The sequence below is a fragment of the Deltaproteobacteria bacterium genome, assembly GCA_013151915.1.
In the GTDB taxonomy this organism is placed as follows: Bacteria; BMS3Abin14; BMS3Abin14; order BMS3Abin14; family BMS3Abin14; genus BMS3ABIN14.
Window position 1 is genome coordinate 1 of the sequence record JAADHJ010000023.1, and the last position, 55,360, is coordinate 55,360.

61 protein-coding genes and 2 tRNA genes (1 of these 63 cut by a window edge) are annotated in these 55,360 nt (G+C 55.1%); 46 read left to right on the forward strand and 17 right to left on the reverse strand.

What is annotated here, in order from left to right:
* A partial coding sequence (locus tag GXP52_04845) for an IS256 family transposase (GenBank protein NOY86609.1) occupies positions 1 to 725 on the forward strand: 725 nt, incomplete at its 5' end.
* A 376-nt stretch (positions 726 to 1,101) separates the two neighbouring features.
* Here the strand turns inward: GXP52_04845 and GXP52_04850 are convergent.
* The gene (locus GXP52_04850; protein NOY86610.1) at positions 1,102 to 1,272 is read right to left on the reverse strand and encodes a hypothetical protein; all 171 of its coding nucleotides are present in this window, start codon (positions 1,270 to 1,272) and stop codon (positions 1,102 to 1,104) included.
* The gene (locus GXP52_04855) at positions 1,263 to 1,571 is read right to left on the reverse strand and encodes a hypothetical protein (GenBank protein NOY86611.1); all 309 of its coding nucleotides are present in this window, start codon (positions 1,569 to 1,571) and stop codon (positions 1,263 to 1,265) included. Before GXP52_04855 ends, GXP52_04850 begins: the two co-directional genes overlap by 10 nt.
* A 126-nt stretch (positions 1,572 to 1,697) precedes the next feature.
* On the opposite strand from GXP52_04855, the gene GXP52_04860 reads away from it, so the two are divergent.
* The 6 genes from GXP52_04860 to GXP52_04885 all read left to right on the forward strand — a co-directional run bounded on the left by GXP52_04860 (position 1,698) and on the right by GXP52_04885 (position 6,588).
* Positions 1,698 to 2,009: a nucleotidyltransferase family protein gene (locus tag GXP52_04860; protein ID NOY86612.1), complete on the forward strand. Its 312-nt coding sequence runs from the start codon at positions 1,698 to 1,700 to the stop codon at positions 2,007 to 2,009.
* Complete coding sequence (locus GXP52_04865) at positions 1,996 to 2,337, forward strand: DUF86 domain-containing protein (GenBank protein NOY86613.1); 342 nt, start codon at positions 1,996 to 1,998, stop codon at positions 2,335 to 2,337. The genes GXP52_04860 and GXP52_04865 overlap by 14 nt, the downstream gene beginning before the upstream one ends.
* A gap of 395 nt (positions 2,338 to 2,732) precedes the next feature.
* Positions 2,733 to 2,808: transfer RNA gene (locus GXP52_04870), tRNA-Asn, on the forward strand.
* Between the two features lie 125 nt (positions 2,809 to 2,933).
* Positions 2,934 to 3,197 (forward strand): GIY-YIG nuclease family protein, encoded by a 264-nt coding sequence (locus GXP52_04875; protein ID NOY86614.1) that lies wholly within the window; start codon positions 2,934 to 2,936, stop codon positions 3,195 to 3,197.
* 79 nt (positions 3,198 to 3,276) lie between these two features.
* Positions 3,277 to 5,190, forward strand: coding sequence for a potassium transporter Kup (locus GXP52_04880; GenBank protein NOY86615.1), 1,914 nt, complete (start codon positions 3,277 to 3,279; stop codon positions 5,188 to 5,190).
* Positions 5,191 to 5,382: 192 nt separating this feature from the next.
* On the forward strand, positions 5,383 to 6,588 hold the full coding sequence (locus GXP52_04885) for an MFS transporter (GenBank protein ID NOY86616.1): 1,206 nt from the start codon (positions 5,383 to 5,385) through the stop codon (positions 6,586 to 6,588).
* A 205-nt stretch (positions 6,589 to 6,793) separates the two neighbouring features.
* Here GXP52_04885 and GXP52_04890 read toward each other — a convergent pair whose 3' ends face one another.
* Together GXP52_04890 and GXP52_04895 are read right to left on the reverse strand one after the other, a co-directional pair.
* Complete coding sequence (locus GXP52_04890; GenBank protein NOY86617.1) at positions 6,794 to 7,402, reverse strand: trimeric intracellular cation channel family protein; 609 nt, start codon at positions 7,400 to 7,402, stop codon at positions 6,794 to 6,796.
* Positions 7,403 to 7,406: 4 nt separating this feature from the next.
* Complete coding sequence (locus GXP52_04895) at positions 7,407 to 8,684, reverse strand: FHA domain-containing protein (protein NOY86618.1); 1,278 nt, start codon at positions 8,682 to 8,684, stop codon at positions 7,407 to 7,409.
* Between the two features lie 161 nt (positions 8,685 to 8,845).
* Here GXP52_04895 and GXP52_04900 point away from each other — a divergent pair, with 161 nt between their 5' ends.
* The 7 genes from GXP52_04900 (at position 8,846) to GXP52_04930 (ending at position 13,290) form a co-directional block, all read left to right on the forward strand.
* Positions 8,846 to 9,103 (forward strand): hypothetical protein, encoded by a 258-nt coding sequence (locus GXP52_04900; GenBank protein ID NOY86619.1) that lies wholly within the window; start codon positions 8,846 to 8,848, stop codon positions 9,101 to 9,103.
* Between the two features lie 77 nt (positions 9,104 to 9,180).
* Complete coding sequence (locus GXP52_04905) at positions 9,181 to 9,720, forward strand: cysteine hydrolase (GenBank protein ID NOY86620.1); 540 nt, start codon at positions 9,181 to 9,183, stop codon at positions 9,718 to 9,720.
* Positions 9,710 to 10,900: a nicotinate phosphoribosyltransferase gene (locus GXP52_04910; GenBank protein ID NOY86621.1), complete on the forward strand. Its 1,191-nt coding sequence runs from the start codon at positions 9,710 to 9,712 to the stop codon at positions 10,898 to 10,900. Before GXP52_04905 ends, GXP52_04910 begins: the two co-directional genes overlap by 11 nt.
* Positions 10,884 to 11,876 carry a hypothetical protein gene (locus GXP52_04915; protein NOY86622.1) on the forward strand — a complete coding sequence of 331 codons (993 nt, stop codon included), beginning with the start codon at positions 10,884 to 10,886 and terminating at the stop codon, positions 11,874 to 11,876. The genes GXP52_04910 and GXP52_04915 overlap by 17 nt, the downstream gene beginning before the upstream one ends.
* 141 nt (positions 11,877 to 12,017) lie before the next feature.
* Positions 12,018 to 12,176, forward strand: a complete 159-nt coding sequence (locus GXP52_04920; protein ID NOY86623.1) for a rubredoxin — start codon at positions 12,018 to 12,020, stop codon at positions 12,174 to 12,176.
* Positions 12,177 to 12,303: 127 nt separating this feature from the next.
* Positions 12,304 to 12,999 (forward strand): type 1 glutamine amidotransferase, encoded by a 696-nt coding sequence (locus tag GXP52_04925; protein NOY86624.1) that lies wholly within the window; start codon positions 12,304 to 12,306, stop codon positions 12,997 to 12,999.
* 60 nt (positions 13,000 to 13,059) lie between these two features.
* Positions 13,060 to 13,290, forward strand: coding sequence for a NifU family protein (locus GXP52_04930; GenBank protein ID NOY86625.1), 231 nt, complete (start codon positions 13,060 to 13,062; stop codon positions 13,288 to 13,290).
* Positions 13,291 to 13,381: 91 nt separating this feature from the next.
* Here GXP52_04930 and GXP52_04935 read toward each other — a convergent pair whose 3' ends face one another.
* Positions 13,382 to 13,891 carry a ferritin family protein gene (locus tag GXP52_04935; protein NOY86626.1) on the reverse strand — a complete coding sequence of 170 codons (510 nt, stop codon included), beginning with the start codon at positions 13,889 to 13,891 and terminating at the stop codon, positions 13,382 to 13,384.
* Between the two features lie 90 nt (positions 13,892 to 13,981).
* On the opposite strand from GXP52_04935, the gene GXP52_04940 reads away from it, so the two are divergent.
* From GXP52_04940 to GXP52_04950, 3 genes are all read left to right on the forward strand, one after another.
* On the forward strand, positions 13,982 to 14,878 hold the full coding sequence (locus GXP52_04940) for a M23 family metallopeptidase (GenBank protein NOY86627.1): 897 nt from the start codon (positions 13,982 to 13,984) through the stop codon (positions 14,876 to 14,878).
* Positions 14,879 to 15,000: 122 nt separating this feature from the next.
* Positions 15,001 to 16,854 carry a translational GTPase TypA gene (gene typA, locus GXP52_04945; GenBank protein ID NOY86628.1) on the forward strand — a complete coding sequence of 618 codons (1,854 nt, stop codon included), beginning with the start codon at positions 15,001 to 15,003 and terminating at the stop codon, positions 16,852 to 16,854.
* A 72-nt stretch (positions 16,855 to 16,926) separates the two neighbouring features.
* Positions 16,927 to 17,508, forward strand: coding sequence for a hypothetical protein (locus tag GXP52_04950; GenBank protein NOY86629.1), 582 nt, complete (start codon positions 16,927 to 16,929; stop codon positions 17,506 to 17,508).
* 509 nt (positions 17,509 to 18,017) lie between these two features.
* Here GXP52_04950 and ptsP read toward each other — a convergent pair.
* Both ptsP and radC read right to left on the reverse strand, forming a co-directional pair.
* A complete protein-coding gene (gene ptsP, locus GXP52_04955) occupies positions 18,018 to 20,342 on the reverse strand; it encodes a phosphoenolpyruvate--protein phosphotransferase (GenBank protein NOY86630.1) in 2,325 nt (774 codons plus the stop codon).
* Between the two features lie 160 nt (positions 20,343 to 20,502).
* Positions 20,503 to 21,132 carry a DNA repair protein RadC gene (gene radC / locus GXP52_04960; GenBank protein ID NOY86631.1) on the reverse strand — a complete coding sequence of 210 codons (630 nt, stop codon included), beginning with the start codon at positions 21,130 to 21,132 and terminating at the stop codon, positions 20,503 to 20,505.
* 17 nt (positions 21,133 to 21,149) lie between these two features.
* Between radC and GXP52_04965 the strand changes: the two genes are divergently transcribed.
* The 19 genes from GXP52_04965 to GXP52_05055 all read left to right on the forward strand — a co-directional run bounded on the left by GXP52_04965 (position 21,150) and on the right by GXP52_05055 (position 35,513).
* Entirely contained in the window at positions 21,150 to 21,614 is a 465-nt protein-coding gene (locus tag GXP52_04965; GenBank protein NOY86632.1) for a YjbQ family protein, read from the forward strand.
* Positions 21,611 to 22,066 (forward strand): hypothetical protein, encoded by a 456-nt coding sequence (locus GXP52_04970; GenBank protein NOY86633.1) that lies wholly within the window; start codon positions 21,611 to 21,613, stop codon positions 22,064 to 22,066. The genes GXP52_04965 and GXP52_04970 overlap by 4 nt, the downstream gene beginning before the upstream one ends.
* 258 nt (positions 22,067 to 22,324) lie before the next feature.
* A complete protein-coding gene (locus GXP52_04975; GenBank protein NOY86634.1) occupies positions 22,325 to 23,764 on the forward strand; it encodes an anthranilate synthase component I family protein in 1,440 nt (479 codons plus the stop codon).
* Positions 23,761 to 24,348: an aminodeoxychorismate/anthranilate synthase component II gene (locus tag GXP52_04980; protein ID NOY86635.1), complete on the forward strand. Its 588-nt coding sequence runs from the start codon at positions 23,761 to 23,763 to the stop codon at positions 24,346 to 24,348. Before GXP52_04975 ends, GXP52_04980 begins: the two co-directional genes overlap by 4 nt.
* A complete protein-coding gene (gene trpD, locus GXP52_04985) occupies positions 24,338 to 25,372 on the forward strand; it encodes an anthranilate phosphoribosyltransferase (protein ID NOY86636.1) in 1,035 nt (344 codons plus the stop codon). Before GXP52_04980 ends, trpD begins: the two co-directional genes overlap by 11 nt.
* A 48-nt stretch (positions 25,373 to 25,420) precedes the next feature.
* The gene (locus GXP52_04990; protein NOY86637.1) at positions 25,421 to 26,200 is read left to right on the forward strand and encodes an indole-3-glycerol-phosphate synthase; all 780 of its coding nucleotides are present in this window, start codon (positions 25,421 to 25,423) and stop codon (positions 26,198 to 26,200) included.
* On the forward strand, positions 26,197 to 26,859 hold the full coding sequence (locus GXP52_04995; protein ID NOY86638.1) for a phosphoribosylanthranilate isomerase: 663 nt from the start codon (positions 26,197 to 26,199) through the stop codon (positions 26,857 to 26,859). Before GXP52_04990 ends, GXP52_04995 begins: the two co-directional genes overlap by 4 nt.
* Positions 26,846 to 28,030: a tryptophan synthase subunit beta gene (gene trpB / locus GXP52_05000; protein NOY86639.1), complete on the forward strand. Its 1,185-nt coding sequence runs from the start codon at positions 26,846 to 26,848 to the stop codon at positions 28,028 to 28,030. Before GXP52_04995 ends, trpB begins: the two co-directional genes overlap by 14 nt.
* A 3-nt stretch (positions 28,031 to 28,033) precedes the next feature.
* On the forward strand, positions 28,034 to 28,828 hold the full coding sequence (locus GXP52_05005; protein ID NOY86640.1) for a tryptophan synthase subunit alpha: 795 nt from the start codon (positions 28,034 to 28,036) through the stop codon (positions 28,826 to 28,828).
* Between the two features lie 213 nt (positions 28,829 to 29,041).
* Entirely contained in the window at positions 29,042 to 29,974 is a 933-nt protein-coding gene (locus tag GXP52_05010) for a putative sulfate exporter family transporter (GenBank protein ID NOY86641.1), read from the forward strand.
* A gap of 153 nt (positions 29,975 to 30,127) precedes the next feature.
* Complete coding sequence (locus tag GXP52_05015; protein ID NOY86642.1) at positions 30,128 to 30,361, forward strand: cytochrome B5; 234 nt, start codon at positions 30,128 to 30,130, stop codon at positions 30,359 to 30,361.
* A 167-nt stretch (positions 30,362 to 30,528) separates the two neighbouring features.
* Entirely contained in the window at positions 30,529 to 30,909 is a 381-nt protein-coding gene (locus tag GXP52_05020; GenBank protein ID NOY86643.1) for a hypothetical protein, read from the forward strand.
* Positions 30,910 to 30,942: 33 nt separating this feature from the next.
* Positions 30,943 to 31,515 carry a hypothetical protein gene (locus GXP52_05025; GenBank protein ID NOY86644.1) on the forward strand — a complete coding sequence of 191 codons (573 nt, stop codon included), beginning with the start codon at positions 30,943 to 30,945 and terminating at the stop codon, positions 31,513 to 31,515.
* A 520-nt stretch (positions 31,516 to 32,035) separates the two neighbouring features.
* Positions 32,036 to 32,782, forward strand: coding sequence for an RNA methyltransferase (locus tag GXP52_05030; protein ID NOY86645.1), 747 nt, complete (start codon positions 32,036 to 32,038; stop codon positions 32,780 to 32,782).
* 2 nt (positions 32,783 to 32,784) lie between these two features.
* Positions 32,785 to 33,315, forward strand: coding sequence for a TlpA family protein disulfide reductase (locus GXP52_05035; protein NOY86646.1), 531 nt, complete (start codon positions 32,785 to 32,787; stop codon positions 33,313 to 33,315).
* 4 nt (positions 33,316 to 33,319) lie between these two features.
* On the forward strand, positions 33,320 to 33,676 hold the full coding sequence (locus GXP52_05040; protein NOY86647.1) for a DUF3147 family protein: 357 nt from the start codon (positions 33,320 to 33,322) through the stop codon (positions 33,674 to 33,676).
* 9 nt (positions 33,677 to 33,685) lie between these two features.
* Positions 33,686 to 34,093: an NUDIX hydrolase gene (locus tag GXP52_05045; protein ID NOY86648.1), complete on the forward strand. Its 408-nt coding sequence runs from the start codon at positions 33,686 to 33,688 to the stop codon at positions 34,091 to 34,093.
* Positions 34,094 to 34,352: 259 nt separating this feature from the next.
* A complete protein-coding gene (locus GXP52_05050) occupies positions 34,353 to 34,835 on the forward strand; it encodes a hypothetical protein (GenBank protein NOY86649.1) in 483 nt (160 codons plus the stop codon).
* A 288-nt stretch (positions 34,836 to 35,123) separates the two neighbouring features.
* Positions 35,124 to 35,513, forward strand: coding sequence for a hypothetical protein (locus tag GXP52_05055; GenBank protein ID NOY86650.1), 390 nt, complete (start codon positions 35,124 to 35,126; stop codon positions 35,511 to 35,513).
* A 95-nt stretch (positions 35,514 to 35,608) separates the two neighbouring features.
* Here the strand turns inward: GXP52_05055 and GXP52_05060 are convergent, their stop codons facing one another.
* Both GXP52_05060 and GXP52_05065 read right to left on the reverse strand, forming a co-directional pair.
* Complete coding sequence (locus GXP52_05060) at positions 35,609 to 36,028, reverse strand: YjbQ family protein (GenBank protein NOY86651.1); 420 nt, start codon at positions 36,026 to 36,028, stop codon at positions 35,609 to 35,611.
* 11 nt (positions 36,029 to 36,039) lie between these two features.
* Positions 36,040 to 36,240, reverse strand: coding sequence for a hypothetical protein (locus GXP52_05065; GenBank protein NOY86652.1), 201 nt, complete (start codon positions 36,238 to 36,240; stop codon positions 36,040 to 36,042).
* A gap of 373 nt (positions 36,241 to 36,613) precedes the next feature.
* On the opposite strand from GXP52_05065, the gene GXP52_05070 reads away from it, so the two are divergent.
* On the forward strand, positions 36,614 to 37,342 hold the full coding sequence (locus GXP52_05070; GenBank protein NOY86653.1) for a class I SAM-dependent methyltransferase: 729 nt from the start codon (positions 36,614 to 36,616) through the stop codon (positions 37,340 to 37,342).
* Positions 37,343 to 37,452: 110 nt separating this feature from the next.
* Here GXP52_05070 and GXP52_05075 read toward each other — a convergent pair whose 3' ends face one another.
* Positions 37,453 to 38,196 carry a hypothetical protein gene (locus tag GXP52_05075; GenBank protein ID NOY86654.1) on the reverse strand — a complete coding sequence of 248 codons (744 nt, stop codon included), beginning with the start codon at positions 38,194 to 38,196 and terminating at the stop codon, positions 37,453 to 37,455.
* The gene (gene pcnB, locus GXP52_05080) at positions 38,159 to 39,433 is read right to left on the reverse strand and encodes a polynucleotide adenylyltransferase PcnB (protein ID NOY86655.1); all 1,275 of its coding nucleotides are present in this window, start codon (positions 39,431 to 39,433) and stop codon (positions 38,159 to 38,161) included. Before pcnB ends, GXP52_05075 begins: the two co-directional genes overlap by 38 nt.
* Before the next feature lie 155 nt (positions 39,434 to 39,588).
* Between pcnB and dnaK the strand changes: the two genes are divergently transcribed.
* The 6 genes from dnaK (at position 39,589) to GXP52_05110 (ending at position 44,547) form a co-directional block, all read left to right on the forward strand.
* A complete protein-coding gene (dnaK, locus tag GXP52_05085) occupies positions 39,589 to 41,493 on the forward strand; it encodes a molecular chaperone DnaK (protein ID NOY86656.1) in 1,905 nt (634 codons plus the stop codon).
* A gap of 233 nt (positions 41,494 to 41,726) precedes the next feature.
* A complete protein-coding gene (locus GXP52_05090) occupies positions 41,727 to 42,689 on the forward strand; it encodes a redoxin domain-containing protein (GenBank protein ID NOY86657.1) in 963 nt (320 codons plus the stop codon).
* Positions 42,690 to 42,799: 110 nt separating this feature from the next.
* A complete protein-coding gene (locus tag GXP52_05095) occupies positions 42,800 to 43,105 on the forward strand; it encodes an MTH1187 family thiamine-binding protein (GenBank protein NOY86658.1) in 306 nt (101 codons plus the stop codon).
* A 222-nt stretch (positions 43,106 to 43,327) separates the two neighbouring features.
* Positions 43,328 to 43,404: transfer RNA gene (locus GXP52_05100), tRNA-Arg, on the forward strand.
* 365 nt (positions 43,405 to 43,769) lie between these two features.
* Positions 43,770 to 43,973 (forward strand): 4-oxalocrotonate tautomerase family protein, encoded by a 204-nt coding sequence (locus GXP52_05105; protein ID NOY86659.1) that lies wholly within the window; start codon positions 43,770 to 43,772, stop codon positions 43,971 to 43,973.
* A 55-nt stretch (positions 43,974 to 44,028) separates the two neighbouring features.
* Entirely contained in the window at positions 44,029 to 44,547 is a 519-nt protein-coding gene (locus tag GXP52_05110) for an NAD(P)H-dependent dehydrogenase/reductase (protein NOY86660.1), read from the forward strand.
* A gap of 117 nt (positions 44,548 to 44,664) precedes the next feature.
* Here GXP52_05110 and dinB read toward each other — a convergent pair whose 3' ends face one another.
* The 3 genes from dinB to GXP52_05125 form a co-directional block, all read right to left on the reverse strand.
* On the reverse strand, positions 44,665 to 45,837 hold the full coding sequence (gene dinB, locus GXP52_05115) for a DNA polymerase IV (protein NOY86661.1): 1,173 nt from the start codon (positions 45,835 to 45,837) through the stop codon (positions 44,665 to 44,667).
* Positions 45,838 to 45,927: 90 nt separating this feature from the next.
* On the reverse strand, positions 45,928 to 47,688 hold the full coding sequence (locus GXP52_05120; protein ID NOY86662.1) for a chloride channel protein: 1,761 nt from the start codon (positions 47,686 to 47,688) through the stop codon (positions 45,928 to 45,930).
* 209 nt (positions 47,689 to 47,897) lie between these two features.
* Positions 47,898 to 48,158: a hypothetical protein gene (locus tag GXP52_05125; GenBank protein ID NOY86663.1), complete on the reverse strand. Its 261-nt coding sequence runs from the start codon at positions 48,156 to 48,158 to the stop codon at positions 47,898 to 47,900.
* Between the two features lie 378 nt (positions 48,159 to 48,536).
* Between GXP52_05125 and GXP52_05130 the strand changes: the two genes are divergently transcribed.
* Positions 48,537 to 50,258, forward strand: a complete 1,722-nt coding sequence (locus GXP52_05130; protein NOY86664.1) for an NAD-dependent malic enzyme — start codon at positions 48,537 to 48,539, stop codon at positions 50,256 to 50,258.
* 141 nt (positions 50,259 to 50,399) lie between these two features.
* Here GXP52_05130 and GXP52_05135 read toward each other — a convergent pair whose 3' ends face one another.
* From GXP52_05135 to GXP52_05145, 3 genes are all read right to left on the reverse strand, one after another.
* Positions 50,400 to 50,726, reverse strand: a complete 327-nt coding sequence (locus GXP52_05135; GenBank protein ID NOY86665.1) for a hypothetical protein — start codon at positions 50,724 to 50,726, stop codon at positions 50,400 to 50,402.
* A gap of 57 nt (positions 50,727 to 50,783) precedes the next feature.
* Positions 50,784 to 50,969, reverse strand: a complete 186-nt coding sequence (locus GXP52_05140; GenBank protein ID NOY86666.1) for a hypothetical protein — start codon at positions 50,967 to 50,969, stop codon at positions 50,784 to 50,786.
* Between the two features lie 120 nt (positions 50,970 to 51,089).
* Complete coding sequence (locus tag GXP52_05145) at positions 51,090 to 52,661, reverse strand: Na+/H+ antiporter (GenBank protein ID NOY86667.1); 1,572 nt, start codon at positions 52,659 to 52,661, stop codon at positions 51,090 to 51,092.
* A 517-nt stretch (positions 52,662 to 53,178) separates the two neighbouring features.
* On the opposite strand from GXP52_05145, the gene GXP52_05150 reads away from it, so the two are divergent.
* Positions 53,179 to 54,459, forward strand: coding sequence for a citrate (Si)-synthase (locus GXP52_05150; protein ID NOY86668.1), 1,281 nt, complete (start codon positions 53,179 to 53,181; stop codon positions 54,457 to 54,459).
* A gap of 210 nt (positions 54,460 to 54,669) precedes the next feature.
* Positions 54,670 to 55,360, forward strand: the 5' portion of a protein-coding gene (locus GXP52_05155; protein NOY86669.1) for a tRNA 4-thiouridine(8) synthase ThiI. The gene runs 320 nt beyond the window's last position; only the first 691 of its 1,011 coding nucleotides appear in the window; its start codon is at positions 54,670 to 54,672; the stop codon falls past the right edge of the window.

The following is a 55,360-nucleotide window of genomic DNA, read 5'->3' on the forward strand; positions in this document are numbered from 1 at the left end:
GAGAACATCCCTACGTGTACATGGACGGTATTTTGCTCAAGCGCAGCTGGGGCGGGGAGATTCGCAACGTATCGGTTCTTGTGGCCTTCGGTGTAAACCAGGACGGGTATCGGGAAGCTTTGGGCGTTGCCGAGGGAGCCAAGGAGGACAAGAAGAGCTGGAGCAACTTCACCCGGCACCTTAAGGAGCGTGGATTAAAAGGGGTACGGATGTTCACCAGTGACAAGTGCATTGGTCTGGTCGAGTCGTTGGGTGAGTTCTACCCGGACACTTTGTGGCAGCGGTGTGTGGTTCATTATTACCGCAACGTGTTTACGGTCGTTCCCAAGGGCAAGGTGAAGGAGGTCGCGGCGATGCTCAAAGCGATACATGCCCAGGAGAATCGCGCCGAGGCGCTTGCCAAGGCCAAGAATGTTGTGGCAAAGCTGGAAGAGATGAAATTGCCAAAAGCTGCCAGAATGGTTCGTGAAGACATTGATGAGACCCTGACCTACTATAACTTTCCTTCGGAGCATTGGCGCAGGATTCGGACCAACAATCCACTGGAAAGGATCATGCGCGAGATCAGACGACGTACCAGAGTCGTTGGTGCCTTCCCGGACGGCAACTCGGCCCTGATGCTGGTGGCGGCACGGCTCAGGCACATTGCCGGGACTCGATGGGGATTGAAACGATATCTCAGGATGGAGAGGCTATTTGAGGCCGAGATGACGCCAGCCGCCTGAGCTTAAGGAGCAACCAGATCGAAACGTCCGAAATAAAATGTGCGAAAAATTCTGGACACTACCTCCCGAAATTGAGGGCGGTTTTTTTGGCGGAGGTCCGGGGTCAACAAAAAGGACCAAAAACCTGAGTATATGAGGTTCGACCCCTGGAAACCCAATGTGGCCTATGCCACAGCGCGATGGGATCTGCTCAGTCTCTCGAAGCAGGGACTCCTGGAGCAGGGGAAGGCGGGAAAGAAGTTGGTGTTCACCGTCCCCGCGGACCTGAAAATGAGGTTGCGGGTGTAGTTGGATTTGCACTTGAGGTTTAATATCATCGCCGGACCGGATAAAGGGGGTATGAAATGTCAGATGAATTTGCAGCCCAGGACCTGATCTACGATGCATGGGAAACACCAGACAGGGCAAAGACGGGGGTCAGACCGGGAATATGGCAGTTCTTGATATGATCAGTTTGTATTCTCCTTGAAAATACAGGTTCTCTTTCCCCGGTATATACTTTCTGAAACAGGCTGATGACCTGATCGTCATTTTTCTTTAAGTCCATGTCAACGAGTTCCTGGAAAAAAAGCTGGGCGTTCCGGCGATCGGTACTGAGACAGGAAAGGATGTCGTCGCCATGCCCCTAGATAGGATGCCCTCGGGGATCTCGATGAGAAGATGGTAATGGTTGTCCATGAGGCAGTAGGCGTGACAGATCCAGTTCATCCTTAGGATCGTGGTTTTGAGTAACTTCAGGAAAAGCTTTCGGTCGTCATTGTCCCGGTAGATATACTCCTGGTGGTTTCCTCTGTGGTTGATGTGATAGATAGCGCCGGGGAATTCGAGGCGGTGTTTTCTTGGCATATGGAAGGTATTATCAACTTGCTTTGGGTATGGCTATTGCCAAATGGCTATTGCCAAATTCCCGGCATGACCCCAGCAACGCAAGTCGACTTGCCAATTGTTGATGACTTGAGTATTCTTCAAAATATGGATGCAAGGACCCCGAGCCTCACCAGAAAAGAGCAGATCGCCACGTTCTGCAGGCAGCATAAGATCCGGAAACTGTCACTGTTCGGTTCCGTTCTGCGAGATGATTTCGGTCCGGAGAGCGATATTGATGTGCTGGTGGAGTTCTCCCAGGATGCCAAAGTTGGGTTATTTGAACTTTACGACCTGGAAATGGAACTTTCGTCGATCTTTGGGGGAAGGAAGGTCGAGATCAATACTCCGAGAAGCCTGAGCAAATATTTTCGGGAAAACGTCATGAATGAGGCCAAGGTGCAGTATGTCCAGGCGTGACCCATTAGTCAGGCTCAGACACATGCGGGATTTCGCCCGCAAGGCAGTCGCACTCACAGAGGGTAAAAGCAAAGGGGATCTCGAAAAGAACGAGGTTCTTCGTCTTGCTGTCACTCACCTGGTCGAACTGATAGGGGAAGCTGCCAGTCATATCCCTGTTGAAGTCCAAACCGAGTATGCGCACATCCCGTGGCCGAAAATCGTTGGAATGCGAAACCGCCTCATCCACGGTTACGATTTCGTGGATATGGATATCCTCTGGGAAGCGTTGCAAAGCAACGTTCCTCAGCTCCTGACAGAACTCGATTCCATTCTTGATACCGTGTAGAAGAGCTCCCCCTCAGATTTGCGAAAAGTGTGAAAGAAGAGCCTGCCAGCCGTAACCTCCTGTCACCCGAAGCCTTGGCGAAGGGTGGAATTGACCCCACAGTTTACCCCCTCAAAAAGAGATCGGAACATTTCTCGGGTTGAGCCAATCAGCCATCAGCACCTCCGTCATGGGAAAAGTTTACTACTTCGGAAGTGGGCTGTCACCTGACCAAAATCCAATGGTAGATCCCAGCAATGCCTCGCCTCGATGCTCCTCGCAATGACAGTAAAATAATAACAAAGGTACACATTAGCTGGATGAATCAAACCCAAAAAGTTTAGGTGTTAAGCACCTGGAGCCATGGAAAAATTGACAGGGAACAGGCATTCTGCTATTAGTTTTGACCTCAATATTCCCCGGTAGCTCAGTCGGTAGAGCGGGTGGCTGTTAACCACCTTGTCGCTGGTTCGAGTCCGGCCCGGGGAGCCACTTACAAAAGCCCAGTTACGCTATGATCGTAACTGGGCTTTCTTTTTGCATATACCCGGGCATGGGAACCAACGACAAAGTGGTTTCTATCTTTGATCACCGACTGAGCTACCGGGGGACTAATTATGACCTACTATGTCTACATCCTTCAAAGTTTATCCAGCGACCGCTATTACTGCGGGCAGACCAAGAACCTGGAACAGCGGCTTCGCCAACACAACGATCCTGAGTATCGTCCCGATGCGACTACTCGCCGATTTGCCGGTCCCTGGATATTGATATGGAGCGAAGAACACTCCACCCGCAATGCGGCGATGAAACGGGAACACCGCATAAAGGGTCGGGGAGTGAAACGGTTTCATGATATGATCAGGGCCTGCCAATGTTAGTCCGTGTTATTTATTGACCTGCCTTGCCGGCGCATAGTAATGACATGTGGCTCAGTAACAACGACAAGGATGATCCAGTATGAAACAGGCGGGAAATCCGGTTCCCGATCAAGGCCACGCTTCCCAGGGCGAAAACAGCACCCTAGCGGCCCTCTCCTTGACAGCCCTTGGCGTAGTTTTCGGCGATATCGGAACCAGCCCTCTTTACGCCCTGAAAGAGTGTTTTAATGTTACTCACGGTCTTTTACCGACTCAGGATAATATCCTGGGTATCCTCTCTCTGATTTTCTGGGCGCTCATCCTGGTCATCTCAATCAAATATCTCAGCTTCATCCTGCGTGCCGACAACCAGGGAGAGGGCGGTATCATGGCGCTGACGGCCTTGCTTCTGCATCAAAAAACACAGAACCAGGGGAACCGCAAATACTTGATCATCCTTGGATTATTTGGCGCGGCGCTGCTTTACGGTGACGGCATGATCACCCCTGCAATCTCAGTCCTGTCGGCAATTGAAGGCTTGAAGATCGCGACTCCGGCGGTTTCTCCCTTTATCATCCCACTGACGGTAATAGTTCTTGTCATCCTGTTTTTATTTCAGCATCGTGGTACGGGAAAGGTCGGAGCGATCTTTGGACCGGTGACCCTGATCTGGTTCCTGGTCCTGGCTGTTCTCGGTATTCAACAGATCATCAGATATCCGGCGATCCTGACCGCTGTAAGCCCACATTACGCTTTTCGTTTTATGGTACATAATGGCTGGCCGGCATTTTTGGTTCTAAGCGCAGTTTTTCTTGTGGTCACAGGTGGTGAGGCCCTATATGCCGACATAGGCCATTTCGGTGTGAAACCGATCCGCCTGGTCTGGTTCACGCTGGTCCTGCCCTCACTGGTTATCAACTATTTCGGCCAGGGAGCTTTGCTGCTGGCGAGGCCCGAGGTCCTGGAAAACCCCTTCTATCACCTCGCCCCGGACTGGGCCCTGATTCCGCTGGTAGTGCTTGCCACGTTCGCCACGATCATTGCTTCTCAAGCCGTTATTTCCGGTGCTTTTTCAATTACGTCGCAAGCGGTACAGCTCGGCTTCAGCCCGAGGTTGACGGTGATTCACACTTCGTCCAGGGAATCGGGCCAGATCTATGTGCCGGCAATCAACTGGATATTGATGTTCAGCTGTATCGGATTGGTTATCGGTTTTGGTTCTGCAAGCAACTTGGCTGCCGCCTATGGTTTTTCAGTATCAACCGACATGGTGATCACCACGCTGCTGTTTTTCTTTGTGGTCCGGGAACATTTTCACTGGTCGATTAAGGGGGCATTAATGCTCTGCGGCGGATTCCTGGTATTTGATATCGCATTTTTTGGAGCCAACTCCGCCAAGATCCTGCATGGCGGCTGGTTCCCCTTGCTGGTAGCGATCGTGGTTTTCACCTTGATGTCAACATGGAAAACCGGACGGAGTATCCTTGCCAAGCGGCTGCGTGAAGAAGCAATGTCGATCGACAGGTTTCTGGCCTGGATCCAGTCCTCTTCATGCCAAAGGGTTAGCGGAACAGCCGTGTTCATGACCGGCAACCTGCACATTGCCCCCCCGGCGTTACTGCACAACCTTAAGCACAACCAGGTGCTGCATCGCCGCATAGTCATCCTGTCTGTCGTCACAGAGGATGTACCCCATGTACCGAAAGCGCAGCGCTGCGAGACGGAAAATGTCGGTGAGGGGCTCTACCTGCTGGTGGTACACTATGGTTTCATGGATGAGCCGAATTTGCCGAAAGTTCTCAATGAGATCGAGGTCGGGGATGAATCTTTCCTGATGATGGAAACGACTTTCTTCCTCGGGAGCGAGACCATTATCCCTTCAGACAAACCGGGCATGCTTGCCTGGCGGGAGCATCTTTTCAAACTGATGTCACGTAACGCCCCAAGTGCCACCAGCTATTTCGATCTTCCTCCGAACAGAGTGGTCGAACTGGGGATGCAGATTGAATTATGATCTGAAGGATATTCTACTAACCATATCAACTACGATACAATTCCCGCTGCGACCCCAAGCCTTTCAATAGTTTTCTCACAGAAAACCCAGTCGCATCAGTGCGCACTTTTTGTTATTACAAGAGAGTCCAAAATCCTCTTTGCCTTCAGTTATGAATATCAGTATGAAAGGCCGGCAAATTTGAATGAAAACATGGTAAGCAATAAAGAAGAGAACAGAAAAGACAATGGTTTTCAGCTGGGCAATGTCGTCCTGATCAGCACGACGCACCTGGTGCACGATATCTATTCGTCCTTCCTCGCGCCAATCCTTCCCCTTCTTATCGCCAGGTTCGGGCTTTCGTACACCATGGCCGGCCTGCTCACCGTCGCACAGCGCGCTCCGTCTCTGTTCAATCCGCTGTTGGGCCTGCTGGCCGACCGCATCCATATTCGCTACCTTTTGATTCTGGCGCCCGCCATCACTTCCGTTTCCATGTCCCTGCTGGGGCTGGCCCCCAATTACGGCGTACTGGTGGTTCTTCTGCTGGCGATGGGCGTCGGGGCCATGTGTTTTCATGTGCCCGGGCCCGTGATGATAAAGACTGTTTCGGGGAAACGGGTGGGCCAGGGAATGGGCTACTTCATGCTGGGCGGCGAGGCGGCACGGAGCATCGGGCCATTGGTTATCCTGGGCGCCGTGTCGCTATGGGGACTGGATGGGACCTGGAAGCTCATCCCCTTCGGGCTGACGGCGTCCGCGATTCTCTTTTTCCGGTTCAGGAAGATGGTGATTCGAGAGTCGGTCTCGCCCATATCCGGGCTATCCGGCATACGTCACACTCTGAGGGATTTTCTCCCGTTTTTTGGAATACTGGCGGGCTACACTCTGTTCATGTCACTGATGCGCTTCACCCTGATGATCTTCCTGCCCACCTACCTTACCGGCAGGGGGGAGGATCTGTGGTTTGCCGGAATTTCGCTTTCCGTTCTCGAGGTGACCGGCGCTATCGGAACTTTTTACGGCGGCGGGCTTTCGGATAGAGTGGGCCGAAAAAAACTGCTTCTCGCTGTGTCCATCGTATCCCCGGTCCTGGGATGGGTATTCCTCCTGACCCATGGGTGGGTTTCCATCGCGGTTCTGTTGGTCCTGGGGTTTTCCCTCTTTTCCGCTGCTCCAGTGGTTTTGGCCCTGGTACAGGATGCCCGGTCGGACCGACCGGCCTTTATCAACAGTATCTATATGACCATCAGTTTCCTTTCAAGTTCCCTGACGGCGGTCGCTGTGGGGTGGGGAGGCGACCATTTCGGCCTGGATAACACCTTCCGTGTGATGTTTTCCCTCTCATTCCTTGCTGTACCCTTTGTCTGGTTTCTCGCCGATCGCCATCTCGGTGTTGCGGGCCCTGATAAGGAATAAGGCACCGTTATATTTCCGTTGCAATCCCCAACCAGGTTATAATAATAGTTCATCCTGGAAATGCGTACCTGATGTGGAATCTGTTTTCTCACGCTCGTTTGTCACCCCGGAAACGTGACTCGCTCCGCCCTTCGCATAAAGCTTCGGGTGGCAAGCAAGGCGCCCTTCGACAAGCTGGATTGCGCCGCATCCGCGCGGCCTGCCGTTAGTCGATTCTGGCCACCGGCAGGGACCAGTGCCTGTGGATGGCTATTACGCGGATGACGACAACGACGAGGGCCGAGATCACGGCGGTGAGGGATTCGTTCACCCCAAAACGGTACAGGATGTAGTAAAGGATGCCTCCGAATACGCAGGCGGTGGCGTAGATCTCCTTTTGCAGGATAAACGGCACCTGATCGGACAGGACGTCCCTGACAACTCCGCCGGCCGTCGCGGTCATGACCCCCATCATAACGGCAACCAGGAATCCGGCGTCGTATTTCAGAGCCTTCCCGGTGCCGATAACGAGGAATGTTCCCAGGCCGAGGGCGTCAAAATAGAGCAGGGGCCTGTGAACGAAGTCAAGGCTGTGGTGAAAATAGAATATGAGAAGGGCCACAACGATGGAGAGGTAAAGGTAGTTTTCGTCCTTGAAGCAAAATGGAGGGACGGCGCCGAGGAGGAGATCCCGTATTGTTCCACCTCCCACGGCAGTAACGAGCGCGAGGACGACGACGCCCAGAAGGTCCATCTTTCGTTGAACACCGGCGAGTGCCCCCGATGCGGCAAAGGCGGCTGTACCCAGGAGATCGAGGAAGTATAGAACGCTCATGGCCCTAAATCTTATACTTCCTCATCTTCGCATACAGCGTTGACGGGGCTATGCCAAGGAGGCGGGCCGCCTTCCTTTTGTTGCCGCCGGCCATCTCCACGGCCTCCCTTAACGCTCTGACCTCGGCGTCGCGCATGCTCCCTGCGCCGTCCCGGGGAACCGCACGGGAAAGGGGCGGCAGATCCCCAGGGCCGATTATTTCCCCGCCGCACAGCGCCCCGGCCGTCTCCAGAACATTTTTCAGTTCCCTGACGTTTCCAGGCCAGGCATGATTGCATAGAATATTCAGGGCCGGTTCGGCAAGCCTGAGCCGTTTGCCCGTGCGCCGGCTGATCTCATCTTGGAAATGTTCCAGCAGTGCGGGAACATCTTCCGGGCGTTCCCTGAGAGGCGGGAGTTTCACCCGGGCGGCCGAGGTCCTGAAAAAGAGGTCCTGACGGAAAGTTCCTTCCATGACCTGAGCCTCGAGGTCCCGGTTGGTGGCCGCCACGAAACGGACGTTTGAGTGCCTCTCACCGGCTTCTCCCAAGCGCTTGAACTCCCTTCGGTCCAGAAGGCGGAGGAGCTTCGGTTGAAGTGACAGGGAGAGTTCGCCGATCTCGTCCAGAAACAGGGTTCCCCCTTCCGCCTCCTCCACAGCGCCTTTCCTGGAGGCATCCGCCCCGGTGAAGGCCCCTTTCTCGAATCCGAACAGTTCGCTCTCCATAAGTTCCGATGGCACCGCCGCGCAGTTGAAGACGACAAAGGGCATGGACGATCTCGAACCGTATGAGTGAAGGCCCCTGGCGGCCAGCTCCTTCCCGGTTCCCGTCTCACCCTGGAGCAGGACCGTCACGTCGCTTCCGGACAGCCGCTCCAGGAGAGAAAATACCTCCCGCATGGATTTGCCCCGCCCGATCATCTCCCCGAAACATGTGGTCCGTGATGAGCTCGGCACGAAAGTTTCCTCGTTGAGCCGGAAACCGATTTCGCTTTTTCCCAGGGTAATGGTCGTGCCGTCGCGCAGGTAGGCGCGATCAATCCTGACGCCGTTTATGAACGTCCCGTTGGTGCTGCCCACGTCCTGCAGCAAAAAACCCTCGCTGGTGCGTGAAATCTCGGCATGTCGGCGGGATACAGTAGGATCAGTAAGGCAGAACCCGGAACCCGAATCGGTTCCTATGGTCAGGACGCCCTCCTCGAGTTGAGTTTCCCGGCCCGTGTCAGGACCATCCGCCACCGTCAGAATGGCCCGGTCGAGCCGCACCCTTGTTTTTCCCGTTATCCTGCGAGTTACGGTCATGGCGACAAACCTTCTCCCTGAAACCGGCACCCTGCCCCCGCCCGGCGCATGGCAATTCCGCCCGGCCTGATGGTCACTGAAAAGAAATCATAGAAGATAGACGTCACAATGTCGAGCACTCCCCTTGACCACCAAATGCCCGTCTGCTACAAGAATCCGTCATGGATCTGTCATACGGTTCCACCGGGCTTCTGTTGACTTTGATCGTCCTGACTTTCGTCGCAACGCTTCCCTTTGGGTACTGGCGCGTAAGATGCAGAAAGTTTTCGGTGAACTGGTTCCTCGCGATCCACCTGATCATTCCCTTCATCATCGCCATGCGCATCCTGGGCGGCTTTTCCTACCTTTACATCCCCCTGTTTATTATCAGTGCCCTGCTCGGCCAGTTTGCGGGCGGCGTAATTCGGGCGCCGAAGTAAAAGACAGCCCATGGACAGAGCCTGCTGGAATGGTTAAGTAAGTGAAGACCAAGTCCATCAATCATGGGGGATGCGACATGTCCAAACGGGCGCTTCTTGTCATCGATATGCTCAACGATTTTCTCCTTCCCGGCGCTCCCCTGGAGGTACCCGCGGGGAGAAATATCATCCCGTGCATTCTGGAGGAGATTAAAGCCGCCAGGGAGGGGGGTGTTCCCGTAATCTACCTATGCGACAACCACGCGCCCGATGACCCTGAATTCGTCAAATGGCCCGCCCACTGCGTGTCCGGTACAAAAGGAGCGGAAGTAGTCGATGAACTTTCACCGGAGGAAGGGGATATTGTCGTTCCCAAGACCCGGTACTCCGGATTTTTCAAAACGGACCTGGACGGGATACTCAAGAACCTGGATGTGTCGGAATTGACGTTGACCGGCATCCTCACCAATATCTGTGTCCTGTTCACCTCCTGCGACGCCTTCATGAGAGGGTTCAACCTGAGAATCCCGGAACAGTGCGTAGCGGCCCTCACCGTGGAAGAGCACACATTCGCGCTGGACCAGGTCGGAAAGCTCATGGATGCCGAGATCATCCGGAAGGCCGGACATGTCGGGTAAAAAACACCCGAAACTGCTCATCGCCTCCCCCGAGGAGATCGCCGAAGGCAAGGTCACGGATGTCTACTTCATCCGCACCCGCCAGATTCTGAACGCCAGGGGCATCCACGAGAATGTGCGGGTGGAGATCATGGTCAAGTCCTTTCCCGAGAACTGGCAATGGGCGCTCTTCGCCGGCCTCGACGAGGTTCTGGAAATCATGGAAGGGCACCCGGTGACCATTCGCGCTCTTGCCGAGGGAACGCCCTTTAAACCTTATCTCCCCGTCATGGAGATCGAGGGAGACTACCTGGATTTCGGCATCTACGAGACCGCGATCCTCGGGTGCCTGTGCCAGTCGTCCGGAATTGTCACGGCTGCGGCCCGCTGCGTAAAACTCGCCGCCGGCCGGCCCGTGGTCAGCTTCGGCGCACGGAGGATGCACCCTGTCTTAGCGCCCCTCGTGGAGAGGAATGCCTACATCGGCGGGTGCAGCGGCGTGGCTACCGTCAAGAGCGCGGAGGTCCTCGGGATCACCCCAACGGGGACGATCCCCCACGCACTGGTCATCATCATGGGGGATTCGGTTGCCGCCGCCACGGCCTTTGACGAGATTATCGATCCTGCCCTGCCGCGGGTCGCGCTTGTGGACACCTTCGGGGACGAGAAATTTGAATCCCTGGCCGTGGCCGACGCGCTCGGCGGGAAACTCAGCGCCCTGCGGCTCGACACGACATCGTCCCGGCGGGGAGATTTTTCGAGGATTTTCCAGGAGGTACGCTGGGAGCTTGATCAGAAGGGATACTCCCACGTGAAGCTCTTTGCCAGCGGAGGACTGAATGAAAAAAGCATCGTCCGGCTCAACCATGTTGTTGACGCCTATGGGGTCGGAACATCCATCTCCGCTGCGCCCACTGTCGACTATTCCCTTGATATCGTGGAGGTGGGAGGGGAACCTCGCGCCAAGCGGGGAAAGATGTCCGGGAGCAAGGAACTGTTCCGCTGTCCGACGTGCATGGAGGACACAATACTTGCCAGGGGCGCCGAGGCCCCGATATGTGAGAGATGCCGGATCAAGGCCGAGCCCATTCTCAAAACCATCATGAAAGATGGGAAAAGAACCAGCCAGTCTCCCACACCCGGCCGGATACGTAAGGACATCCTGGCCATCCTGGAAAGGCTCGATGTTGAGCCGACCTGATTTTCCCTCCGACATGGAGACAGGAAAAACCCCGGGCAGGCTTTTTCTCAGCGGGAAGCGGGGGGTTGTTTCCGGGCTCTCCACGGCCTGGCTTCTGCTCAGGATCATGGTCCCCACAATGGCCATCGTCCAGGTGCTCAAGGTCCTCGGGGCCCTGGCATTTCTGGCGCATCTGGCCTCCCCCGTAATGAAGGTTTTCGGCCTTCCGGGAGAGGCTGCCCTCGCCCTGCTTACCGGTGGCGTTGTCAACATCTACGCTGCCATAGCCGTCGCGGTGAACATCCCCATGACGGCAAAATCCATGACCGTCCTGGCTATCATGGTTCTCATAGCCCACAATCTCATCGTGGAAACAGCGGTGCAGAGCCGGGCGGGCACACCGGCGGCGGTGATGGTCACCGTCCGGATCTCGGCCGCTCTGCTTGCCGGATTCATCTTCGCGAGGATCATCCCGGATGGCGGGGTAGTCATGGGACAAACGACGGTCTCCGAGGTCTCCGGCCTGCGGCAGGTCCTGGCCTCAAACGCGCTGTCCCTTTTACGGATCGCCATTATCGTCATCACCCTGATGGTCCTTGTGGAGATCAGCCGGGAATTCGGGCTCATGGACCGGTTTATGAGCATTCTCCAATGGCCCATGAGGGCACTTGGACTGCATCGCAAGACGGCGTTCGTGGCTGCTGTAGGGTTGGTCCTTGGACTTGCCTACGGTGCTGGTCTTATTATTGACGAGACCAAAAAAAGTTCCATTTCCACCAGGGAGATCCTGGCCACCAACGTCTTCCTGGGTACCAGCCACGCCCTGATCGAGGATTCACTGGTCTTTGCCGCGGTGGGAGCCAACCTGCTCTGGATAGTGGTCGGTCGCCTTGTTTTCGGTTCCATCTTCCTACGGCTGGTAATGCCGTTGGCGGAAAGGTGGATCGGAAGGAGAAATGTTGCCGGAGAACGTGAATCTGGAACGATTGTATCTTGACAGGCCGGCCGGCGTCAGGAAGAATGTCGTCCTGTTAAATAATGATGATTTCGCAAAAAGTCGTCAACGCGCCCATTTAGGGGCGCCCAAATCAATTATGGAAGTCCGACCTGAAACCCAACGGCTCCAAGGAGGTATGGCATGAAAAAATATCGCTGCACTGTCTGTGGATATATTTATGATCCGGCCGTCGGGGACCCCGATGAGGGCGTAGCTGCGGGGACCACGTTTGACGATGTGCCTGAGGACTGGGTCTGTCCCGATTGCGGAGCGGATAAGAGCTTTTTCGAGGAAGCCTGACATGTCCACCGTCAACATAACCCCGGCGGAGGGATACCGCGCCCAGCTTTTCCCAACCGAGGCCGACCTTCAGAACTGCAGGGAGCTCGGCGCGAAGTTGGTTGAGGGATAAAATCGGTGATCTGACATGATAGTCATTTTTCAACATGTGCCCTTCGAAGGGCCCGGTCTTATCGCGGAGATGCTCGATGGAAGGGGCATGCCGTATATGATTCTGGAGCCGTACAAAGGCGATCCGACACCCCTTTCACCCGCCGGGTTTACGGGAGTAATCTCCATGGGGGGGCCGATGTCCGTCAATGACGATCTGGATTTTCTGGCAAAGGAAAAGTCATTCCTGGCCGAGGCCGTTGCGCGGCGTCTCCCGGCGCTCGGTGTGTGCCTCGGCGCGCAGCTCCTGGCCGCCGCCCTGGGCGCAGGAGTATATCCAGGGCGGGAAAAAGAGGTGGGTTGGGGGGAGGTTACATTGACCGATGAAGGAAAGATGGATCCTCTTTTTTCCGGGGTGGGGGACATCCTGCCGGTCCTTCACTGGCATGGGGAGACCTTTGATATTCCCGCCGGGGCCGTTCTTCTGGCGTCCTCCCGCGCTTGCGTCAACCAGGCTTTCCGGTGGGGCGAGAGCGTTTACGGGTTCCAGTTTCACCTTGAGGCGAACGGTGAGGTGGTCAAAGAATGGATCGAGGAGGATCTGGCCGGATGCTGCCCCATGGTTGAAGATCCGGCCGGTATTATCAAAGCTACGGAGGAATTCATGGACAAGGCCCATTTAACCAGTTCCCTGGTTTTGGGACGTTTTCTGGACATGGTGGCGCGGGTCTGAATGATTCGGGCCCGAAAATGAGGTATAATATCCGCTTAGGCGGGATGTCAGGAGGAGAAAATGGTTGACAGGGAAAAGATCAAGGAAGTCCTGGACAAGGTGCGCGTTTCACTCCAGGCGGACGGTGGAGATGCCGAGCTGGTGGAGATAACCGATGAGGGTCTCGTTAAACTCAGGCTGACCGGTCATTGCGCCGGATGCCCCATGTCTCAGATGACGTTGAAGGCCGGTATCGAGCGGGCACTCAGGGAGAACGTGAGCGAAAGCATCATCGTAGAAGGCGTCGCTTAAGTATCAAAGTAAGGGTGTATCGAAATAAGGGTGTAAAAGAGCAGGGTGCCTGGTGCTTAGTGCCTGGTGCTTGACACCTAGGAACCAGGAACTAGGAACCAGGAACTGTATTTTGCAGTTTTCCTTTCATTTCATAGAGCATCGCTACGTGGGCCCTTTCCTGGCGTTCCAGCTCTTCAACTGATGCCCGGTCGTCGGAATCCTCGATGATCCGGGCCATCTCCTGGAAGAAGGTCACCGACCGGAACTCGAAGTCCAGGGCCATGTCGATCCCTTCAACGGCAGTTGAGGTGGAGGCAGCCTTGGCCGCCGCGTCATCGGGGTTCTGAAAGATCCTTCTGGAGGCAAATGCCCTCAGGTAGAGAAGCTCCTGACTCGAGGTCGGGTACTCCAGATTCCCGTGCTTTTGCAGCGCGGACTTCAGGACCTTTTCGAAGTCCCTGATATGTTGGTGCTCGGCCGCCTCCAGGGTCTTAAACAGGCTTTTGGCCTCGCGGTCCCCCGACTGTTCCTTCAGGCGCTGGTAAAAAGCCACCCCCGACCTCTCGATATGGATGGCCATTTCGATGATCTCCTTAAGGTTGAAGGTCTGCTGGGACATAACCGCCCTCCTGTTCTGATGGACTTTGTGCGAGGTTGTCCGGTCTGATGTGGGAACCTGCATCCTCTTTTAAAAAGGTTAGCATGCTTCATGACTGCCCGTAAAGTTCACCTTTCAGCAGCGGCAATCTTCGTCGTCCTGGTCGGTTTGACCTTCCCGTCCGCCGTGGCCAGGGCCCTGACCTTTCGCCTGACCTGGGATCCGTCCATTGTTCGCCCCGGGGCGGTCGTTCCCATGATAGTTAAATCCCCGGTACCTCTCACCAGGGTCGAGGCGGTTGTGTCGGGAGAGCGTTTCCCGCTGATCCGGACCTCCACCGGAAACTACGTGGCCCTTGTAGGGATCGATCTTGGTATGGACGCCCCTGTCAACAGGGTTGAATTTTTCCTTTACATGAAGGGACGTGCGGCACCGTACCGGATGGTGGGCGACCTCAAGGTTCAAAGCAGGAAATTCGGCAGCCAGTCTCTCTCCCTTCCGGCCGGGATGGTTGATCTTGCCGGCAATACGTTGGAAAGGGTCAGGAAAGATTCGGGCCGGCTTCGGTCCGTCCTGGCGGAGCGAGTGGAGAAACGTTACTGGGAAAAACCGTTCGTCCTGCCTGTCAGCGGAAGAATCTCCACGCGTTTCGGCACCAGGCGCATCCTTAACGGAAAACCCCGCTCACCCCACAGCGGGATCGATATCGCGGCGCCCAGAGGCACCCCGATAGCAGCCGCCAACAGGGGAGAGGTGATCCTTGCGGCCGATCTGTTCCTTTCCGGCAATACCGTAGTTATCGATCACGGCTGGGGCCTGCTGACCATTTACGCCCACATGGATTCCATCTCTGTGAGGGAGCACCGGCTGGTCGACCGCGGCGACATCCTGGGCCGTGTGGGCTCCTCCGGCCGGGCCACGGGTCCTCACCTGCACTTCGGGGTTTTCATCAGGGGAGCGAAGGTGGATCCGGAACAGCTGCTTGACTTAACTTTCCCTTTACTGTAGCGTTCGTCCGCTTGCCGGAAAGGCCGTGTAATTTCACCCGATCTCATGACCGGCAGCGAAGGGGAAGCCATCCCCCGTTGAGGAAAATAGCTCGAAGAGACTTTTTTGCGAGGTTATCAAAAATGCAGGCCAATATCAGAAATGTCGCGATTATAGCGCATGTAGACCATGGGAAGACCACCCTTGTAGACGCCATGCTCAGACAGTCCGGGGTATTTCGGGACAATCAGGTTGTCGCCGAGCGGGTTATGGATAGCTATGACCTCGAGAGGGAGAGGGGAATCACCATCCTGTCGAAGAACCTCTCCGTACGGTTCGGGAACCTGAAAATCAACATCGTCGATACCCCGGGCCATGCGGATTTCGGGGGCGAGGTGGAGAGAATTCTCAAGATGGTGGATTCAGTGCTCCTCCTTGTGGATGCTTTTGAAGGTCCCATGCCGCAGACCCGTTTTGTCCTCAGGAAATCACTGGAGCTCGGGCTTAAGCCGGTGGTGGTCATCAACAAGATCGACCGTAAGGGCGCCCGTCCGCAGAAGGTCCTGGATATGGTGTTTGACCTCTTCTGCGACCTTTCGGCCAGCGACGAGCAACTGGATTTCCCGGTGGTCTACACCAGCGCCAGGGAAGGGTATGCCAGGCTGGAGCCTGACGACGAATCGGACACCCTGAAACCGCTCTTCGAGATGATCCGGGACCATGTTTCCCCTCCGGAGGGGGAGTCCAAAGCTCCATTCCAGATGCTGGTGGCCAACATCGCCTACGACGACTACATCGGCCGCATTGCCACCGGGAAGATATACAACGGCATCGTAAAGAGCGGCCAGGCTGTGACCCTGATCGCGAGAGACGGAACCTGTCGGACGGGACGTATATCCAGGCTTTTCGGATATGAGGGGCTCAAGCAGGTGGAGGTCCGGGATGCGGCCGTAGGTGATATCGTGACCGTTGCGGGTTTCGATGAGATCGGTATCGGGGAAACCATCGCCGACTCCGCGGAACCCGTGGCCATCGAATATGTGGCCATCGACGAACCCACCATCTCCATGAATTTCATGGTCAACACATCTCCCTTCGCTGGAGGTGAAGGTAAATACCTGACATCCCGCCAGATCCGGGACCGGCTCATGAAGGAACTGCGGTCCAACGTTTCACTTCGCGTAGAGGAGATGGAAGGCGCCGACGGCTTCAAGGTCTCCGGCAGGGGCGAACTTCACCTTTCCATCCTTATCGAAAACATGAGACGCGAGGGATTCGCTTTGGCCGTATCAAAGCCCGAGGTAATCCTCCGTGAGGTGGACGGCTGCCCCTGCGAGCCGATGGAACATCTTGTAATCGACGTGGACGAAAAATACCAGGGAACGGTCATCGAAAAACTGGGTCTGCGCCGAGGCGAAATGATTTCCATGGTGCCCCTGGACGGTGTCAACAGGCTGGAGTTCGTGATTCCCGCTCGCGGACTCATCGGCTTTAGAACGGAATTCCTGACCGACACCAAGGGAACCGGAATCATTTCCCACACGTTCCACAGCTACGCCCCCTTTCGGGGAGAAATTCCGGGGCGTAAAAACGGATCACTCATTGCTCTTGAAGATGGGAAAATGACCGCTTATGGGATTTTCGGCCTTCAGGATCGCGGGGTTTTCTTCATCGGTCCCGGTATGGAGGTCTACGGGGGAATGGTCATAGGGCGGCATAACAAGGATAACGACCTGGTGATTAACCCGTGCAGGGGCAAAAAACTTACCAATATGCGGGCTTCCGGAAGCGACGATACCGTCCACCTGACACCGGCCAGGGCGCTTTCTTTGGAACAGGCCCTGGAATTTATTAATGACGACGAACTGGTTGATGTCACTCCCAGATCGATCCGGCTGCGGAAGAAGTTCCTGAACGCCAACGATCGAAAAAAACAGTCCAGATCTCCCGAAGCGGCGTCGGTCCCGCGTGCCGCCGGAGGCGGGTCAGGTTCCTGAAAATTTTGTGCAGATCCCTTCTGTTTCATGCTATTTGATAGGCTGACGGAGCTGAGGTGACAGCGAATGCCCATGAGTCATCCAGGTAATGATACGGGCGCCGGGGCGGGTCAGGAGTTCCATTATCCGGGCAGTATAGGCCAGTATCTGCGGCAGGCATTCGTGAGCGTCAGCCTGGCATTCGCCCTCTCCTTTCTTCTAATCCTTCTTGTAATGATTGTGGACCGATTTTTTTTAAACGGCGAATACGTTAAGCCTGCTCATCTCGCCATGGTGACGGGGTTAGCCGCCCTTTGGGGAATGTTTGCGGTGCAGATGGCCTTGTCTCTGGCCCGTTTCAGCCTGGTGATAGAAAACGGGACACTGCTGGTTTACAGGGGGACCCGGACGGTATCAATCCCCTTTTCCGGCATTGTTTCGGTGGAGATCATGAGTAACCCGGCGTGGTGGGCCTTGAGAGCGGATTTAAAGCCGTTGAAGGATACCGCCCGTCACATGGTGAGGATAAATCGCGACGCCGGTCCGCCGGTTACTTTCGCGGGCGGTCTTGTGGGGGAGGAGAAACTGATCCAGCTGATCCAGATGAAAATTGATGACTTAGGCAAGAAGTCATCAATGCGCCCACTTGAGGGCGCACAAATCGAAGATTTGTGAGGAAAGTGAAAATGACATTTTTCGCTTCCCGTGGAGTAAAAAGCCATTGATGGATTTTTTACGACCCTGCCAAACTGGACGCCGGCCAGGTGTCCCGGCAGTGGTTTCCCTTGACAGGGCCGGGATGCATGTGTAAACTTTCACACTAGAGGTTGTAAGCCTCTCCAACGGGGGGGACCCGGGATGGTTCAGGCTGTCCCGGGTTTCTTTAATTCAGTCCAGAGTCGCGGTGTCCAGAGTCGAAAGTCCAGAGTCCAGAGTAGAATAACGGGTCAAAAGTGGAAAAGCCGACGTTGAGACACAGGTAACAAAGAGATGTCATTGCGCTTGTCCCGTCGAAGCTTTAGCGAAAACGAAAGCGACTGAAAAGAGCGCGGTAGTCTCATGAATGTTGGCGGGATCGCGTCGTATGAGATCTGCTCGCGATGACAAAGCCATCCGTTACCCGTGTCCTGACTGCGCCCTTGGAATTTCACACTCTGGACTTTCGACTCTGGACTCATAGGACCCTATTGTTCCGTGGAAACGGCCTCTCTGGGCGAGAAGTAAACCTGCGTTCTGATCATCGTCTCGAACCGGGAAAGAATCCGGCGGACCTCAGAAGATGTACTCGCCTTGATAGCCCTTCGCGCTGCTCTCTGGCAATCCTGATGTTTGATAAGGCGGATAGATCTTTTGACGAGCGGGATTGCGGCCGCGTTCATGGACAGGTCCGTAACTCCCAGGCCGAGGAGGAGGGGGGTCCAGAGGGGAAGGGAGGCTATCTCGCCACACACACCAACCGGGATGCCGTTGTCCCTGGCTGCCTTGGTCGTCATCTGAATGAGGCTGAGAACGGCCGGATTCATGGGATCATACAGGTGCGCCACCTTCCTGTTGTTCCTGTCGACGGCCAGCGCATACTGAGTGAGATCATTGGTACCGATGGAGAAGAAATCCACCTCCTTGGCCAACCTGTCGGCAAGGTGGGCCGCGGCCGGGATTTCGATCATTATGCCAATGGGAACTCCAGACCTGTGGGGAACCCGTGACGCATCCAGTTCCCGTATCGATTCCCCGATAAGGGTTTTTACCCGGTGGACCTCCTCCATGGATGAAATCATTGGTATCATGAGGTTCACGGAACCGTGGACTGCCGCCCTCAAAATGGCCCTGATCTGAATCTTGAAAATATCCACCTTCTCCAGGCACATGCGAATTGACCGCCAGCCCAGGAACGGGTTTTCCTCCTTGGGTATCTTAAGATATGGGACGTTCTTGTCACCCCCTACATCCAGGGTCCTGATGGTCACCGGTTTGCCCATGGCCCCCTCCACCATGCGGCGGTAGATCCTGTACTGTTCATCCTCCTCCGGGATCATATTTCTGGCCAGGAAAGGAATTTCGGTACGATACAGCCCGATCCCCTCCGCCCCGTAAAAGGAGGTAAGCTTCAGGTCGGAAATCAAACCAACATTCGCGAGGAGCTCAACCCGGTAACCGTCCAGAGTTACCGCCGGAAGATCCTTTTCGCGCACCAATTCCACCATGTGGCGGTTGTAGTCTTCCGTAAGACGCCGGTATTCCTGAACAACGTTTTCATCCGGATTGACGTAGACAGTTCCCGTGTTCCCGTCAACGATTATGAAATCACCGGGATGTACGATGTCGAGGATTTCGTCGATTCCCACAACGCAGGGAATACCCATGGATCTCGAGAGGATGATGGCGTGTGAGGTGTGCCCCCCACTCGCCGTAGCGATCCCCTTAACCTTCTGTCCTGCCAGATTGGCGGCATCTGATGGAGTTATCAGGCGTGACAAAAGGATCCCTTCTTCCTCAATGAACAGAGTGTCGTCCGAAGCCGAACCGGATAACAGCCTCATCAGCCGGCGCCCCACATCCTCGATGTCCACTCCCCTTTCTTTCAGGTAAGGGTCGTTGATGTTGTCGAAGCTGTTGAGGTATTCCGCGACGACGGTTTTTACTGAGTAAAGCGCCGTGTACCCTGAGGAGATAAGGTCATCTACTTTCTGTGTAAATCCCTGATCCTCGATCATCATCAGGTGGATGTTGAAGATTGCCGCGTCTTCCTCTCCGAGTTGCTCATGGATACGGCTCTGAAGCTTTTCGATCTCGGCCCTGGCTTCTCCTACGGATTTATCGAAGAGTTTCCGTTCCTGATCAGGGTTCTCGGAGAGTTCCTCCATAATGTAGTGAATGTCATCAGAACCCTCCAGGATTATGGCCGTTCCCATGGCGATGCCTGGAGTGGCGGGGGTGCCGTGCAGCAGCTTGGATTGATGAACAGGTTCCGCAACCGGCTCCAGGGCCACAGTGCCCATTGAAAGGCCATTCAGGAGGCGGGCGTTGACGACGACACCCGCCACCTGTCCCGCAATGGTATTGAACAGTTGAAGTTCCTGCTTGGTGTAGGACCGCTCGCCTTTGTCCTGAACCACGAGAACCCCTATGGGGTTACGCCGGCTGATGAGGGGAACTCCCAGGAATGTGTGGTAGTGTTCCTCCCTGGTTATGGGAAAGTATCGGAAACGCGGGTGCGTCTCGGCGTTTTGCACCACGAGTGGCGTCCTGGTCTCAAAGACGAGCCCTGTCAGTCCCTCACTGGGCTTCATCTTGACCTTTCCGATGGCATCGCCTGAAAGCCCTTCACTGGCGACCAGGGCAAGATGGTTCCGCTCCTCATTGTAAAGGTACAGCGAACAGACATCGGTGTGCATCTCCCGTTTAACCAGGGAGACGATATTGTCGACAGTCCCCTTGAAATCGTGAGATTCCCCGATTAACCTGCTGATATGTTCCAAAAGACTGATCTGATCCCTGGTGGGGCACACGTCAGGTTTGCCTCCGATTAAGCGCAGTGCGAAAATGTTCCCGCGGTTGGACCGGCTGGACCGGCTGGATTGATCTACAACCTATAGATTTTATCATATTTGCAGGTGAGAATTCCACACCCCGGTTTTCCCCTTGCTTCTTCCCCTGAAAGGGAGGGAACTAAAGTTCGCCGGAATCGGAAAAGGAGTAGTAGGAGGATACCGTGATGACCAGATGGTCGAGAAAACGGATACCCATAAGGGATGAAGCCCTGGCAATCCGATCGGTGAGGGACCTGTCGTCGGTGGAAGGGGTTGGGTCGCCGGAAGGATGGTTGTGCAGGCAGATGATACTCGCGGCAGCGTGCCTGATGGCGGGTTTGAGGATATCCGCAGGACTGACGTGAACCGTGTTGACGGATCCGACAGCCGTTGTTTCTTCCGAGATGATCCTGTTCCGGCTGTTGAGCGCCAGAACGACAAAATGCTCCTGTTCCCTGATGCCGGCCTTGAACCTGAATAGTTCAAAGATGTCCCGGCTGCAGCTGATGATTCTGTCCCCCGTTCGAGGAGTGCTTACAATCTCGAGGAGTCGGGGCAGGGCAAGAATGGTATTTGCCCTTGACGGGCCCATGTACCGCACATCCATTAAACTTTTGCGGTCGGTGCGCAGAAGCTCGATCAGGGAATATCGGCTCAATACCGTTTCGGCTGCCCGATGGCCGATAAGGGATTTCAGGACGCATAATTCCTGCCTTCCCGGGTGTCTTTCGTCATTTGACTTGGGAATGGATTTTTTCTTCTTCATCATATATAAATCTATTCAAGATGGGTGCCACTGAGCGGTGTTACATATGTTTTCCGGCTTTTATTGAAGTCATCACCTCAAAGGAAATGGACGTGGTTGATCTGACAGCCGATCTGAAAGAGAAGATCAAGGCGTCAGGTGTCTTTGATGGTGTCGCTACCCTTTTTGTGGCCGGTTCCACAGCCGCCCTCACCACAATTGAGTTTGAGCCCGGGGCCGTCAATGACCTGAAAAAAGCCCTCTCCAGGCTTGCCCCGGAGGGTCAAAAATACGATCATGATTCCCGGTGGGGGGACGGAAACGGAAGATCCCACGTCAGAGCCGCTCTTCTCGGACCCTCCCTCTCGATACCCATCAGAGAGGGTGAAGTCGTACTGGGTACCTGGCAGCAGGTCGTTCTTGTGGAGTTGGACCTCAGGAGCAGAAACCGTCTCATCTATGTCCACGTATCCGGTACTGTCCCCAGTCCAGTATCGGTCCCGTGAGATTCCTCGATTCCACTGAGCTTGAGAAGATCCTGAAATTCCCGGTACGCCCGGACGGCCAGGTCTCGGGGAGCCTTATCACCATGACCCTTTGTGATGTCCACCAGATTATGGGAGAGGCGGAACTCGGGCCGGACGATGCCGGTACCAAGGAAGCCAGGCGAATCAAGCGGCCTTCCCGGCGTTCGACCGGTGAGGAAATCGGATGGTGGGATCTGGGACAGGGCGCCTATTGGATCACATACAACGAGAGGGTGGAAATTCCTCCCGACTGCGTCCTCGTCATCCAGCCCCATAAACGGATTCTGAGTAACGGTGTGTGGCATCCTGCGGTTTTGATCCGTGATTGGGATAAAGAGATGGAGGGGATGCTTTTGACCGTTTCATCCAGGGGAATAAGGGCGAGCGAAAACACGGTAATATCATGCGGTTTTGTCCTTCAGGTGGACTGACCCCATAAACAACGGTGTTGACAGGATAATATTTATCTGTTAGCAGGGAGAACCATGGATAGATTGTTTGCGAAAACCAGAAATGTTGTCTCAGCCGGTTATTGGTGGTGGCGGGTAGATTCTGCAAGGGGGGCACTGCGCCGCTGATCCGGTAAATTTATATTCCGAAATTCAGGCCGCGGGTTCTCCATGAACCCGCGGCCTTTTTTTTAATGGGGCCGTGGGTAAACCCGGCCCCATTTTTATACGGAGGATGACATGAATACGGCAACCGCTCATAGAGTGCAGGGCATGTGTTTGAAATGCGCCTACAGGGAACTTCCCTTCGAACTGGGCGAAATGCCCGAGCTGGACAGGGCTCTGGGTCCGCTGGGGCCCATAGGCTTTCTGGAAAGCCGGGAGGGAACGGAGAAGTGGGCCCGTTACGGCATCGCTGCGGCCCGTCCCCTGTTCGCCCTTGAAGGTTCGAAGAATCGGTACATCCTCAGGGATTTGGAGGGAAACGTTACGGAAGGTTCCGCGGAGGACCCCCTCGTCCTGCTTCGTTCTTTGGAGCCCAACGGTTATGTCCCTGCAGGGCTTTCCTCCTTCCGGTATGTCGGCGGGTGGATCGGTTGCCTGGGATACGAAGCGGCTGAACGTTTCGAGGGGATACCCCGCGCGGAGATCGATGATCTTGATCTGCCCGACTATGCCTTCTTCATTCCATCAATTCTCATTTTAAAAGATGCCGTTCAACGGCGGCTGGTATTGGTGGCGTGGGCCCGTGATGGCGAGAGGGCTGAGGAACTGATCACCATGGCCCGGTCCCTTCTTCCCGAACATCTGGAAGAGCCGTCGGAAGATCCCCCCGAAACGCTGCTTCGAATAGCGGAATCTTCCTGTACAAAAGACCGGTTTCTTCGGGATGTAGCCAGGGCCAGGAATTTTATCAACGATGGTGAATTGATACAGGTGGTCCTTTCCCGTCGATGGGAGGTATCCCCGTCCCCGCCGCCGGAGGATGTCTATCGGTCCCTGTCGAGCCTGAACCCGTCTCCATACCATTTCTATCTTCGCTTCCAGGGCGGGGTCCTGCTGGGCGCGTCACCGGAACTACTCGTCAGGAGGGAGAACGACACACTGACCGTACGGCCCATCGCCGGGACCAGAAGACGGGGAAGCAACAGGGAGGAGGACCTTGCCCAGGCTGCCGATCTTCTTGCTGATCCCAAGGAACGGGCCGAACATATCATGTTGGTGGATCTGGGCAGAAACGACCTCGGAAGGGTTTCGGCCTCCGGATCCGTGGAAGTCACCCGAAGGATGGAAGTCGAGTCCTTTTCCCACGTTATGCACCTCGTTTCGGAGGTTCGTTCATATATAGCTACGGGCAAAGATTCATATGACACCCTTCGTGCCACCTTTCCGGCGGGTACCGTCTCCGGGGCGCCCAAGGTGAGAGCCATGCAGGCCATTTCGGAGATGGAGCCGGTGGTCAGAGGGCCCTACGCCGGGGGCGTGGGGTATTTCGATATCAGGGGGAACATGGACTTCTGTATCACGATCCGATCGGTCTTCTTTTCCGGGGAACGCGCTTTCGTCCAATCGGGAGCGGGAATCGTTGCGGATTCCGTGCCGGAAAGGGAGTGCGATGAAATACAGGCGAAGGCGGAAGCCATGTTTCAGGCCTTCGGGAATGTGGAGGTGCTCCCATGATCCTGATCCTGGATAACTACGATTCGTTTACCTACAACATTTATCAGGCTGTTAGCACCCTGGATCCGGAAGTAATGGTTATGAGAAACGACGAGTTGACCCCGGATGAACTGGAGAAGATGCCATTGAGCCACATAGTGGTGTCTCCGGGCCCGGGCCGCCCGGATGGGGCAGGAATCAGCAAGGAGGCCATACGTCGGATGGCCGGGAGAGTACCGATTCTCGGGGTATGTCTCGGGCACCAGGCCATCGGCGAGGTTTTTGGGGGAGAAGTGGTCCACGCATCCCGCATTATGCATGGGAAGTCTTCAGCCATCATCCATGGGGGAGATGGAATTTTCGAGGGCCTCCCCGTCCCGTTCGAGGCGATCCGTTATCATTCCCTGGCCTTGAGCGGGATGAGCATCCCCCGGATACTTGAGGTCACCGCGACGGCGGATGACGGGGAGATCATGGGAATTCGACATCGCCGGATGACCGTGGAAGGGGTTCAATTCCATCCCGAGTCCTTCGGCAGCCAGGGAGGAATAACGATCTTCAGGAACTTTCTGAAACTTGAAGGAGGGATGCGTCATGATGCGTGAAATACTGGCCCGAGTGACAAACGGGGAAAATCTGGACACCGAATCCATGGCTGCCGCAGTCAGCACCATTATGGATGGAGAGGTCTCTCACACCCAGATGGGAGCGTTCCTGACGGCCCTGAAGGTTCGGGGAGAGACGGAAGAGGAGATCGCCGGAGCGGCCATGGCGCTTCGGGACCGGTCGGTTCCATTTCCCGGCGGAGATCCGGGCGATGCCCTGGATACCTGCGGGACAGGCGGGGACGGAGCCGGAACGATCAACGTATCCACCCTCGTTGCCCTGACGGCGGCGGGTGCCGGTGCCAGGGTGGCCAAGCATGGAAACCGTTCCGTTTCCAGCAGGTGCGGCAGCGCCGATTTGCTGGTGGCCCTTGGGGTCAGAACCGACGTGTCTCCCCATGTGGCTTCCCGGTGTCTCCATGAGACCGGGTTCGCCTTTCTGTTTGCCCCAATCTACCATCCTGCCATGAAGGCGGTGGCCCCGGTGAGAAAGGATCTTGGATTCCGAACACTTTTTAACCTTATCGGCCCCCTTTGCAATCCAGCGGGGGTCAAAAGGCAATTGTTGGGAGTTTTCAGCGTGGAACTGGTACCACTAATGGCCGGCGTACTATCCAGGCTCGGAACGAAAAGAGCCATGGTTGTCTCTTCAAAGGACGGTCTGGACGAGATCTCCGTCAGTTCTTCCACCACCGTCGCCGAGGTCATTGAAGGAGGAGGGGTCAGGATGAGGACCCTGGAACCCGAAGACTACGGGATCAATCGGGCGAAAAAGGGCGTTCTCAAAGGAGGCACGCCCGAGGAAAACGCCGCGATCTCCCTGGAGATACTTCAGGGCGGCAACGGACCTGTGAGGGACGCGGTACTGCTCAATACGGCCGCGGCCCTTGAAATGGCCGGCGTCGCGGGGGATATGCGCGAGGGCCTTGATCTCGCAGCCCACTCCATAGACCGTGGGTTGGCCATTGGAGTGCTGGAAAGGGTGAGGTCGATAACTAATGATGACTTCGCGAGAAATCATTAACGCGCCCCCGATGGGCGCGCAAATCGAAGATTTGCAAGGAAAACGGATATGAAAAACAGTTTTCTCGAAACGGCCGGTAAATCGGCGGCTGTTAATACCTCCGTGTGGAAGAAACGCTTCCGGCAGGCGGAAATCCAGGGACCGATATCCAGGCCTCCCCTTCTTCCCGGAAATGGCGCCGGGTGCGGCATTATCGCCGAGGTCAAGCTGAAAAGCCCGTCCCGTGGGGCGCTCATCGACATGCCTCATGCTCTGGATCTGCCTGGGATATACGAGTCAGGCGGCGCCGAGGCGGTGAGCGTTGTCGTGGAGGAGCGTTATTTCGGTGGGTCGCCGGAGCTTTTCATGAAAATTGCCGCCGGAACGCGGCTTCCACTCCTCTGGAAAGACTTCGTCGTTGATCCTTTCCAGGTAGAACTGGCGGCCGGACTGGGTGCTTCGGGCATCCTCCTTATCGCGGGCCTGCTCAGGGGCACATCCCTGCCGGAGATGATCGAGAGGAGCCGGCGTGAGGGTCTGCGGCCCTTGGTTGAGGTGCACGATGAGGATGAGCTTTCCGCGGCTCTTGACGGAGGCGCCGACCTCATCGGGGTAAACAACCGCAATCTGGCGACCCTGGAGGTGGACACCGGCCTTTCCGAAAGGTTGGCCCCTTTTATCTGTGGCCCGGTCCAGGGCGTCGCCGAGAGCGGCTTTCGCCTGGCGGAGGATATCCGGAGAATGAGGGATCTTGGTTACAGGGCGGTCCTGGTCGGGGAGGCGCTGATCAGATCCACGGGATCAGAGGGAAAATTGGGCGCCATGGTCGGTGCCGGGAGGACAGGATGAAGCCCTCGCTGAAGATAAAGATTTGCGGTTTTACAAGGGTTGAAGATGCCCTTGAGGCGTGTGCCCTTGGGGTGGATCTGTTGGGTTTCAACTTTGTTCCGGGGAGCAGCAGATACCTGAGCCCCTACTCCGCCAGGGCCATTTTTGAAGAACTGCCGCCCTTCGTTGACAAGGTCGGAATATTTGCCGGGGAGGAAGTGAACGTGGTCAACGACCTTTTTACCTTTCTTGATCTCGACGCGGTTCAGCTGCATGGGGATGAGGACAGGGAATACTGCCGCAAGGTCAAGGCGCCTTTCATTAAGGCGGTGCGGGTAGGAGAAAACCCCCGCGACCTGGAGGGGCTGGAGGATTTCGGTGCGTGCGCATACCTCCTGGACGCCATGGTGGACGGAAAGCTGGGTGGAACCGGCGCCGTCTTCAACTGGGATCATGCCGTGGACATCTGCAGGCGGCACAGGGTTTTCGTTGCCGGGGGGTTGTTCCCCGGCAATGTGGCCTGCGCGGTGAAAAAACTGATGCCCTACGGCATTGACGCCGCCTCCGGGGTGGAGTCGTCGCCTGGGATCAAGGACAGCGTACTTATGGAAAAATTCGTCAGGGAAGCCAGATGCGCTTCCATGGGAAACGGGGGAGGCTGTCGAAATGTCGCATGTTAGCTTGCCGGACGCCAAGGGGTTTTTCGGTGCTTTCGGTGGACGGTTTGTTCCCGAGATCCTCGCCCCGGCCGTCGATGAATTGAATGCCGCTTTTCAGAAGGCCCGGAAGGATGAAGCGTTCCGACAGGATCTCGCTGCCGTTATGCGGGACTTTTCCGGACGTCCGACCCCCCTGACCACCGCGGTACGGTTTGCCGGCGCAGGGCAATCCTTTGTGCTCGAGCTGAAAAGGGAGGACCTGAACCACACCGGGGCCCACAAGATCAACAACACTCTCGGGCAGGTCATGCTGGCCGTCAGGATGGGGAAAAGCCGGATTATCGCGGAGACCGGGGCCGGGCAGCACGGTGTTGCCACTGCTACGGCCGCGGCGTTGTTCGGTTTGCCTTGTTCAGTTTATATGGGAGTCGAGGACATTCGCAGACAGGCCCCCAACGTGGAGAGGATGCGGCTCCTCGGCGCCGGGGTAATTCCAGTGGATAAAGGTTCCGGCACACTGAAAGACGCAGTCAATGAGGCTATGAGGGATTGGGTTAGACACGTAGAGGATACTTTCTACGTCCTGGGGTCGGCAGTAGGCCCCCACCCCTACCCCCTCATGGTTCGTTATTTCCAGTCCGTCATCGGAACGGAAGCGCGCGAACAGTTCCAGAAAAGATACGGGGAGCTTCCATATATGCTGGTTGCCTGTGTGGGCGGCGGAAGCAATGCGGCCGGACTTTTTTATCCGTTTCAAAGAGATGCAGTGTTAATGGTGGGGGTTGAGGCCGGAGGGATGGGCACAGGCCCTGGGCAGCACGGTGCCTCACTGGGCATGGGAAGCCCGGGGATCTTCCACGGGAGTCTCAGTTACGTGCTCCAGGATGATGACGGTCAGATTATCCCGGCCCACTCCGTATCGGCGGGCCTGGACTATCCCGGCGTAGGGCCGGAGCACAGTTTCTGGAAACAGAACGGGCGCGTTTCATACCACAGTGTCAGTGATGAAGAGGCCCTTGCGGCGACCCGTCGGTTCACAAGGGAGGAGGGCATCCTCCCCGCCCTCGAATCGGCCCATGCCCTGGCCTGGATATTCAGAAACAGTGAGAAACTCGCCGGGAAAAAGGTCCTGTTTTGTCTTTCCGGCAGGGGCGACAAGGACATGGAAGCCCTGTTGGATGAGAGGAGTTGACAGGTGAAAAGGCTTAGAGATGTCTTTTCAGAAAGACGAAAGCCGCTCGTTATTTTCCTTACCGCCGGCTTTCCCGGCCCGGGTCGGGATGAGGAACTTGCCCACGCGGTTTTGGATGCCGGAGCGGATATCATAGAGCTTGGATTTCCCTTTTCCGATCCGTTGGCCGACGGTCCCCTGATCCAGAAGGCGTCAGGAATGGCCCTGGCCGCCGGGATGACCTTGAAAAAGACGATGGATTTGGCGGGGCGTCTGAGAAGGGAAAATGCCGGGGTTCCCATCATCCTGATGGGCTATGCCAACCCGGTATACCATATGGGCTACAGGGATTTCGCCGGGCGGGCGAAGGAAATGGGAGTGGATGGGGCGATAATCCCGGATCTTCCCCTGGAGGAAGGCCGGCCGCTGCGAAATGAGTTGGCCGCCGGGAAGATGGCCCTCATTCCCATGGCCGCCCCCAATACCCCGTCCGGCAGGCTGACCGAGATCTTGAGGAACGGCTCCGGGTTCCTTTACCTGGTTTCCATGGCCGGCCTGACGGGAGACGTATTTCAGGCCGACGCCCCATGGCGACAGTCGGCATCCACAGCCAGGGAAAGTGGGGCGCTTCCCGTCTGTGTCGGGTTCGGAATCCGGAACGGACAGGATGCGGCCCGGGCGGCGGAATCTGCCGATGGTGTAATTGTCGGCAGCGCGGTAACCGCGAGGATTCTTGACGCCCCGGATGACAAAAGCGCTGTTAGAAATGTTGTAAATCTGGTAAGGGAACTGAGGGCTGGGATGGATAGCGCCACCTGAGGGGCAGTTCCCTGAGACGGCGTTATTGAAGTATCGAGGTGTTTTAAACCCAAGGTCCAAGGTTGATGACTTCGTAAAAAGCCATTAATGGACTTTTTGCGACCCTATCAACGTCCAACGTCCAATGTGAAAAGCAGCCAGATCCCAAACCCTAAACCCTGCCGAAGGCTAGATCCCGCCGAAGGCTAGACCCTGTTTTCAGAGGAGTTTGACATGCCCAGGCCCTTTCCGACTAAGGGGCTTTTCGTCCTGCTGCTTGCCGCATGTGCCCTGCCGATCGTACCCCCTGCCGCGGCCCTGGCCGCCGGGATCGCCATCGGCGTCCTGGGCGCCAACCCATGGCCGAGCCGCACATCGCGATACAGCAAATCCTTGCTGCAGATTTCTGTAGTTGGGCTCGGTTTTGGACTCAGCCTTGGGGAAATCTGGGTCACTGGGCGGGAAGCCGCACTCTACACTATCATCGGGATCACGCTGACCCTCCTTACAGGCCGGGCGCTGGGAAGACTCTTCGGCGCTGAGAAGAACACGACCTGGCTGATCGCCTTCGGCACTGCCATCTGCGGAGGCAGCGCAATCGCGGCCATGGCCCCGGTGCTCCGCTCGAAGGACGAGGATACAGCGGTGGCGCTGGCCACCGTCTTTACCCTTAACGCGACAGCGCTCCTCCTCTTCCCTCCGATCGGACGCATGCTGACCCTGAATCCACAACAGTTCGGACTTTGGGCCGCTCTGGCCATCCACGATACCAGCAGTGTTGTCGGGGCCGCCAGTGCCTTTGGGGGCGGGGCACTGGCCATCGCCACCACGGTAAAGCTTACCCGGGCCGTCTGGATCATGCCCTGCGCCATGGGGGCCGCCTGGTTAAAAAAATCCGAGGGTAAGATCGCGTTTCCCCTTTTCATCATCGGCTTCATCGCGGCCGCCACCCTACGAACCTTCCTGCCCCAGTGGGAGGGGGCCTGGGCCGGCCTTTTCGCCCTGGCCAGGCAAAGCCTGGTCGTCACACTGTTTCTCATTGGCGCTGGTCTTAGCCGAACCGTCCTCAAACGGGTTGGCCCCAGGCCTTTTGCATTGGGGATTTGTCTTTGGCTGATCGTGGCTGGGACCACGCTGGCCGCTATTCTTTACCGGTGGATCGGGTGAAGATCCTGATCGCGCAACGCTCCCGACACTGAGCCGGGAACAGTAGAAACCGGGAGTTTGGAATATGCCTCCCATGGACTTTCCCCGAACCATGCAGCATAATATTGCGTCAAAGGGAATTTCGGTTCCCAACCGCATAAAAGGGGACAGGGGATGAAGACATTTACGAAGGAAGAACTGGCCCGGTTTGACGGAAAGGACGGGCGTTCCGCATACGTGGCCTACATGGGAAAGGTCTACGATATGACCGGGACACCCGAATCCGAGCATGGCGATCATTTCGGCCATCCCTTCGGCGTGGACCTTACGGTGGAACTGGATGACGCTCCTCACGATGACAACCCCCTGTTCAACCTTCCTGTTGTGGGAATCTACCGGCAGGATTGACCACGCCCGCGTCTGCTTTTTCGTCCCTGCCCGCTCCTGCTTTCCAGATGCGAAGCTGCGGTGAGATAAGGTTTTCCACCTCCCCGCTTCTGTGGTAGATTGCAGGAAGTCCGGACGAAGAGTCCGGAGAGAAGCTTCACTTTGAGAATAGAAGGAGGATTTAAATCATGAGAAAAACTTTCCTTCTGTTTGCCGCCCTTTCCCTGCTCCTGGCCTTGCCCCTTGCGGCCTGGGCACAGGGCAAAACCGCCCGGCTGGTGGGCTACGAAAAAGCAGGTTTCGTTACCGGGGAGATCGACCTTTCGGCCGACGGCAGCATGGTTAAGGTGAGGAATTTAAAGAGCGTCTACAAGCAGCCTTTGGAACTTTACCTGACCAAAGGGTTTGACTATCAGGACAGCGTGAAGATTGGCCTGATCCCCGCCGGATCACACGGTGATATGAGCTTCGATGCCCCTGCCCCTCCGGGGGACCTGGAAAGCATGGACTCCGTGATTCTCAAGGTTCCGGAATGGGCGGTGCCGGTGGCTCTCGGCCTCCTTCGGTAGCCTTCCGACCGGCGGTAACCGGCCCGGTTTCACATGAGTTATCTATCGGGTATATATGTTCTTGAGGACGCCGCGTTCCTGGCCGACGCCCTGGCCGCGGGAATAAGCCGGATCGGTTGCCGTGTTCATGATACGGCGCCGGGCGGTGAGGTCTCGCCAAAAAAAGATACCGTCGAGGTGTCCATTACAAACTGGCGTGATGGGTGGTCCCACATCCGGCTCTTTGGGGATGTGGACGGCACAGGATATGTCGCGGACCATCTGGTCGTTCAAACTCCCCGGGAAAAAGTGATCTTCTGTCGCTATGAACCTGGCCTGGGGGAGTTTTCCTATTCCTGTTTGCATGTGGGACAGGAGGTGGAACGTTTCAGCTGCGATGGGCCGGGCCTGGAGTCCATCGCGTTTTATTCGGACCTGCGTAAGATGCCGGTGACAGGCATGGTCAACGTAAGGGCATTTATGAAGGATTCTTTGACCGCTCAGGGATTGGGACCTCGCCCTGAAGGTTCAGTCCGTACCGACCCTTCAATAATTTATTTTTCCCCTCCGGCGAAGTCTTCCCTGATAAGAAAACTTCTTGGGACAATGTGGCCCGATATGCCTTGAGCTTGCCATCTAAAACCGGCGAGTTATACTATAAGTGAAGGCTGCCCGGGAGGTCCGGAAACGCTTTGCAATGTTGAGCGTTGAGTCGGAATCCGGTTCTCCAGCCCGTCGGCACAGCTCCCCTCCATTCAAATCGGCCACCCGCTGTGCCGGGGTTTCCCATAAAGGGCAGCCTTTTTTGTGTGGTCAGGCCGTGATCTTCGGCATATCCCTGATTAAATCCTCACATCCCGCATGGTTTCGCAGAGAAGATCTAAAACCCATAATAGTGGATGATACCTTTAGGCACCTTTGGAAATTGTCTTCTCTCTGTTATACTGCCCCACGGTGTCTTGGGTGCGTAACATTGATAGGGTCGTAAAAAGTCCATTAATGGCTTTTTACTCCACGGAAAGCGAAAAGTGTCATTTTCACTTTCCTCACAAATCTTCGATTTGAGCGCCCTTCAGTGGGCGCGTTGATGACTTTTTGCGAAGTCATCAACTTTTATGCTTTAAACCCCGTTTCAGTGAAGGAGGTTATGGAATCGGATAATTCCCTGGAAAGAATCCATGTTATCCTTCGTCGCCCCCGTTACGGCGGCAACATCGGTTCGGTGGCCAGAGCGGTCAAAAATATGGGCCTCGGGGGATTGGTAATCGCAGGCGCAGACGACTACATGGAGTCCGAAGCACGGATGATGGCGGCATCGGCCGGCGATGTTCTCGATTCAGCCAGGGTTTGCGATAGTCTGGAAGAGGCCGTTTTGCCCTATTCTGTCGTTCTGGGGGTTTCCCGCAGGGTAAAGAGCAGCCGCCGCAGGATCATGGACCCAAGGGAAGCGGCGCGATTTGTCATCCGTGAGTCGGAGAACGAGAAGACCGCCCTCGTATTCGGACCCGAGGATTCCGGCCTTTCAGCGGAGGAACTGGGCATATGCCATGGGATAGTGTCAATCCCGGCAGCTGCCGATTATCCGTCCCTGAACCTCTCTCAGGCGGTAATGGTGCTCGCCTATGAACTGAGAATGGATCTGGCGGAATCCGAGCGGAAGGTCAGATCGTTCGGGAGCCCCTCAGCTGATGAGTTCCAATCTATGCTCAGGCAGATAGAATCCGTCCTGGATGACACGGGGTTCACTATCAGGAACCCTGCGAGCCAGGTCGTGGTGCACCTGAGGGAGATACTGACTAAGGGCGTAAAAACATCCCAGGATGCCAGAATAGTAAGAGGTATATTCAGGCGGATCGCATGGGCGCTTGGAAACAGGGGGAATAAGGGGGGATAACGATGATGAAAAGAGTCAGCTTTCTCGCGGTGGGCACCTTGCTGTTGTGCCTGGTGGTTGTTTTCCGGTCTGTTGTACCGGCCGGCGCGGCGTTGGTTCTGACCGGCGAGAAAGCTCCCCTGTTTACCACCAGGACCCTGGACGGACAAACATTTGACCTGAAGGACCATATCGGCAAAAAGGTCATCCTCCTGAATTTCTGGTCGGTATTCTGCCGGGATTGTCTCAGCAGAATCGAAGCGTTAAACAAGATTCACGATCTTTTTCAGGAAAGGGATTTCGAACTGCTGGGCATTGCCGGTGACCCGCCTACGAAAAAGATGCTCGAAAAGGTAAGGCGGTACGCAGTCAGGATGCACTATCCGGTGATTCTCGATCCGGATCTTGAGATTTTTCAGAGCTATGGTGTGGAGATAATCCCATTCGCGGTCCTGATAGACAGGGACGGGACTGTTGTCATGGCCATTGAGAGCCTTGATCCGGGACCTCTTAAACAGATTTCCAACGCCATCGATCGTCTTACGAGGAGGTAGATCCATGCCGCACTCAGCTTTTTTCCTGGTCAAAGTGGTCCTCTCCGCTTTCATCATCGCAGGGGTCAGCGAGGTGGCCAGGCGCCTACCCTCTCTTGGGGGACTGATTGCGGCTATGCCGCTCACCACCCTTCTGGCCCTCATATGGCTTTACACTGAAACCGGTGATTATCAGCTGGCAGCCTCCTTCACCCGGTCGGTGCTGTTCGGGATCATCCCCACGATCTTCTTTTTCGTCACCGCCCTGTACCTGTTTCGAAAGGGAGCGACATTTGTGGTGGTCCTGTCCGGCAGCTTTGTCGTCTTCACCATCGCTGCTGTAATACACCAGATCCTTCTTCCCAACCGGGTTCCGGGCTAGGGTGTTCCGTTGACCTGCGGCCGGCCACACAGAAATCCTGTTCCAACTGTGGATACCATCATTCAACTCGATGGGGGCGGAATTGTCCTCATAAAGAGGAAGAACCGGCCCCAGGGTTGGGCTCTGCCCGGTGGATTCGTGGATTATGGCGAGACGGTTGAGCACGCGGCGGTTCGGGAGGCGAAGGAAGAGACGGGATTGGAAGTCGAACTGGTACGTCTCCTGGGCGTCTACTCCGATCCATCCCGGGATTCCAGACAGCACACCATCTCCACGGTTTTCGTGGCCAGGGCTTCCGGAACCCCGGTGGGGGGGGACGATGCCGCCGAGGCCGCCGTGTTCAACGAAAACGACCTGCCGACAGAGATCGTCTTCGACCATCGGAAGATCCTCGATGATTATTTTTCAACGAAATAATCCCGCGAAATCTCCAGGATAAACCCTGTATACAAACTACCCACCCGGCAGTCCGGTACCGTGGAAAAAGGTGACACCCCGTTCCGGTCATGCCCCATCGGTATTTAAAAAATCCTTTTAATTTCAATGTGTTGAAAACATTTTCCATGCCATAGGGATTTTGGCACAGCCCGTGCTCTATGGATAACAAAATGGATGGCAAGTGGGTAATGAGACCCAAGGGAATCCAAGCCGAAAGGCGAAAGCACGGGAGGAAAAAATGAAAGGGAAAATGATTCTAGTGACGGTACTGAGTGTGACCCTATTTGCTGTAAGCGCCGGTCTTGTACAGGCCTACGGCGGAAGATCCGGGGGTAGTGATAGTAATGCCGGTTATAGCTCCGGCTACGGATGCCAGAACCCCGGCAGCGGCCGTGGTTCTGGCATGATGGGCTATGGCTCGGGAATGATGGGCTCCGGCGGCATGCGCGGGCACATGGGCGGGGATGGCGACGGTGAACGCGGAGATCGCCACTGGTATGGATTCGACCGCAAAGATCAGCGCAATGCCAATATCACCCAGGACGAGGCCAAGGCCATGATCGAGCTGCGCGTCAGCCGGAACCCCTACATCCAGGTCGGTAAGGTCGCGGCCAACGAGGACGGTTTTGAGATACAGGTGGTCACCAAAAAGGGCGGCGATCTGGTCAATAGACTCCAGGTTGAGAAGAGCAGCGGCAGGATTTTCCCCATCGTCGAATAATCTACCGTTAACTCCAGGAACCGAAAACGGGAGAGGCAAGCTTGCCTCTCCCGTTTTCGGTTCCTGGTTCAACGTTCAACGGAGTGCAGTCAGGTTTAATTCCAGGTGCTCATTTCCAGGATGACCCTGAAGCTTCGGATACGTTCCCCAGATACGACGCCCACTCTAGTAAACCCGGTTTGTTCCTGATAAGCTTTTCCTGGATAGTCATTGCTCTTCTCCTTTCTGAATGAGTTTGGTGACTCCTTTTGTGGTTGATATGGCCGTTACGTGAAAGGGGGAATAATCATGACAAAATCTACCAAAAGTTGTCCTCATTGTGGATCAACTACCCATCAAAAGAGAGTAGCAGATGAACCCAAGCAAACCGCAGATGCGAAGTTAAAGAAAATCAAGCGTGAATGCTTGATAATGGTTGCCATATGGCTTGGTTTATTGGTTGTTGTAATCACCAGTGGACTTTTAACTACGAATCCCAATAATAGCCGGTCTTCTTACACGCCTTCTACTACCAATCCCGATTGTTACATAATCGGATATAGATTCGCCAAAGCCGCTGCCCTCGCGGCAAAAGGTATGGATTCCGGTCCTGATGGAAATCTTGGTATTCCCGATAGTTGCCAGGATGATCCCAGGACAGACAGCGGGATAGCTGACGGGGCGGCATCCGTACGGTAAAAAATCTATTACTTTCAGGATCCTCCTGGAAATGAGTCCCTGGATGAGGACCATATTCCACCATCTGTCATCGCGCCTGTCCCAGAGTCCTGCCCCTACTCCCCTATGATTTTAACTAAAACCCGTTTCCTCCTTCGTCCGTCGAACTCACCATAGAAGATCCTCTCCCAGGGGCCGAAGTCCAGCCGCCCGCCGGTGACGGCCACCACAACCTCGCGGCCCATGACCTGGCGCTTGAGGTGGGCGTCGCCATTGTCCTCCCCGGTGCGGTTGTGCCGGTACCGGCCGATGGGCTCATGGGGAGCCAGCGTTTCAAGCCATTTCTCGTAGTCCTCGTGGAGGCCGGATTCGTTATCGTTGATGAACACCGATGCCGTGATGTGCATCGCGTTAATCAGTATTAAACCCTCTTTGATGCCGCTCTCCCGAAGGCATTCCTCAACGTCAGGTGTGATGTGGATGAATGCCCTTCGTGTAGGAACGTCAAACCAGAGTTCTTTCCGATAGCTCTTCATAATCCTCCTCCTTAACCCCAATTCTCGGTGTTGTAATCTACGCTTTTATCCCAGCACTCCTTCGAGCAGAAGTAGACCGGGTTTAAGGAACAGCATACGGCGGAAAAGCTGGACTGGTACGGTTCACCCTCTATCTCTTTTCCACACTCCTCGCACCGCATCTCAACGGCACAGGCGTTCTGAAACATCGAAGGGCTGAAATTCCTGGACATGGGTCCTCCCCTTTCATCTCTATTGCCGGCTACTACATTAGGCTTTTCTAATATAACGCTGCCGGCGCGGGTGTCAAGGGTGTGCACGCCTTTCGACTTCACAACCGTTTGATGGTAAGTTGCTGCTGCTGCCAGGCACAGTTGTAATTTGTAATAATAATGTTGAACATTGATAGGGTCGCAAAAAGTCCATTTATGGCTTTTTGCTCCACGGAAAGCGAAAAGTGTCATTTTCACTTTCCTTACAAATCATGACTTACAACGCAAGTCATTGATTTGGGCGCCCCTCAGTGGGCGCATTGATGACTTTTTGCGAAGTCATCAACATTGAACCAACCGTAGCTCGAAGAGCGAAGGTGAAAGGAAAGCGAACATGGCGGATTTTTCTGATTCGAACTGGGCTGATTCTGAATTTTCCAGGGAATACCTGGACCACGCGGAGGCCTACCTGCCGTTCAGGGGGGTCATGATTGATCTCATGAGATCCCACTGCCTGCATTTCATCAAGGGTCAGGGCAAGGTCAGGCTCCTCGATCTCGGCTGCGGAGACGGAATCATCACCCATGCCGTTTCCGCCGGCATACAGGATCTGGAGGCCACTCTGGTTGACGGATCACGGGATATGCTCGACCTGGCCTCGGAGCGGTTCTCCGGCCGGGAGGGTTTTTCCTTTCTAAAGGCCAGTTTCCAGGAACTGGGGAGCGGAGACCTCCTGCAGTTCCACTTCGATCTCGTTGTGTCCTCCTTGGCCATCCATCATCTCGATGCTGCGGAAAAGGAGAGCCTGTACCGCAATATTTTCGGGTGGCTTCGTGGGGGAGGGCATTTCATCAACCTTGACTCTATCCTCGGGCCTTCCGCCGAACTTGAGGACTGGTACATGGTTCTCTGGAAGGAGTGGATTGACCAAAGGAGGGCGGAGGGTAAAACGGACAGGGATTACTCCGACATAATCAGGCGGTACAAGGAAAACCCCGACAACCGTCCCGACCCCCTCTTCTCCCAAATGGCCGCCCTGAAGAAAACCGGGTTCGAGCAGGTGGACTGCTACTATAAATATGGAGCTTTCGCCGTCTTCGGCGGCCGGAAGCCCGCTGGCTGATCCATGACTCCATGCAGGGGCTTCCCCTCCACAAACCTGGTCACCACTACCGCCTCCAAGGCAGATAGATTGCCGTGAACGTCCGCAAGCACAGCGATTCTCACCTTCTGTCACCGGTCCCGCAAATGCCGGAGTAATTTCCTGCAGATCCCCCTCACCATCTTCGCTTCCTGTTCTGTAGGGGCCGCCCTGTTGATAAAGGATCTCACCGCGTGCATCATGTGGGCGGGGTTGTCCTCCCATAGAAATCCCGCTTCCGTAAGAGTTTCCCGGATATGCGTATACATCCCCTCCATGGAATCGAACGCGGCCGGCGTCTGGAGGGGTTTATTCTCTTCCGGGGTGGCGGCCGTCATTATCTGAAAAAGGGTTAATATGGCGGCGTGGGAAAGGTTGTAGCTTGAAAGACTGCCTGCGGAGGGGATGGTTACGACCATTTGGCACAAGGCGAGCTCCCCGTTGGAAAGCCCGGTGTTTTCAGGGCCGAAGAGAAGAGCAACGCCGGTTAATACCGCCCTGGAGAGGATGGCGGGGGCAGCCTCGGCAATCTCAATGGGGGCCCAGTATTTCCTGTCCCTCCCCGTTGTTCCTACGACGAAACCGGGTGCCGCCAGGGAAAGGGACTCGGCCAGGGAGGCGCATTTAGGGGCATTTTCAAGGATTCCGACGGCTGAAACGGCCACTTTGCCCGCCGTACCCCAGTCCTCGGTTTCGGGGGAGGAGATGATGAGCCTTGAAAAGCCGGTATTCGCCATTGCCCTCGCCACGGACCCGATATTTTCAGGGGTTGCGGGACGGTGAAGAATAACCGTTACCCTATCGAGGGATTGAAGGCTGGTTTGGCGACGGTCCACGCCTTCTCTTTCTCCTTCTTTTTGGGCGGGGTGCCCGGTCAGGAACCCCCTTGCCGATCTCTTTCCAGGAACTGATAAGATTCCTTCCCTCCTGCGTCCCGCCTGCTATCATCTCGAAGAGTGACAGGGCATCTAGGAAATACGATTTGCGGAGGATCGCCTGCCGGCTGTAGCGACGGTCTCCCAGGGCGAAGAAACGGTGCTGCGCCGCCAGTGACTGGCGTATGGTATCACGAATCTTTCTCGGGATCTGGATTCGCTCGGCGATGGGAGAGAGGACTTCCCGTGCCGATTTCAGGTGGTCCGGCCTGTGCAGCCCGGTGATTCCGGAATGATAGAGGGGATAGACAAGGACGGCTATCGTCAGCCATGGTTTCAGGATCGTGCCATCCCGGCCGTATTGATCAAGGCGGGATAGAATGTCGAGATATTCATTCAACCCGGCTTTCCGTATGTGGCTGTTGATCTCCGGCAGTATGGATTCGACGAGGCCGATCTGGTGCAGGAGAGAAAGCGCGGCCCCGCTGTTTCCCCTGTCCATCATACGTACGATCTCTTCCAATATCCTTGGAACGGCTCCATCCCAGATTTCATTCCTGAGGGTGGAGATGCCCGCGGCACTGGCTGCGTCCAGCGAAAAGCCCAGAAGAGAGGCAAACCTCACCGCCCGGAGCATCCTGATGGGGTCCTCCCGGAAACGGATAATGGGATCCCCGATGCAGCGGATGATTCCGGCCTTCAGGTCGTTTAGTCCGTCCAGATAGTCGATAATGGAAAAATCGGCGATGTTGTAGAAAAGAGCGTTGACGGTAAAGTCCCTGCGTGATGCATCCTCTTCCGGTGTCCCAAAGGTGTTGTCTGACCTTATTGGACCATCTTCAGTGTTAAACTCGGATATGGTCCTGAAGGTCGACACCTCGATGATCTTGCCGCCGCGGAAATAGATGTGAGCAAGGCGAAACCGGCGGCCTATGAGGCGGCAATTGGAGAAAAGCTTTCGAATCTGGGTTGGATGGGCCGAGGTGCTGATATCGAAATCCTTGGGTTTTCTGCCGAGAAGAAGGTCCCTGACCCCTCCTCCCACCAGGTAGGCGATGTGCCCGTGATGGTGCAGCCTGTAAAGGACCTTGAGAGCATCAGGATCGATATCCTTTCGGGAGATGTTGTGGTCCGGCCGGCTGACGATGACCGGATGGGATGCGGACGAGGGATGTTCTTCGGAGTTTGACATTGCCATACCTTAATATTTTTTCCGTCTCCGGTTGTCAAGGATTTGGGAAGACAGGTACATGGTTCCAGGTCCATTGACAGTATTAAGTTCGTGGTTACTTTTAGAGCGTTCCGCTGTTATTGGAAAGACGTTGATCAATTTATAAATGGAGGATTTACGCAATGGCAAAGGTTATAGGGATCGACCTCGGCACCACCAACTCGGCGGTGGCTGTGATGGAGGGCGGCAGTCCCAAGATTATTCCCAACGAGGAAGGCGGAAGGACGACACCCTCGGTTGTCGCTATCACCAAGGACAACGAACGTCTGGCGGGCCAGGTCGCCAAGAGGCAGGCCGTAACCAACCCCCAGAATACGGTTTATTCCATAAAGCGCTTCATGGGCCGCCGGTACGATGAGGTGCCCGAGGAGATCAACATCGTACCCTACAAGGTGACGAAGGACAAATCCGGGAACGTTGCCGTTGTACTGAAAGACAAGACCTATACCCCGCCCGAAATCTCGGCAATGATCCTTCAGAAGCTCAAGAAGGCGGCCGCGGATTATCTTGGCGAAAAGGTCACCCAGGCCGTTATCACCGTGCCGGCCTATTTTAACGACAGCCAGCGACAGGCAACGAAGGACGCAGGAAAGATCGCCGGCCTCGAGGTCCTTCGTATCGTCAATGAGCCCACCGCGGCCGCGCTGGCCTACGGCCTCGAGAAGAAGGCCGACGAGAAGATAGCTGTATACGACTTCGGTGGCGGGACTTTCGACATCTCCATCCTTGAGGTGGGTGATAACGTGGTCGAGGTCAAGAGCACCAACGGCGACACCCATCTGGGTGGTGATAACATCGACCAGGTGGTTATCAATTACCTGGTGGACGAGTTCAGAAAGGACCAGGGTATCGACCTTTCCGGCGATCCCATGGCAATGCAGCGTCTCAAGGAAGCGGCCGAGAAGGCGAAAATTGAGCTGTCCACCACCCAGGAAACCGACATCAATCTTCCGTTCATCACGGCCGACCAGAGCGGACCGAAGCATCTTAACATCAAGCTCACACGGGCGAAGTTCGAACAGATGATCGAGGACCTGGTCAAGAAAACCATCGGTCCATGCAAAAAAGCCCTTAAGGACGCCGGCCTCAAACCCGGCGAGGTGGACGAGGTTGTTCTCGTAGGCGGTTCGACCCGTATTCCACTGGTTCAGAAGTCAGTCAAGGAACTGTTTGGTAAAGAGCCGCACAAAGGCGTGAACCCTGATGAGGTTGTGGCACTGGGAGCCGCGGTCCAGGCGGGCGTGCTGGCCGGCGAGGTCAAGGACGTCCTTCTGCTGGATGTGACCCCCCTGTCCTTGGGAATCGAGACCCTGGGAGGGGTAATGACGCCGCTGATCCGGAGGAACACCACCATCCCGACCCGGAAATCCGAGACCTTTACCACTGCGGAGGACAACCAGAACCAGGTTGAGATCCATGTTCTTCAGGGCGAACGGCAGATGGCGGTCGACAACAGGACCCTCGGACGCTTCCATCTCGTCGGGATTACGCCTGCGCCCCGCGGAATGCCCAAAATCGAGGTAACATTCAATATCGATGCTGACGGCATCGTCAACGTCTCCGCGAAGGACACAGCCACCAATAAAGAGCAGTCCATCAAGATCGAAGCCACGGGCGGACTTTCGGATGGAGAAATTGAAAAGATGGTGGAAAATGCCGAGGTCCACTCCGAGGAGGACCGGAAAAAGAGGGAGCAGGTTGAGGTCAAAAACCGCCTTGATTCCCTGATCTACGATGTCAACAAGAACCTCTCGGAGAACAGGGATAAGATACCCGAGGACGAGGCCAAGAACCTGGAGGAATCCCTCGACGCGGGCAGAGAAGCCCTGAAAGGGAGCGATACCGAGGAGATGAACCGCGCCATTGAGGGGATCACCCAGGCCTCGCACAAACTGGCCGAGATCCTCTATAAAGAGACCGAGGCCGCCGGAGGACCCGAGCCGGACGGATCTACCGGAGGCGAAGCCGGCACGGGAGAGGCAGGTGGCGATGAGGACGTGGTCGACGCCGAATACACGGATCAGTAAAGCGCGCGCGAAAGCTGCCGAATCTGCGTAATACATGGAAAAAATGTTATTCTCCGGAGGGCCTTACAGGTTCTCCGGAGTTTTTTTTTGCCTTTCGAAGATTTGTGAGAAAAGTGAAAATGACACTTTTCGCTTTCCGTTGAGTAAAAAGCCGTGGAAGGACTTTTTACGACCCTGTTAAACTGATATAGTAATAAAATGCCCCGCATTCATGAAGGAAAGTTGACACTATAATGCCACGAAACTCCAGGTGGCCCACGGCTTCTCTTGCCGTCATGGTCTTTATTACCGCCTCGCTGCTCGTCCCGGTGCGGGCCGAGCCCATGCGGGGCATTAATGTAGGGGACAGCATATCACCCAGGACCATCAAAACCCTGGCCGGGGAGAAGATGACAATCCCGGCGAAAGAGGGGATTACTGTCCTGGTCTACTGGGCGACATGGAACCCAAGATCCAGGCCGGCCCTCTCAACTTGGGAGAAGTACGCGGAGGAATACAAGGATCAGCCCATTACGGTTATTGCGGTTAACGCCGACCATCAGAAGATGGGAGCTGCTGAACTTCAGGCTGTGAAGGATTACATCGAGGAGAATAATGTTGGGCTTCCGGTGTATGTGGATACGGGTCTGGAGCTGTATAATGAGATCGGGGTTGTCGTTCTGCCCACAACCCTCTTTTTTCACAGCGACGGAAAGCTTGTCTTTAAGAGAGGCAGTTTTTCCACCGGCGCCCCCCTTGATCTGAAGGAGGCCTTGGAGCAGGAACTGGGTATAGGTAAATCGAAAGAGGAGGTGGAAAAGGAGAAAAAGGAGTGGGAGGCCGTCTTCAAGCCCAAGAACAACGCCCTCCTTTATTTCAACCTGGGGAAGCAGCTTGTAAAGAGGGGGATGAAAGATAAGGCCCGGGACCGCTGGATTATAGCGCTCCAGCGCGACCCCGGCTACGCCGATCCGCTGATGGCCCTGGAGGATTACTTCTTTAAGAACGGCAGGACGCCGGAGGCGGAAACGGCGCTCAAGGACCTTCTCGAAAGTAATGGCCTTGGAGCGCTGACGGACCACCTGTCCCCGGACAAGGGACCGGTAAAGGCGCCTGAGAATCTCGAATCCCCTGACTCCGGGTTGCCGGGAGGCACTCCCCATCCGGCAGGGCCTTCGGGCGTTCTGGGTGGAACATGTATGGGAGTGGCGGAGTAGGGGAGTATCGAGGAACCTGGAACTCGAGGTCCAGCGTCCAGGGACCAAGGTTCAATATTGATAGGGTCGTAAAAAGTCCATCCACATTCCTTGGATTTCGGAGGTTTGCCATGGCTATTGCAGAAATAAGCGTCATTCCCCTTGGGACGGGCAGCCCAAGCCTCAGCGGGTATGTTGCTGAATGCGTCAGAGCACTGGAGGATTCCGGGGTAACCTACACCCTGACCCCCATGGGCACCGTCATCGAGGGCAGCCTGGATGAGATATTGGATGTAGTCCGTATGCTTCACCGTGTGACCATCAATCAGGGGGCAGTCAGGGTCTACACCAAGGTTGCCATCGATGATCGCAGGGACAAGGATTCCACGGCGGAGGGTAAACTCGAGTCGGTCCGCAGCAGGCTCGCCTCCACCTGATCCACTGTCCACCATCACCAACATTGATTTGGTCGTAAAAAGTCCATTAATGGCTTTTTACTTCACGGAAAGCGAAAAGTGTCATTTTCACTTTCCTCACAAATCTTCGATTTGAGCGCCCCTCAGTGGGCGCGTTGATGACTCCTTGCGAAAGTATCAACCTGCGAAGTCATCAACCTTGACGAAAAAAAACAGTGGTGTTATGCCTCTGAAACCTTCGATGCGCGATTAGCTCAGTTGGATAGAGCGTTGGCCTCCGGAGCCAAAGGTCGGGCGTTCGAGTCGCCCATCGCGCGCCACGTATAATAAAAGAGCCCCCCCTGCAATGGGTGGGCTCTTTTTTATATTCATCCTGGAAGTGAGCACCTGATGTTTTGTCTCACGCCCGTTCGTTTCCCCCTTCGACAAGCTCCAGGTCTGTGACTCACTCAAGACGTCCCTCGACAGGCTCGGGACAGGCCAAGGACGCAAAGCAAAGAAGTGCCAAGGTTTTTATCACAGTACGGCCCTTCGCAGGCCGTTCCACAGGGTAAAGCTGAATTATTGGCTTCCGCCTTTGCTCAATTAGCTATGGTGTGACAGGATGGCGGGACAAGCGCAATGACGGGACGAAGATAAAAGTACGCATTAGCCGAATGAACTAAACTGAAAGGAAGGTTTCAGAATGCCTTATGTCAACATCAAGATCACGCGCGAAGGCGCAACCGCTGAGCAGAAGGCCAAATTAATCGAAGGAGCTACAGATTTGCTGGTCGACGTTCTTGGTAAAAATCCCGCAACTATTGTGGTGGTCATCGATGAAGTTGATACCGATAACTGGGGAATTGCCGGGAAGACGGTGACCGTGAGGCGTCGAACCGGTAAATAGGCGATGGCGTCAGGGTATGAATTGCGGTTCATCCTAACTCCGTGGAGATAACGAAATGATCAATATATTAAGGACCAGGCGGAGCGTGAGGAAGTTTGAAGACCGGATGATCGAGAGGGATAAGGTGGAGATTCTCGAGGAAGCGCTTGTGCGGTGTCCTACCTCCCGTTCCATAAACCCATGGGAATTTATCTTCGTTAACGACGCTGACACCCTTCGTAAACTCGGCCGGTCGAAAAAACACGGGTCCGAATTTCTGGCCGGAGCACCCCTGGCCGTGGTTATTCTGGGTAACACGGACAAGTCTGACACGTGCATCGAGGACTGTTCTATCGCCGCCATTACCCTCCAGTATGCAGCTGAATCCATCGGTCTGAAAAGCTGCTGGTGCCAGATAAGGATGAGACGGCACAGCGGGGGAAAGCCTGCCGGGGAGCACGTCAGGGAGGTACTGGGGATCCCCGGGCACTATCTGGTTGAGTGCATTGTCGGGATAGGGTATCCCGCCGAAAGCAGGCCACCCCACCCCCGTGAGGACCTTGACTGGGGGAAAATACGCCGTTGGGGGACGTAGTTAAGTTGTAAAGTTGTTGGAAAGTGCATCGACAATTTAATAACTTGGTTCATCCTGGGAATGTGTATCTGGCTGTTTTGTCCCGTTGAACCTTGAACGTTGGTCCAGGATACTCCATTACTTCCATATTCGCCCCTTATTCGCGGTCCCTCTTGTTACCGCGTCGGTACCGAACCGTTTCCGGATGGCGTCCACCGCGGTCTCGGCCTGACGAAGCTTTTTATTGTCAAAAGCTTTCTGGAAGAGGCCGAGCTGCTGTTCGGAATCGGTTCCATCCTCCCACAGCCGGTGGGCGGTAATACCGATCAGGCGTACCTTCCGTTCGCCGTGCCACCCGGTCCTGTCCAGCAGATCCAGAGCGTGCCTGTAAATATCACGGGTCACATCGGATGGTTGATCCATGAGCATCGACCTGGTGGTGGTTGAAAACGACTCGTCCCGAAATTTCAATGTCAGGCCGGAAGCTTTCAACTGTTTGGCCCTGAGCCTTCCGCCCACCTTGTCGCAGAGGCGAAGCAGCGTGGAGTGGATCGCCTCGCGGTCGGCGGTGTCTTTGGAAAAGGTCTCCTCGTTGCCGATGGTTTTTGGGGTGGAGTACGGGATAACCGGCCTGTCGTCCTCGCCGCGGGCGAGATGGTGCAGAGAAGCTCCATGATCCCCAAGTAGGGTACACAGGGATTTTCTATCCAACCGGGCAACGTCACCGATGGTGCGCAACCCTTTCTTCATGAGTTTTTCAGCCGTCTTTTCTCCAACCCCCCACAACCGTCTTATGGAAAGGGGGTCCAGAAAGGCTCGGGCACTGCCGGGTTCCACAACCACCAGGCCGTCGGGTTTTTCCAGGTCAGAAGCAACCTTGGCCAGGAATTTATTTTGGGCTACCCCCACGGAGGCGACAAGACCTGTTTCGCTCCTGATGCGTTCCTTGATCCGGCGGGCCATGGCCTGACCGTCGCCGAACAGACGCACCGACCCTGTGACATCCAGAAATGCCTCGTCGATGCTCAGCGGTTCCACCATATCGGTGAACTCCATGAACTTACGGAAAATCCGGTCGGAGATATTCTGATAGCGGGACATACGGGGCCGCACGAAAATCCCCGTAGGGCAGAGGCGCCACGCCCGGGAAATGGGGAGGGCCGAGTGGATGCCGAAACGGCGGGCTTCGTAGGAGCAGGCGCAAACCACTCCACGTCCTTTCCCCTCTTTGGGGTCGGCGCCTACGATGACCGGTTTTCCGACCAACCCGGGGTGGTCCATCTGCTCCACCGAGGCGTAGAACGCGTCCATATCCACGTGGATGATAATCCGTTCGGGTTTCAAATCGGCTCCTCGCGGTGAAAACACATGACATTCTTTTTCCTTTTGATGAAACGATTATCAATACCCATCAATTTCACGGTTCAACACCGCCTTATCATAAGCCGCCATCACATCCCTTTGACTGACCGTACCGATGACCTTCCTGCTGTCATTCTCGGCCACCACCGGCAGCTGGGAAATTCCGGTGCTGCCCATGTCCTGGAAGGCACGCAGAATGCTGTCCGTGGGACGTATGGTATAGATATGTATCGTTGCCACATCCCTGGCGATTACCAGACCATTGAGGGTTTCCTCCTGAAGCGTGGCCCGGATGTCGCGAAAGGATATGATTCCGGTAAGGTTGTTGTCCTTATCAATAACGTGCAGATAGGAAACGTTCTGTGTTTTCAGGGAGTTGATAACCTCATCCAAAGGCATGCTTTCCGGGATGGCCACCACATGGTCGGACATTATATCCTTCACCTTGATGGCCTGCATAATACTCTGTTCCCAACCCTGCAGAAGCCTTACGCCACGACGGGACAGCTTGAGGGTATAGATGGATCCGTGTTTCAAGGAAGAGGCGATTAACGTACTGATAATACAGGCGAACATGAGGGGAAGCATGATCTGATAACTGGCCGTCAATTCGAAGATGATAATGATGGCTGTAATGGGCGCATGTGTGGTCCCGGCAACCACCGCCCCCATGGCCACCAGGGCGTATGCGCCTGAATCACCAGTGATCATGGGAAAGAGCGTATGCACGCCCCACCCGAAAAAGCCGCCCGTCATGGCGCCGATAAACAGTGAAGGTGCGAATATCCCGCCTGAAGCGCCGCTGCCGAGGGTAATCGAGGTGGCGAGGATTTTTAAAAAGACAAGTCCCAGGAGAAACACGGCCGACAAATGATTTTTAAGCGCCAGGTTGATGGACCCATAACCCACCCCGAATACATTGGGCCAGAGCACAAGAATGCATCCGAGAAAAAGCCCGCCCAGGGCGGGCTTGAAATACTCCGGAATCTTCATCGCGTCAAAACTATCTTCGAATTTATACAGGACAACAATAAACAACAATGCGACGAACCCGGCCACGATGCCGAGGATGGGATAGAAGATGTATTCCCACAAGGAGACCAGTTTGTAGGTTGGAATGATAAAGGCCGGGAAATTACCAAAATAGTGACGCGAGACAATTGTAGCGCTTACCGATGAGAGTACAACGGGGGAAAAGGTGGAGATTCCAAAATCGCCGAGGATAATCTCCGCGGCGAAGAGCGCCCCGGCGATCGGCGCGTTAAAGGTGGCGGCGATTCCCGCGGCAGCGCCACAGCCAACGAAGGTTCTTTGCCGGAGGGAAGGCGCTCTCAGTATCTGGGCGATGGTTGATCCGATGGATGAGCCGATCTGCACCATGGGGCCTTCCCGCCCCACGGACCCGCCGGAACCGATGGTTATGGCTGAGGCCAGGATTTTGACCAGCGCCACCCTCGGGCGAATCCGCCCGCCTTTTATGGCAACGGCTTCCATGACCTCCGGCACACCGTGGCCTTTGGCTTCACGCGCCCCGAAGTAGATAAGGGGGCCAACGACCAGACCTCCCAGCGTAGGCAGGCCTATCTTCAGATAAATGGGCAGAGTTCGATGAAAGGTCAGAATATCGTTGGTGTTCTGATAAAAAAGGAATTGTGCCGCCTTGATGGCGAGGCGGCAGAGAACAGCACCGTAACCGGAGAGAAGCCCTATGATAATAGCGACTATCGAGAGATAGACCCGCTCGTTCAAATGTAATTTTCTGAGAAAAGGTAGGATTCGATGAGAAGCTTCTTTAATCATTATCCGCCGCTGGGTCAATCCAGATATTGAAGCCGCCCGTAGATTCGGGAGGGCAGCGGGCGGGCTGAGCGAAGACCCATGGATTGATGGTCGGTTGCCGTACCATCCCCATATGCTCGGATAACGTCAGGCCCGGCGGTCAAGGTCCGACTCCTTGGTCCCAAATCTGAGTCATTTTTATCCCTTTTCCCTTGTTATTCGCATACTTATCATAACATGGGATGGATAAAGATTAAACTGTCTATTGATGTTCTCGCAGGACCGATATCCGGGATGTCCATCTTTAACCTTTTCCAGCCCTGTTTTTTCTGTGTTATGATTAAAAAATGGGTCCCAAGGCAGAGCAGATCCGCATCCGGTATCTCTACAGAAGCCTTATCCTCCGTGGAGAGATCAGGGTTTCCCACAGCGCCGCCCGTAAAATAGTCGGCCCTGACTGTGCCTATCATCTTTATTCCGTTGGCCGGCACTCAAACCGGAAAACCCCTTCTGAAAACCACGGCGATAAAGATTGACTTCCCCCGCCAGGTGAAGTCAATTCGCCCGGTTCCACCCTACCAACCTTAAATCCTGGTTCATCACAACAATGCGTACCTTTATTATTTTACTGTCATTGCGAGGACCTTGAGCTTGTCGAAGGGGACGCGGCAATCCCGGGCGGAGCTTTGGACGTTGAACATTGAACGTTCTTTTCTCCAGTTGGATTTCCTGCTATCCTATCCTATCAATGTTGTGAAAAATTTCTTATACCCATGCGCGGAATCATGTATACTACATGCAAATAGTTGTCATGTATGACATGGCTGAGAAATTTTCGGGTATTCCCATTCAACGCGTAGGGGGAAATTATGCTGCGATACCATAAATTCAAGGACGAAAACGGCGATGATGTTTACCGTGTTGAATCCGAAGGATACGAAATTCTTCGTAATTCCATTCTCAATAAAGGGTCAGCCTTTCCCCTGGAGGAGCGAAAGCTTTTCAACCTCGACGGGTACCTTCCCTCCGTCGCTTCAACACTTGAAACGCAGGTGGCCAGAAGATACGAAGGATTTACCCAAAAGACCTCCGACCTTGAAAAATATATCTACCTTCGGGCGCTCCAGGACAGAAATGAGACACTTTTCTATGCCCTTCTCCTGGAACATCTCGATGAAATGGTCCCCATTGTCTACACCCCCACTGTAGGCCTCGCCTGCCAGATGTTCAGCCACATTTTCAGGTTCACAAGGGGGATATTCCTGTTCCCCGACAACATCGACCGGGTTGAGGATATTTTCCAATCCTTTCCCGACCGGAAGAACATAGAGATGATCGTGGTAACCGACTCGGAGGGAATCCTGGGCATAGGGGATCAGGGGATTGGGGGGATGGGGATTCCCGTGGGAAAATCATCCCTTTATGTCGCAGCGGCGGGAATCCATCCGGCCAACTGCCTCCCTGTCACCCTTGATGTAGGTACGAACAACGAGGAGCTTCTGAACGATCCCCTGTATCTAGGGATAAGAAGGGAAAGACTCAGCGGGGACGAATATTTTGATTTCGTGGATAAATTCGTAAAAGGAGTCAAGGAAAAATTTCCCAACGCGATCCTCCAGTGGGAAGATTTCAGCAAACAGAATGCCTTTACCCTCCTTCAGAGGTACAGAAACGAAATCCCCTCCTTTAACGATGATATCCAGGGGACGGGTGCGGTGACCTTCGCAGGGATCATAGGGGCACTGAAAATCAAGGGGGAAAAACTCACCGATCAACTGTTCGCCGTATTCGGGGCAGGCGCCGGGGGAATAGGGGTCGCCAGGCAGATCCGAACGGCCCTGATAGGGAAGGGTCTTTCAAAGGACGAGGCGGGAGCGAGGATTTACGTCCTAGACAGGATGGGAGTCGTTTTTGAGGGAAGGGAAAGGGTGGATGAGTACAAGAGGGAATTTTCCAGGAGCGCCGATTTTGCCCGGGGATGGTCCCTGGATAACCCCCGAGAGGTTTCTCTCCTGGATGTGGCCAGAAATGCCGGGATCAGCGTCCTGGCCGGTTTTTCCGGAGTGGCGGGTTCTTTCAGCGAGGAAATAGTCAGGGCCATGGCCGAAAAAGTGGACAGACCGGTAATCTTTCCTCTTTCCAACCCCACGGACAAAACGGAAGCGACCCCGGAGGACATCTACAGATGGACCGATGGAAAAGCGATCGTTTCGGCGGGAAGCCCTTTCACGGACGTGCACTACAAGGGAAAGGTTTACGTCATTGGTCAGGGGAACAATGTTTATATTTTCCCCGGAATCGGGCTGGGGGCAATCCTTGTGGGAGCAAAGATTATTACCGATGAGATGTTTACGGCGGCTGGAACTAAACTGGCCGAACTCGTATCAAAGGATTGGCTCGACGCAAATTGTGTCTATCCGCCCATTTCAGAGCTTAGAACGTTGTGCAGGGGGGTAGCAGCCGAGGTAGCCGAAACGGCCATTGAACAGGGTGTCGCGGGAAAAACGGTGGCTCCGGACATGATCGATGAGTTAGTGGAATCGAGGATGTGGGTTCCCAAATATGCCAGGCTTACAAGGGGTTCCGTTTGAAGGCTGCTCCACCAGCCTTCGCGTAAAGCTTCCGTATACGTCTTTGGGAATGAACTCCACCTTCGGCTTCAACGTGATAAATCGGCTTGGCAAGCAGGGTTTTAAAGAAGGGTTTTAAAGTAATAAATAACGGACAGGCTCCTAGTGCGGGGCAAGGACCATGTTCACTATCAAACCGGAAAGGCCGGCGATTATCGCATAGGAAATCTCAAACATGTGCAGGATCCGGTCATTTTTGGTTCCAAGCCTGTTTTTTGTGCGTACCATGATCCACGTTCCGATCAGCCCGGCCGACAACGCCACGAGGAAGGTGATCTCGGAAAGCACGTGGGTGTGGATTATTGGATCAGGCACTAAATCCAGCCAGTAGAAAACCCAACCAAAGAATCCGGCCACGGCTCCCATATCCGCCGACTCGATCAGGCTGCCGAAGAGGTCCCAATACTCCTTGTGGGGCAGGCTGTCCATAGCTGTTTATACATTATTTGGATCATCCGGGAAACGAGTACCTGGATGTGGAGTGGATCATACTCCACCATTCGTCATCGCGAACCGTATCCCGCCATCTGTCATCGCGAGCTGTAACCTATGCGAAGCGATCCCATAGCGGCCGGAGGGCGCCGGCTTTTCAGCTCCGCCCGGGATTGCCGCGTCACTCTCGTCTCCCTCGATACTCCTCGCAATGACAGCAAAATAATATAAGGTACGCATTAACTGGATGAACCCATTATTTATAGTGTCGTAAAAAGTCTATTCGTGGCTTTTTACTCCACGGAAAGCGAAAAGTGTCATTTTCACTTTCCTGATGAAGGAAACGGCAGTGGTGTTGATTCAGTCTTCAGTCGTTTCCCTGGCGGCGGTTTTTTCCAGGGACTCGATTTTTTCCAGGGATTTGTCGATGCCCGCGATAATATCCGAGGCATTTTCATGGCTCACCTCCCCCTGTACCTCCATGTCCAGCAGGGTGCTTTTCTGAAGCATGAGGATGGATCGCCTGGTCTTTTCCTCAAGGGATGACTGAACTGCAGGGGCGCGCTCCAGTTTCTCCATCCTGGCCTGAATAGTCTGGAGCTCCTCTTTCAGTTCTTCGGACAGCCTTTTGTGGATGGCCTCCGAGATCCTGCCCTCATCTTTCCTCCGGCCCAGGTCCTCTATGGCGCGCTTGAGAAGGACAGACCTGGCAACCGTGCGTTCGTACGCCTCCGTTGCCCGATCCCGGTCCGCTACGCCCAGGATACGAACCAGGGGGGCCATTGTAAGCCCCTGAACCGTGAGAGACAGAAAGACCACGCCGAACACCAGGGATACGATGTAGTCACGCTGAGCAATGGCCGGAAGACCGAGGGCGAGGGCGATGGGGATTGATCCGTGAATTCCGCCCCAATTGATGATGTGAATCCATTTTCTCGGCACCCTCTCCCCCATGAGATTCAGCGCTCCAATGAGAGGATAACAACCCACGGCCCTGGCCGCGACCACCACGAGGAAGACCGCCAGAATGGAAGGAAAAATGGCAATGAGTTCACTGGGGTGGATCCGGGTTCCGATGAGAAGAAAAATGAGGGAGTTGATGATAAAAGCGGCGATCTCCCAGAAGTTCTTGATGGCGATGCGGGTCGTCGGACTCATGGCGTAACGGGCGCCCTGGTTGCCTACTACAACCCCGCACGCGACTACCGCCATGACACCGGACACGTGCAGCGAGTGTTCCGCAACGATAAAGGAAATATACGCCAGGATAATGGTAATGAGCACCTCGAGGACGTGATCGTCAAGCCTCTTGAGGATATGAAATGCTATCTGCCCCAGGATCAGGCCTACCACAAGTCCGCCTATGACCACCTTGAAAAAGAGAAGCACCGAAGTGATCGGATTGAAGGTCCCGGAAGTAACGATGCCGGCCAGTACACCGTACAGGACGATACCGGTCCCGTCGTTGAAAACTGATTCGCCTTCCACAATCATGGAAAGCCTTCGAGGAACGCCAAGCCGTTTGAAGAGGGCGAGAACCGAAATGGGATCAGTCGGGGAAATCATGACCCCTACCAGGAGGGCTGTCGCCATGGGAAGCCCGGTTATCTTCTGGATGAGGAACCCTGACAGAAACGCCGCGATGAGAAGGCCCGGAAGGGCCAGGATGCCGATGGGGCGGAGGTTTCTTTTCAGGCCGGTAAGCTCGAAGTGTATCGCGCCCTCAAACAGGAGGGGAGGTAGAAAGACGAACAGGATGAGTTCCTGGGTGAGGAGGTATGGACTGACGCCGGTTATGCCGACCAGCAATCCGCCGATCACCAGGGCAATGGTGTATGGCAGCCGAACATATTTCACCGCTACCGCTATGCCTGCGGCAATGGTAAGCAGGGTAAAAAACTGGATCTCAGGTACGATGAATGTTTGTTCCATAAAGGGGAATCTCCGCCCTGCTAACCTTGACAACCTCGCAAGAAGTCTCTTGGAATCTTTTCCTCCGGCTCCAATCGGCTCATGTACTTCCTCCTGATCGTAAAACCGTCAGGTATCAACCCCGGTTTTTAGAGGTAAGCACAGGAGATGGCGGCCGTCAAGATTGATGACTTTGCAAGGGAAGTAAAAATGACATTTTTCGCTTTCCGTGGAGTAAAAAGCCATGGCTGGACTTTTTACGACCCCCTCAAGATATGGTTTTGCCAAAAACCTGTAAAAAAAATCACTACTCGGCCAAAAAACTACTTGCGCTCAGGTTATGATATACTGTATTTTGTATACAGGATGTTTATGTAGGTGTGATAGGGAGTAAAAACGTCCGTTTGTTACCACATATATCGGTTCATCCTGAATTTTCTCGAGGATAATGGCCCTTAATTTTCGGTGTAATCATCGTACCGTATTTTAGGGGCATTCAGAAAACCGTAACAGTTACCTACGGCAAAGGAGAAAGAAAATGGCAGGCCTAAAGGAGAAATTCGCAAGCCAGATCCCGGGTCTCCGGGATGAAGTCCGAACCCTTGTAAAAACCCGTGGGGATGTCGTCCTTTCGGAGGCCACTGTAGCCATGGCCTACGGGGGAATGCGGGGTATCAAAGGGATGATCTGTGACACCTCCGTTGTTGAGCCGGACCAGGGGCTTATTATCCGCGGCATTCCCCTGGGCGAGCTGACCGACAGGATCCCCGAGGAGATCTTTTTTCTCCTTGTCACAGGCGAACTCCCCAATGCGGAGGAACTGGCCGACCTTCAGAAGGAATTGACCGCGAGGGCAAAAACCCCCTCCTACGTGTGGGACGTGCTCGAGGCCATGCCCGATGACTCCCACCCCATGGCAATGCTCAGCGCTGCAATCATTTCCATGCAAAAGGAGTCCCAGTTCGCCAAGGCCTATGCCGCGGGAGTCAAGAAAACGGAGTATTGGGAGTCTACTATGGAGGACTCCCTGAATCTCCTGGCGGTGCTTCCCGAAATTGCGGCAGGAATCTACCGGATGAGGTTCAAAAAAGGGCCGCGTATCGCACCGGATCCCAACCTTGATTGGGGCGGCAACTACGCCAGGATGCTGGGTGTCCCCGACCCGGAAGGTAAGCTTGCCAAGCTGCTCCGGCTCTACCTGACCCTGCACAGCGATCATGAGGGGGGCAATGTCAGCGCCCATGTGTGCCACACGGTGGGGTCCGCCCTGTCCGACGCCTATTATGCAGTTTCCGCCGGCCTCAACGGCCTGGCAGGCCCCCTCCACGGCCTGGCCAACCAGGAGTGCCTGAGTTTCGTCCTCAAGATGATGGAGAAATTCGGAGGTGTGCCCACAGATGAACAGGCTACCGAATATTGCTGGGACAACCTGAACGCAGGCAAGGTGATTCCCGGATACGGCCATGCCGTCCTGAGGGTTACAGATCCCAGATACACCGCCCAACTGCAGTTCGGGAAAGATAATATCCCGGAGGATCCGGTTTTCCAGACGGTTGAGAAGCTCTTCAGACTCGTACCGGGCATCCTCAAGGAGCATGGTAAGGCCAAGAACCCGTGGCCCAATGTGGACGCGGGCTCCGGTGCACTGGTCTATCATTTCGGGATTAGGGAATTCAGCTACTACACCGTCCTGTTCAGCGTATCCCGCACCATGGGAATGACCTCTCAGCTTATCGTAAACAGGGCTCTGGGCGCACCTATTGAAAGGCCGAAATCAGTCTCCACCAAGTGGATCCAGGATTTTGTAGCCAAACAGTAGCGCCGGCGATTATTCAAACAAAAAAGCCCCGTGCCGGCGACCCGGCACGGGGCTTTTTTGTCTCCCGTGTGGGCAATGCCGCCATACCCTGACTCCCTGACGCTGTCATGCCCTGACGACCTGAGGCATAAGCACCCCTTGACTAGGTGTCCCGCATGTTGGACTATATGGAAGGGAAAGAAACGGTTTACTTCAGGCAGGAGAGTCGAGTTGAGCCTTATTGGGAAAAACAGCGCTGGAAATGTCCGCGGCATAGGTCTTCTATCGGGGGGGCTGGACAGTATGCTTTCTGCCATGGTCCTCATGGATCAAGGGATCGAGGTTATTGGACTTACCTTCCAAACTCCCTTCTTCGGCAGTGCGAAAGGGGAGTACGCTGCAAGGTCCCTGGGGATCCGTCATGTCATCCTGGATATCACCGATGAGCATCTGGTCATGGTTAAAAACCCCTCCCACGGATATGGCAAAAACATGAACCCATGCATAGACTGCCACGCCATGATGTTCAGCAAAGCGGGTGGACTTCTTGAGAAAATGGGAGCGGATTTTCTCTTTTCCGGAGAGATACTTGGGCAAAGGCCCATGTCACAGAACGCCGGCGCGCTGGCCATTGTTGAGAGCACCTCCGGATGTGAAGGACTCATATTAAGACCCATGTCCGCCAGGCTCCTCCCTGAGACGGATGTGGAAAAGGCAGGGCTTGTTGACCGTTCCAGGCTTCTGGATATTCAGGGACGTTCCCGAAAACGACAGATGGAAATGGCAAGGGCGTTCGGCATCCATGAATTTCCGTCACCGGCCGGAGGGTGTTTGCTGACTGATCCCGGGTTTTCCCTTCGACTCAAGGATCTTTTCGACCACAACCCGGATGCCACACCCCTTGACGTCAAACGGCTGAAGG

What these genes read in the sequence shown, in the direction of transcription:
- GXP52_04850 (NOY86610.1), bottom strand. Translation starts at nt 1,272, where the DNA reads ATGGACTTAAAGAAAAATGACGATCAGGTCATCAGCCTGTTTCAGAAA.
- GXP52_04855 (NOY86611.1), bottom strand. Translation starts at nt 1,571, where the DNA reads ATGCCAAGAAAACACCGCCTCGAATTCCCCGGCGCTATCTATCACATC.
- GXP52_04860 (NOY86612.1), top strand. Translation starts at nt 1,698, where the DNA reads ATGGATGCAAGGACCCCGAGCCTCACCAGAAAAGAGCAGATCGCCACG.
- GXP52_04865 (NOY86613.1), top strand. Translation starts at nt 1,996, where the DNA reads ATGTCCAGGCGTGACCCATTAGTCAGGCTCAGACACATGCGGGATTTC.
- GXP52_04875 (NOY86614.1), top strand. Translation starts at nt 2,934, where the DNA reads ATGACCTACTATGTCTACATCCTTCAAAGTTTATCCAGCGACCGCTAT.
- GXP52_04880 (NOY86615.1), top strand. Translation starts at nt 3,277, where the DNA reads ATGAAACAGGCGGGAAATCCGGTTCCCGATCAAGGCCACGCTTCCCAG.
- GXP52_04885 (NOY86616.1), top strand. Translation starts at nt 5,383, where the DNA reads ATGGTAAGCAATAAAGAAGAGAACAGAAAAGACAATGGTTTTCAGCTG.
- GXP52_04890 (NOY86617.1), bottom strand. Translation starts at nt 7,402, where the DNA reads ATGAGCGTTCTATACTTCCTCGATCTCCTGGGTACAGCCGCCTTTGCC.
- GXP52_04895 (NOY86618.1), bottom strand. Translation starts at nt 8,684, where the DNA reads ATGACCGTAACTCGCAGGATAACGGGAAAAACAAGGGTGCGGCTCGAC.
- GXP52_04900 (NOY86619.1), top strand. Translation starts at nt 8,846, where the DNA reads ATGGATCTGTCATACGGTTCCACCGGGCTTCTGTTGACTTTGATCGTC.
- GXP52_04905 (NOY86620.1), top strand. Translation starts at nt 9,181, where the DNA reads ATGTCCAAACGGGCGCTTCTTGTCATCGATATGCTCAACGATTTTCTC.
- GXP52_04910 (NOY86621.1), top strand. Translation starts at nt 9,710, where the DNA reads ATGTCGGGTAAAAAACACCCGAAACTGCTCATCGCCTCCCCCGAGGAG.
- GXP52_04915 (NOY86622.1), top strand. Translation starts at nt 10,884, where the DNA reads ATGTTGAGCCGACCTGATTTTCCCTCCGACATGGAGACAGGAAAAACC.
- GXP52_04920 (NOY86623.1), top strand. Translation starts at nt 12,018, where the DNA reads ATGAAAAAATATCGCTGCACTGTCTGTGGATATATTTATGATCCGGCC.
- GXP52_04925 (NOY86624.1), top strand. Translation starts at nt 12,304, where the DNA reads ATGATAGTCATTTTTCAACATGTGCCCTTCGAAGGGCCCGGTCTTATC.
- GXP52_04930 (NOY86625.1), top strand. Translation starts at nt 13,060, where the DNA reads ATGGTTGACAGGGAAAAGATCAAGGAAGTCCTGGACAAGGTGCGCGTT.
- GXP52_04935 (NOY86626.1), bottom strand. Translation starts at nt 13,891, where the DNA reads ATGTCCCAGCAGACCTTCAACCTTAAGGAGATCATCGAAATGGCCATC.
- GXP52_04940 (NOY86627.1), top strand. Translation starts at nt 13,982, where the DNA reads ATGACTGCCCGTAAAGTTCACCTTTCAGCAGCGGCAATCTTCGTCGTC.
- typA (NOY86628.1), top strand. Translation starts at nt 15,001, where the DNA reads ATGCAGGCCAATATCAGAAATGTCGCGATTATAGCGCATGTAGACCAT.
- GXP52_04950 (NOY86629.1), top strand. Translation starts at nt 16,927, where the DNA reads ATGAGTCATCCAGGTAATGATACGGGCGCCGGGGCGGGTCAGGAGTTC.
- radC (NOY86631.1), bottom strand. Translation starts at nt 21,132, where the DNA reads ATGATGAAGAAGAAAAAATCCATTCCCAAGTCAAATGACGAAAGACAC.
- GXP52_04965 (NOY86632.1), top strand. Translation starts at nt 21,150, where the DNA reads ATGGGTGCCACTGAGCGGTGTTACATATGTTTTCCGGCTTTTATTGAA.
- GXP52_04975 (NOY86634.1), top strand. Translation starts at nt 22,325, where the DNA reads ATGAATACGGCAACCGCTCATAGAGTGCAGGGCATGTGTTTGAAATGC.
- GXP52_04980 (NOY86635.1), top strand. Translation starts at nt 23,761, where the DNA reads ATGATCCTGATCCTGGATAACTACGATTCGTTTACCTACAACATTTAT.
- trpD (NOY86636.1), top strand. Translation starts at nt 24,338, where the DNA reads ATGATGCGTGAAATACTGGCCCGAGTGACAAACGGGGAAAATCTGGAC.
- GXP52_04990 (NOY86637.1), top strand. Translation starts at nt 25,421, where the DNA reads ATGAAAAACAGTTTTCTCGAAACGGCCGGTAAATCGGCGGCTGTTAAT.
- GXP52_04995 (NOY86638.1), top strand. Translation starts at nt 26,197, where the DNA reads ATGAAGCCCTCGCTGAAGATAAAGATTTGCGGTTTTACAAGGGTTGAA.
- trpB (NOY86639.1), top strand. Translation starts at nt 26,846, where the DNA reads ATGTCGCATGTTAGCTTGCCGGACGCCAAGGGGTTTTTCGGTGCTTTC.
- GXP52_05010 (NOY86641.1), top strand. Translation starts at nt 29,042, where the DNA reads ATGCCCAGGCCCTTTCCGACTAAGGGGCTTTTCGTCCTGCTGCTTGCC.
- GXP52_05015 (NOY86642.1), top strand. Translation starts at nt 30,128, where the DNA reads ATGAAGACATTTACGAAGGAAGAACTGGCCCGGTTTGACGGAAAGGAC.
- GXP52_05020 (NOY86643.1), top strand. Translation starts at nt 30,529, where the DNA reads ATGAGAAAAACTTTCCTTCTGTTTGCCGCCCTTTCCCTGCTCCTGGCC.
- GXP52_05025 (NOY86644.1), top strand. Translation starts at nt 30,943, where the DNA reads ATGAGTTATCTATCGGGTATATATGTTCTTGAGGACGCCGCGTTCCTG.
- GXP52_05030 (NOY86645.1), top strand. Translation starts at nt 32,036, where the DNA reads ATGGAATCGGATAATTCCCTGGAAAGAATCCATGTTATCCTTCGTCGC.
- GXP52_05035 (NOY86646.1), top strand. Translation starts at nt 32,785, where the DNA reads ATGATGAAAAGAGTCAGCTTTCTCGCGGTGGGCACCTTGCTGTTGTGC.
- GXP52_05040 (NOY86647.1), top strand. Translation starts at nt 33,320, where the DNA reads ATGCCGCACTCAGCTTTTTTCCTGGTCAAAGTGGTCCTCTCCGCTTTC.
- GXP52_05050 (NOY86649.1), top strand. Translation starts at nt 34,353, where the DNA reads ATGAAAGGGAAAATGATTCTAGTGACGGTACTGAGTGTGACCCTATTT.
- GXP52_05055 (NOY86650.1), top strand. Translation starts at nt 35,124, where the DNA reads ATGACAAAATCTACCAAAAGTTGTCCTCATTGTGGATCAACTACCCAT.
- GXP52_05060 (NOY86651.1), bottom strand. Translation starts at nt 36,028, where the DNA reads ATGAAGAGCTATCGGAAAGAACTCTGGTTTGACGTTCCTACACGAAGG.
- GXP52_05065 (NOY86652.1), bottom strand. Translation starts at nt 36,240, where the DNA reads ATGTCCAGGAATTTCAGCCCTTCGATGTTTCAGAACGCCTGTGCCGTT.
- GXP52_05070 (NOY86653.1), top strand. Translation starts at nt 36,614, where the DNA reads ATGGCGGATTTTTCTGATTCGAACTGGGCTGATTCTGAATTTTCCAGG.
- pcnB (NOY86655.1), bottom strand. Translation starts at nt 39,433, where the DNA reads ATGGCAATGTCAAACTCCGAAGAACATCCCTCGTCCGCATCCCATCCG.
- dnaK (NOY86656.1), top strand. Translation starts at nt 39,589, where the DNA reads ATGGCAAAGGTTATAGGGATCGACCTCGGCACCACCAACTCGGCGGTG.
- GXP52_05090 (NOY86657.1), top strand. Translation starts at nt 41,727, where the DNA reads ATGCCACGAAACTCCAGGTGGCCCACGGCTTCTCTTGCCGTCATGGTC.
- GXP52_05095 (NOY86658.1), top strand. Translation starts at nt 42,800, where the DNA reads ATGGCTATTGCAGAAATAAGCGTCATTCCCCTTGGGACGGGCAGCCCA.
- GXP52_05105 (NOY86659.1), top strand. Translation starts at nt 43,770, where the DNA reads ATGCCTTATGTCAACATCAAGATCACGCGCGAAGGCGCAACCGCTGAG.
- GXP52_05110 (NOY86660.1), top strand. Translation starts at nt 44,029, where the DNA reads ATGATCAATATATTAAGGACCAGGCGGAGCGTGAGGAAGTTTGAAGAC.
- dinB (NOY86661.1), bottom strand. Translation starts at nt 45,837, where the DNA reads ATGGACGCGTTCTACGCCTCGGTGGAGCAGATGGACCACCCCGGGTTG.
- GXP52_05120 (NOY86662.1), bottom strand. Translation starts at nt 47,688, where the DNA reads ATGATTAAAGAAGCTTCTCATCGAATCCTACCTTTTCTCAGAAAATTA.
- GXP52_05130 (NOY86664.1), top strand. Translation starts at nt 48,537, where the DNA reads ATGCTGCGATACCATAAATTCAAGGACGAAAACGGCGATGATGTTTAC.
- GXP52_05135 (NOY86665.1), bottom strand. Translation starts at nt 50,726, where the DNA reads ATGGACAGCCTGCCCCACAAGGAGTATTGGGACCTCTTCGGCAGCCTG.
- GXP52_05140 (NOY86666.1), bottom strand. Translation starts at nt 50,969, where the DNA reads ATGCGTACCTTATATTATTTTGCTGTCATTGCGAGGAGTATCGAGGGA.
- GXP52_05145 (NOY86667.1), bottom strand. Translation starts at nt 52,661, where the DNA reads ATGGAACAAACATTCATCGTACCTGAGATCCAGTTTTTTACCCTGCTT.
- GXP52_05150 (NOY86668.1), top strand. Translation starts at nt 53,179, where the DNA reads ATGGCAGGCCTAAAGGAGAAATTCGCAAGCCAGATCCCGGGTCTCCGG.